Raw genomic sequence first — 57,671 nt, forward strand, 5'->3', positions numbered from 1 at the left:
ATTCTGAGGGTCGGGGACGGTCTTGGGAATAGATTTTTCGGCATCGAAGTGTCCGAGCTGATTGAGCAGGCGGTAAGAGTTCATCAAGTCCTCCTTACTGAAGAGCTTACCAGGCTTGGTGTAGAGCTCTCGACGCACAACATCCTCGTAGACCATATCGTTGCCTCGGATCTTCACTCGGCTGATAGTAGCCAAAGGCCCTTCGACAATACGGATATCAAGCGAGACAGAGTCTCCCTGCACACTAGTCTCTACGGGGTCGATACCAGCGAAGATATAACCGTTGTTGAAGTAGAGGTTGCTCACAGCATCCTCATCCATGTGCAGACGTTCTTCGAGACGCTTTTGGTCGTAAACATCACCTGAGCGAATACCAAGCAGATGGGTGAGTACATCTGTGGGATACTTTGTATTTCCGACGAAGCGAATGTCCTTGATATAGTACTTGTGTCCCTCGGAGAGATGGAGGTAGATATCTACCTTACCATCAGGACGACGGACAATGCTATCAGCCAGGATTTCAGCATCTCTATAGCCATGCTCGTGATACTTCTTGACGATGTTTTGCAGGTCGTTCTTATACTCTGTATCGACGAGCTTCTTGGCACTAAAGATCTTGAGCAGGCTGGTCAGCGCTCGACCTCGACTGAGGGAGAAGCCCTCGTTGGTCTTCTTCATCGCCATACGGAGCTGATTGTCCGTAAGGGACTTATTCCCCTCAAAGTATATATTTTTGACCTTGGTCTTGCCACTACGATCAATCTCAATCTCTAGATCAATAAATCCCTCTTCGCTGGAGCTCTTACGCTGCACGATATTCATCTTCATCTCCCGATAGCCCTTCTCGTCGTAGTACTTCTTGACAAGCTGGCGTGTGCGGTCGAAGATATTGGGAGAGACTTGAAGTCCCTTGCGCAGGCCCAGCCTCTTCTCCAGCTCCTCTCTGTCGCTGCGAGAGATACCCGAGAGGGTTACTTCATTGATGCGAGGGTTCTCCGTCAGCTGGATCTCGATCCAGGCATAGTTGCCCACATACTTAGAGATTAGGATACGGGCATTGGAGAAGTAGCCGTACTGCATATAGCGATTGACAGCATTGGTGAGTGCCATCCCAGGGATGTCGATAGTCTCACCCACAGAGAGCCCCGAGAGGCTCTTGAGCAGGTAGGCATCATAGCTCGTAGAGCCTGATATTTTGACATCGGCGATGATCTTACGTGTCGGGAAGGCATAGTCAACCGTCGGGGCATAAGTCGTCTTACCCTCGATGGTGAGTGTATCTACTACAACCTTTTCAGCCGTACCCTGCGCCAGAAGCGTCGCTGAGCCGAGGCTGCTGGCCAGCAGGCAGAGTGATAGGAATCTGTACATCTCGTATATCTAAAATGTCTTTTCGTTTCTGTAAAATATTATTCTTCTTCGGACAGAGCCTGTACCTGCTCGCTGGTCTTGCCCCAGCGTCGCTCACGCTCGTTGTAGTCCAGGATAGCCATCCGAAGATCCTCCCTACCGAAGTCTGGCCAGTAGGCATCCGAGAAGTAAAGCTCTGCATAGGCCCCCTGCCAAAGCAGGTAATTGCTAATACGTCGCTCGCCTCCAGTACGGATCATCAGATCCAACTCGGGCAGATCGGCCGTATCGAGCAGCCTTGAGATATGCTCCTCGGTAATATCTTCGGGCGAGAGAGCTGAGGAGGCCACTTGAGTAGATAACGCACGTACAGCCCGAGTTATTTCATCACGGGACGAATAACTTAGGGCCAGCACGAGGTTGATGCGGGTATTGTGTGCGGTTTGCTCTATTACGCCGAGCAAGGCCTCTCGAGCCCTATCGGGTAAGCGGCTTAGGTCGCCAATGGTACGTAAGCGCACGCCCTCGGAGATCAGCTCGGGGGTCTGTGCATGGACAGCCGTAACGACAAGCTCCATCAGGGCATCGACTTCGTCTTGGGGGCGATGCCAGTTCTCCGTACTGAAGGCATAGACCGTCAGTACCTCAACGCCAAACTCCACAGCATAGCGAAGCACTTCACGCAGGTTAAGATAGCCCTGGACGTGGCCCTCACTACGCTTCAGCCCTCTAGCCTTGGCCCATCGGCCATTACCATCCATGATGATAGCCACATGGCGAGGCCCTCGGAGAAGATCCTGCTCTCTACTAATCTGTCCTAACATATATACTTGGTCTTATCTCAAAATATAGCTACCTGCAAGAGCCTCAGTGAAGGGGAGACGCACAGGCGATGGGATCAATTTAGAATTCGTTCTTCAGTGGTACTCCGCGCCACACCTTGGCCGAGGAAGAGGGGGCTGACACTCCCTGTAAGAGGAAGAATGCCTCCTGGGCTTCATCAACCCAAGCAACCACAGGCATACGGGCGAGAGCTCCGACCTCGATACCCTTGAGAGCTACTTCCTTAGCATCGTTCCAGCTAAGGCCTCGGTCAGTAGAGACCCAAATCTGCATCCCCTCGTTGGTCGTCTCGATGCTGTAGAACTGATTACTCCACTCCACGAGCGTAGCATACTTAACCCCTGGGACAGTGCTATGGGAGAGCATCTGCCAGTCCTTACCATTGGTTGTGTACCAGGCTGTGCGCTCAGCCCCAACGCCAACCAAATGCAAGCGAGAGCCCGCAGTGGGTGAGAAGCTCCTTACGAGGGTTCGATTGGTCAGAGGGAAGTTGGTAGGGGCGATATATCCCGAGCGTACCACACGGCCAGCTTCATAATAACCATAGGCATAGCGACTCAGTGGATCTTGACCTGCCTGCACCTCACCCTGCGTAGCGGCGAGAAGCAGTGCTAGTCGATCGTGCTCCTTGGGGGTGCGAGCAGGCAATACTCCGAGCAGGGCCTTAGCAGGCTGATCCTGCTCGAGCTTCGTCCACTGACCCTCCTCGAGCTTGTAGAGAAAGCCTTTGGCATCCATGCCATAGAAAGTTGAGAGTCCCTGCTCGACCTGCTCGATTTGCTCCGAGCTCCCGGCTGGCATTAGGTCTAGCTGCTCCCTCCAGCTCCCCTTGCTAGAGGCAAGGGTATAATGTCTCATCCCTGTCGTCGAAAGGGCAAAGAGGTGCTTCACCCCCCCAAGGTCAAACACCCGATTGGCTCGATCACCCAATGAGGGTGTGCCTAGGAAAGCTGCTGCCGTCCATTCCACAGCTAGAGGATTGTACTTGTACTGTCTGATGTCTACCTTGTAGATGTGAGAGAAGGACTTGTTCCCGCCCTTGAGGTTTAGTCGGATGTTGAGCTTGCTCGAGCCACTAAGATCATGAACGGCCTTAGCATCGTACTCCTTGAACTCACTACTCTCCCCCATGGCGACCTCGATCTTGGATACAGGGTCTGAGGCCTTGATATGCAGCTTAATCTTCTTCAACGACCAGCCAAAAGTGATCGGCTGCTGGTTGAAGACCTCTGAGTGCCCCGTGGGGAAGTTGCGAATAGAGAATGGCATAGTGCTCAAGCTTTTATGCTCCTCAGAAGAGATGGAGAAGGAAGATAATCGTAGATCCGAAAGGACGATCTGATCCACTTTGGGCGTATCATCCTTACACGATGAGAGCGCAAGGGGGGCAAGGGCCAGGCCTGCGATCAAAAGTATAGTCCGACTAAGCGTCATAGTTCTATAATCCTAGTTTTTGTAGTCCTGATAGTAGCATCTAGGTGGGAGTATCTACCCCGATCCATATACTGAGTGGCAAAGGTAACAAGAATTTGGCAAGTACTCTGCATCCCCTGACCCACCTTGGCAACTATTATTCGGGGGGAACCCCAGCAAAATCTCCCCAAGAGAGAAGGATTATGTGGAGAAATCAGTCGCAAGCCACCTGAAGAGACCTTAAGCTCAGCTTGCAGAGACAATAGTCCCTCTCTCCCCCACTCCCCAATGGGCTCTCCGAGGCCGGGGACGGAGGCTCATGCTGAGTGGCCAGTAGCATGCTGTCGAGAGGTCTATTGAAGCCTCGACAGAGAGCCTGCTTATGTCTCGAGTGAGGGCCTATTGGGATCGTCATGGAGGTCCTATTTGAGTCTCAACAGAGAGTCTACTTATGCCTCGAGTGAGAGCCTATTGGGATCGTTATGGAGATCCTATTTGAGTCTCAACAGAGAGCCTACTTATGCCTCGAGTGAGAGCCTACTCATACCCCACACGAGAGGCGACCTAGCTCCCAAGCAAGCTCTCCCCGAGACCTCACTCGAGGGCCTATTGGATCCTCAGGAGGATCACTACAGAGTACTCTATTAAGGATAAATCATCCAAATGGCACGACACAGGCAGCATGCTAGAAAGTGATCTTGGTCTGTAGGCGAATGACACTCCGATAAGGTGTATCGAGAGCTCTATCCGTCAGACGATAGACGTAATCGATACGCAGGATATTGAAGATATTCTCTATCCCCAAGCTAGCCTCCAGGTGGAGCTGCTTATCCATTGGCCGAGCCGCTTGGTAGAGGTACTCCATCCCAGCCCGAGGAGTGCGAGCCTGAGCAGACAAATGCCCCCAGTAGCCATGCAGACCCATGACCTCTCTGAGATCAAGGTGCTTGATCAGCGGCAAACGGCTTAGCAGGAGGCCATTGAGATGATACGATGCCTGAAACCTCAGATAGCGGTCTGCGATGTACTCCAGCGGACGAAGCGTTTGGAAGGTGCTGCGCCTTAGGATCCAACCTAGATTTCCTCTAGGCGAGAAGGCTGACGTCTGTGGGGCTTGACCTAGGATGAGGCCAGCATCCAGCTCTACATCCATCCGCCCCAGCACCGAGAGATAGAGTCTTTGGCTGTAGTGGGTCTCTAGATGGGCATAGGTTGTCCGATTGCCAGGAAGCCCCTTGGGATAGAGCTTGAGCGAGAGTCCCATCGAGGGGCGATAACGAGTAACATCTAGAGAACCCTCGGGGCGTACTCGGCGAAACTTCGCTCCCCCGACAGTAAAGCGAGTATCCAGCTCGATAGAGGTCTGCTCGATATAGGGGGTTAGCTGTGGGCGCAGCTCCTCATCCAGGCGGTAGTAAGCCAAGTCGCCCGTTGCAGTCTTGCGGATATACTCGGCAGAGAGAGAGGTACTGAACTGATCGCTCCAGTCCCTAGTATAGTTGATCTGATACTTATCGCCATAAAAACGGACTTTGTTGTTGAAGTTCCCCAGCTGATCCTTGAAGCCATCCTTGAAGAGATGAGGCTCTTCGATCCCAGGGACGAAAAGGTCTCGCATGGCGACAACTGAGAGATGGTGGCGTGGGTGTTCGTTCGCATGATAATCTCGTTGCAGTGGCGTGTAGGTGGCTCTGAGGTAATACTTCCACTGCTCGTCTCGTAATCCATAACCAGCATAGCCCTCGACAAAGAGATGCTGCATCAGACTGGCCGTAGTCATCCCGCCCAGCCTCAAACGAGCACCCTCGAGCGCATTATAGCCTAGGAGCGTCTCGTAGGGCCCGAGATCGAATAGGATCCGCTCCCGCTCTAGGGGTTTCAGGGGCAGGGATAGGAAGCCCGTAGCCATCACTCGACCTAGAGAGCTCAGGGCATTAAAGCCCCGATGTCCCTGGAGATAGGCTACAAAGTCCACAGCTCGCTGTGCTCGAGAGCTCAGCGGCAGAGGTCGCTCGACAAGGCCATAGCTACCAGGCCTGGGCAGCATAGCCTGCTCTCGCTCAGCCTCGGGCAGGGTACTGCGAGGGTCGAGGCAGGCCTCTAGGAGAGCTTCCTCTCCGAATAGGTAATTGTGGTAATCTCGCTCGAGCTCGACCTCTAGGCCCTGCTGGATCAGCCCTGTAGGCTTGAGGACAAGACCAATCGACTTCTTGCTTGGCAGCCAAACAATCCCCCTCGGGCTCTCAACTGGGGCGAAGGAAGTCGATATTTTCATCTTCTCAACCCAGTTCACATTGGACGCTGGCGGGAGGGTCATCTCGACGTGGCGCATCGAGAGTTGCAGGGTATCTATCCATATATACCCATTGAGTCCCGTGCTTCGAGGGTTCATGGGGCGGAAGTGCATGAGGAAGCAGGGTGAGCCCTCGTAGCTGACCGTGTCCTGGATATAATACTTGTAGAAGTGCGTTGCCCACTGACGATTGAGTGGACTGGGGAAGTGAGTCAACAGCAACTCCAAGTTGTTGTCATAGACGTCAAAGTCTCCGAGCAAACCTTCTAGACCATTACTCAGCGTCCCCTCGTCTATACCCGCCTCTATCCCGTAGAGCCTGCGGCCCGTTATCACAGGGTCAAGGCGACTACCCGATCGAGCTGCAAAGATGGTCTGCTTCTCCCTCAACGACAGGGGCATGATATGCGAGGGGGTCAGCAGCGAGCTGTCCCTAAAGCGATCCGCAACCTCAGCCCTCAGGCCAAAGTACTTCGTCCCTGGGGTCGTCCCCAGCTGGGAGATGAGGATCTGCTCGTACTCCCGATACGAATAGTCCTCGAAGGCCTTGATCTGATTGCTATCCTTGGCCGAAATGACTCGCTCCATCAGCATCACAGCGGGGTTGTTCTTGCGCCGATACCGCTCCTTCTTGGGCGTAACAACGAGCGTAGCCAGCTCGTTATGCATCTCCCTCATCACAAGGATTCCCAACCTAGGATTACTTCCTCGCTTCCAAACGTGCTCTAGAGGCTCATATCCGACAGAGCTGATGCGGAGCTTCACCTCCTGCCTGCGAGAAGCCTCAGCAGACAGGACGAGCACGAAACGTCCCTCCACATCACTCGAGACGCCATGGTGCAGGTCTAGCAAGGACACCGAGGCATAAGGGATAGCTTCGCCGCTCACAGCATCGACCACTCGCCCCTTGAGAGTTTGGGCTTCAATGGTACTCTGAAAAAGAAAGAAGAGAAGAAGCAAGAGAAGGGGTCGAGAGGATCGTATTATGGAGATCAGTCTTCCATTCATAGGATGTTCTTTTGCTGTTATGAGGCACGAAAGGATCAGGCTGAGAGGCTTACACTTCTCTCCTCAAGCCCTTACAAGGGCAAGAGTTCATCTCCTCAAGTACTGAGGATTTTCGAGGCCGAGATGAGCGCAGACCCCATGCACATCTTCGGGGTGAAACCAGGCTATCTCAGGGTCTCTCCTCCACCAAGTCATCTGCTTGCGGGCATAAATGCGGGTATTGCGCTGGATCTGACGGATGGCCTCATCTAGAGGGATGAGGCCATCGAAGTGGGCGAAGAGCTCCTTGAAGCCGACCGTATTGAGGGCATTGAGCGAGCGATAGGGGTACACCTGGCGGGCCTCCTCCACTAACCCCTCGGCGAGCATCTCCAGCACACGGGCATTGATCCGCTCGTAGAGCTCCTCCCGAGGTCGCTCGAGACCGATCTTGACTATATCAAAGGGTCGACGGACAGCCTGCCCCGTGTGGTAAGAGCTGAAGGGCCTACCTGTCGAGAGGCAAACCTCTAGACCATGGAGTACTCGCCTGTAGTTGTAGTGGTCTACCCGTGCGTAGTAGGCAGGGTCAAGGAGGCGCAGCTCCCCAAGAAGGGGCTCTAACCCCTCGAGTTCATAACGCTGATAGACCTCGGCCCTGACCACAGGGTCTACATCGGGTATATCGTCAATTCCTCGACAGACGGCATCCAGGTACATCATAGACCCACCTGTCAGGATCACCTCGCAAGACTCGGCGAAGAGCCTCGGGAGCAGCCTCAGTACCTCCTGTTCATAGACCTGAGCACTGTAAGGCTCGTGGATCGAGCGCTCTCCGATGAAATAATGAGGCACACCCGCCCTTGCCTCTAGAGCAAGTGCAGCCGTGCCAATAGGGATCTCTCGATAGATCTGCCGAGAGTCTGCCGAGAGGATAGGAGCCGAGAGTCGCTCAGCCAACGTAAGGCTAAGAGCCGTCTTGCCAACAGCTGTTGGTCCTAGTAGTACAACTAGCCTTGAGCGGCGATGCCCTACCCCCATGCCGCTCTAATAAAGGTCGCTGGCGTCGGGCATATCCAACCCTTCGAAGCCCTCAGGGTCAAGCTCATCAAGATCTATTCCCTCCTCGGAGAATAGCTCATCATCCAGCCCTCCGCCAGCAGTGCCTCCGCCGACACTACGGGTCTCGGCAAACTCCAGGCTGGAGGTCTGCTCGGGGGCATGCCCCTCGGAAATCGTCGTAATAGGTGCTTCGAGACTCTGGCCAGGGATCAACTCCACCAGCTCGATGAAAAAGCCTCGCTCGCTGAGCATATCGAAGACGAAGAGCAAGTGCTGCCCCTTGTCCTCGAGGAGCTCCTCCAGGCGAGTGCTCTCCATGAGGTAGCTGTCGTATTCAGCCCCCATCCCCATGTCCATGAGGGTGATTTCCTGCTCCTTATTCCAGTCCTCATCACAGAGATAGAAGGTCGTCATCTCGCTCTGTGAATAGCCGACAGTCGAGAGAATATGGTTATTCAGCTCCAGGAAGGTGGCTTCTGAGTCTATCTTGATCTCTCGACGGAAGAAATCGTTCTCGTCCGAGAGCATGAGCAAACGATATACCATAATATTTTTCGATTTACATTACTTAGAAGAATTGCCCCTACCCCTGAGCCAGCAGCTGTCGAAAAGCATGGGGTAAGAAGCTAGATAGATCTCCTCCGATCAGTGGAGCTTCGGCATATTTGCCTACATAAATATCCCCTGCTAGACCGTGCAGATACACGCCAAGCACCGAGGCCGTAGACGAAGGATACCCTTGAGCTAACAGGCCAGCAATAGAGCCGAGCAAAACCTCATCGCTCCCTGCCGTGGCCATGCCCGGATTGCCCGTGGAGTTGAAGATTACATTCCCCCCCTTGAGGCAGACTGCCGTATAAGTACCCTTGAGGACGACATAGATCCCCAGGCGAAGGGCCAAGGCTCGAACATAGTCAATCCGCTCGAGATCACTATTGAAGTGTGCCACGAGCTCACGCAAATCCTCCGAGGAGAAGCAAACGACACTATGCTCGGGGGTGAGCTCTAGCAGTTGCCCATAACCTACCTGACGCCGACGATACATGCCAGCATCAATCACGATCGGATAGCGGGCATTTCGGAGCAATAGCTCTAGAGCCTCATCCGACAAGACCTCAGGCCCTAGAGAGCTGCAGAGAGCCATCCCTCGATACAGATGGAGCTCCTCAGAGATACAAGAGTAGCTGTCCACTACTCTAGCCTCCCTCAGTAGAGGCCAAGCCCCTAGAGTACCCGAAGGGAGCAGCATCGTGGCATCGCCCGAGCCTACACGCAGAGCAGCCTCAGAGGCCAAAGCGACCCTCCCGATGCATCCATCACTCCCTCCGCACATCAATACTCGACCAAAGTGCTCCTGCGAAGAAAAGCTAGGCCTCACCCGAATAGTGCGGGCCATGGCTTGGTCGGTGGAGAGGTACATCTCAGCCTCCCCCTCCTCATACGCTCGCTCGTCTAGAGCAATCTCGATGAGAGACCATTGGCCCACATAGGGCGCATACTCCGAAAGCAGGCATGGCAGCCTAGGAGTACCCAATACGAGGGTACGATCAGCCCTAAAGATATGATCAAGATCCATCTGACTCGAGGGCTGAGAGAAGAGCCCAGAGGGCAGATCAATGCTCACCTTGTGGCATCGGACACTATTGAGCCAGCATACCAGCTCTCTATAGCCACCCTCTAGAGGACGGAGAAGCTCTGATCCCACAAGAGCATCGACCACAACATCACTTGGGGCAAGCATCGGTACGTCGAACTGAGCATAGACATCCTCCAGGGCCACACCAGTACCCGATAGACGATTGCGTTGCTCCTGACAGACTGGGCTGATCGTCCCAGATCTATAGATCAGATAGACATACACTCTATAGTTTCGCTCGGCCAGCAATCGGGCCAAGCACAGACCATAAGCTCCATGATCCTCTGCCCCAGCAAAGACATACACATCGTGGCGAGCTGCGTGATAGTGCCGCATGAACTCATAGAGCAGACCAGCTCCAGCTCGCTCTACGAAGTCTGCACCTGACAGACGTTGCCTCTCTTGAGTCTTCAGAAGCAACTCTTGATATTGCCCTCCAGTAAATATCTTGAGCATATCTCTAGTATGAGGTTACGGGGATAGCCTAATTAGTCCATATTACCTCGTACAATTCCCCTCTCCGAGGAGCGAACGAAGTCGATAATAAAGTCTCTCTCGGGGCTCTCCTCAACCTCCCTCTCGACCGCTACGAGGGCATTAGTTGTATTGAGACCTCGCTGATAAATAATGCGATAGGCTTCATTAATCCGATAAATCTGCTCGTTGGTAAAGGCTCTACGTCTGAGACCTACGATATTGATTCCACAGTAGGTAATCGGATCTCTCCCTACAAGGACGTAGGGGGGGATATCTTTGCTGATGCGAGAGCCCCCCTGGATCATAACATGCTGCGAGATCTTCGAGAACTGATGCACCAAGACACTGGCACTGAGGATGGCATGATCGTCAATCTCCACCTCTCCAGCGATCTGAGAGGAGTTGCCTATGATGATGTGATCTCCAAGCACACAGTCGTGAGCGATGTGGGCATAGGCCATCAGTAAGCAGTGGTTACCTATGACCGTCTTGCCCCTAGAGGCTGTACCTCGATTGACTGTAACGCACTCACGGATCTGACAGTCATCTCCGATGATTGCAAGGCTCTCTTCGCCTGCGAACTTTAGGTCTTGGGGAATTCCAGAGATAATGGCCCCTGAGTGGATCTCGCAGCGACGACCGATACGAGCCCCCGAGCGAATTACTGCTCCGCTGCGAATGATCGTATCGTCTCCGATCTCTACATTATGTTCGATGAAGGCGAAAGGCTCTACTATAACCCGCTCGCCGAGCTTTGCCTCTGGGTGTACACTGGCCAAAGGGCTGATATTGGGATAAGACATGCTTTACTTATTCTTTGCGATCTGTGCCATGAATTCTGCCTCGCAGACCAGCTTTTCACCAACGAAGGCAAGACCTCTCATGTGAGCCATACCCCGCCTCATCTCGGTAAGCATCTTGAGCTTGAAGATGAGCGTATCACCAGGCACGACCTTCTGTCTAAACTTGACATTGTCGATCTTGAGGAAGTAGGTCGAGTAGCTATCAGGCTCTTCGATGGTGTTGAGGACGAGCAAACCTCCGACTTGGGCCATGGCCTCAACCTGCAATACTCCTGGCATTACAGGCTCGGAGGGGAAATGTCCTTGGAAGAATGCCTCATTGCCCGAGACACTCTTCACCCCAACGATATAATCCATCCCCATCTCAATGATCTTGTCCACCATGAGGAAGGGGAAGCGGTGAGGTAAGAGCTCCTTAATGCGGTTGATATCGAGTACTGGGGGCTGATTGGGGTCATAGAGAGGAGCTTGGCTCTCATTCTGCTTAATATCCTTGCGGATCTTAGCCCCCATCTCATTGTTGATCTTGTGCCCAGGGCAGAAGGCGATGATGCGCCCTCGGATAGGCTTGCCAATGAGGGCAAGGTCTCCGATTACATCAAGGAGCTTGTGGCGGGCTGGCTCATTTGGGAAGATGATAGGAGCATTGTTGATATAGCCCAGCTCTGGGAAGCTCTTGGACTCCACCCCCATGAGGTGGCATAGCTTGTCGAGCTCCTCCTGCTCCATCTTGTGGTCATAGATGACGAGGGCATTGTCGAGGTCTCCTCCCTTGATCAGGTTGTTAGCAAGCAGCTGTTCGATCTCTCGAACGAAGACAAATGTCCTCGAAGAGGCGATCTCGGAGGCGAAGTCGTCCAAGGTATCGAGAGAAGCGAACTGATTGGACAGGACCTCAGAGTCGAAGGAGATATGTACATCGACACCGAACTTCTCGTCAGGCAGCAGCAGGATGCGAGACTTGCCATCGGCAGAGACAACCTCCTGACGCTGCTTGACGATATAGTAGTCTCGACGAGCCTCTTGCTCTACGAGACCTACACGACGGATAGCCTCGACATAAGCCATAGCACTCCCGTCTAGGATGGGGAACTCAGGAGCATTCACATCAATGATACAGTTATCAACGCCCAAAGCATAGAGCGTAGCCATCGCATGCTCGATGGTACTCACGCTGGCCTCTCCCTTCTTCAGGACAGTGCCGCGCTCCGTTCCCTTGACAAACTCCGAAAGGGCTGGGATCTCGGGACAGTCCTCCAAATCTACACGACGAATGATACGGCCAGTCCCCGCCTCGGCAGGGTGGAAGGTAATCTCAATATTCAGACCCGTATGCAAGCCTTTGCCAGAGAGCGAGAAGCTCTCCTTGAGTGTCATCTGTTTTTCCATATTGTTATACTTGTGCTTTATGTCTTATTCTTTTTGATTGTTTCTCAAGCTCTTGAGCTCTTTCTCGAGCTGCCCCACCTTGCGATGGAGCTCTGGCAGACGGGCTAAGATAGCATAGCTACGTAGGGCAGTACTTGCATCCATAGCAGGAGAGCCTAGCAGCGTACGATCACTCTTGATATTGCCTATGACACCCGTCTGTCCGCCGATTTCCACTCGATCCTCGATCGTAAGGTGGCCTGCGACACCAACCTGACCACCGAGGCGACACCAAGAGCCAACGTTGCTACTACCAGCCATACCGACCTGAGCAGCCATAACCGTATGCTCTCCGACCTGGCAATTGTGAGCGATCTGCACCATATTGTCCAGCTTCACACCACGCTTGATCACAGTACTTCCCATGACTGCACGGTCAATACAAGCATTAGCCCCAACCTCTACGTCATCCTCTATAACAACGTTACCCAACTGGGGTATCTTGCGATAGCCCTCAAGACTGGGGGCAAAGCCAAATCCATCCGCTCCGATCACAGCCCCAGAGTGTAAGATGCAGCGATGACCAATCGAAACCCCGTGGTAAATAACGACATGGGGATAGACGATGCAGCCCTCACCCAGGGTGCTCCCTCTACCGATATAAGCCCCTGGATATATACGTGTTCCTGAGCCGATCTTGACACCGGGCTCAACATAGGCATAAGCACCGACATAGACATCGGGGGCAAGGGTAGCCTCGTCCGAAATGACAGCACGAGGGTCAATTCCCTGGGGTTTGTGCTCTATCTGCTCGGCCACAAGTTGCATGAGCTGAGCTAGAGCCGCATAAGGATCTGAGACATGGATGAGCGTCGAAGCAATGGGTTCTCGAGGCTCAAAGTCCTCTCGAACAAGGATAATACTAGCCGCCGTAGTATAGGCGAAGCTCTCATACTTAGGATTGGCAAGGAAGGTGAGATCTCCTGCCACGGCCTCCTCTATCTTCGCAAAGTTGCTTACAGAGACGGAGGCATCCCCAGAGATGCGGCCGTCGATCAGCTGAGCGATCTGTTGGGCTTGATATTGCAGCATTCGTGATTTGTGTCTACTGAGCTATTAGGCCTCTATAAGTTTACTTTTGATGAGTATCTCGGTCATCTGACGGCGCAGCTTCTGCGCCTCCTCGGCTGCAGCAGAGGCAAAGCTCTCGCTCGAGTCTGCGTAGATAATACTGCGAGAGGCATTGACCAGGAGACCACAGTGGTCGTTGAGACCATGCTTAGCAACCTCCTCGAGGCTACCATGCTGAGAGCCTACGCCCGGAACGAGTAGGAAATGATCGGGGGCGATTGCACGGACTTGCTCTAGCATAGAGGCTTTGGTTGCTCCTACGACATACATCAGGTTGTCGGCTGTCCCCCAGTCTTGGCTCTTACTCAAAACTTGCTCAAAGAGGTGCACGCCCTGATCGTCCTTGAGTAGTTGGAAGTCCGAAGCCCCCTCGTTTGAGGTCAGAGCCAGGAGGATAGCCCACTTGCCAGGATATTGGAGGAAGGGCATCACACTGTCTGCCCCCATATAGGGCGATAGCGTAATGGCATCGACCCGCACATGCTCGAAGAAGCTGCGGGCATACATCTCCCCCGTATTACCAATATCTCCTCTCTTGGCATCAGCAATAATGAACTGATCGGGATAATTCTTCTGAATATAGGCCACTGTCTTCTCAAAGGATTGCAGGCCAAAGGAGCCCATACTCTCGTAAAAAGCAAGATTGGGCTTATAAGCCACGCAAAGGTCTGCCGTAGCATCGATAATACGCTTGTTGAAAGCGAACAATGGGTCATCGTCCTCGAGGAGGAACTGAGGGATCTTACGAATATCCGTATCCAGCCCAACACATAGGAAGGACTTCTTTCGTCGAATATTTTCAAATAGCTCTTGTCTAGTCATCGTGTAGTTTGTCTTTTAGGGATTTAGATTTACAATGCAGCCTCCTTCATGCGTTCGATATTCTCTGCGATGATCAGCTCATCGATGATGGGCTGCACCTCACCATTCATGATCGCAGACAGATTGTACAGGGTTAGGTTGATACGGTGATCTGTTACTCGTCCCTGTGGATAGTTGTAGGTGCGGATCTTGGCCGATCTGTCTCCTGTAGAGACCATCGTCTTACGCTTGGCAGCGATGGCCTCGTTGTGCTTAGCCAGCTCTATATCATAGAGCTTGGTGCGCAGCATCTGCATGGCGAGCTCTCGGTTAGCCAGCTGTGTACGGGCCTGCTGGCAAACCACGACAATGCCCGTAGGCTTGTGGGTCAGCTGCACCTTGGTCTCGACCTTGTTCACGTTCTGCCCCCCAGCACCTCCTGACCGGGCCGTCTGCATCTCGATATCTGCGGGGTTAAGGACTACATCGACCTCCTCGGCCTCTGGCAGGACAGCGACGGAGGCAGCAGAGGTATGCACACGCCCCTGCGTCTCTGTGGCTGGGACTCGCTGTACACGGTGTACACCGCTCTCATACTTGAGGATGCCATAGACACCCTCGCCTGAGACGGAGAAGATGATCTCCTTGTACCCTCCAGCCGTTCCTTCGGTGAAGCTGCTCACCTCACACTTCCACCCCCTATTCTCACAATAGCGGACGTACATCTTGTAGAGGTCTCCGGCGAAGATGGCGGCCTCATCACCTCCAGTCCCTCCACGGATCTCCATGATGACATTCTTCTCGTCCTCGGGATCCGCAGGGATGAGTAGGAGCTTGATCTCCTCCTCGAGTGCTGGGATGCGCTCCTCAGCCTCCTGGATCATCTCCCGGGCCATGGTGCGTAGCTCGGCATCGCTCTCGCTCTCCAGGGTCTCTCGCCCCTCCTGGATATTACCCAGCAGGTTGCGGTACTCCTTGCCCTTGTCCAGGATGCGCTCGAGGTCACGATACTCCTTGCTGAGCTTCATGAAACGCTTCTGGTCGGCTATAACATCTGGAGCAGTGATGAGGGAGGAGACCTCCTCGAAGCGGATCTCCAAGCCCTCTATGCGTGCCAACAAATCGTTCTCTGTAGACATATATAATATAAAGTATAGTGCAGACTAAAACCTATAGTCTCGTCATTTTAATAGTTCAAGTCTCCGTAAGGAGAGCGGATCAGTAGACTATTGCTCTCAGCATCCTCTACATGGCCTACGATCTGAGCTGCTACGCCCATGCTCTCTGAGATCTCGATGATGCGAGCGGCATCTTCGGGGGCGACATAGAGCTCCATTCGATGGCCCATGTTAAACACCTTGTACATCTCCTGGGCAGGAGTGCCACTCTCCCTATGGATGAGGTCAAAAAGAGGAGGCACGGGCAAGAGGTTATCCTTGACAATGCGCTTGCCCTTGACAAAGTGCATGACCTTGGTCTGCGCCCCTCCAGAGCAATGCACCATCCCATGGATGCGGGGGCGCATCTCATCCAGTACCTGCTTGACAATAGGGGCATAGGTGCGTGTAGGAGACAGGATCAGACGACCGGCATCCAGTCCCGTGCCTACTACCTCCTCGGTGAGCGAACGGCTACCACTGTAAACGAGGGACTCAGGGACGGCTGCATCGAAGCTCTCCGGGTACTTCGCCGCCAGGGCATGCTCGAGCACATCATGACGAGCAGAGGTCAGTCCGTTGCTACCCATCCCACCATTGTAGGCTGCCTCATACTTGGCTTGTCCGTAGGAGGCTAGGCCTACGATAACGTCCCCACCAGAAATGCGGCCGTTGTCTATGATGTCTGCTCGCCTCATGCGGCAGGTAACAGTGCTATCGACGATAATGGTGCGCACGAGGTCGCCCACATCTGCGGTCTCGCCTCCAGTAGAATAGGCGTTGATGCCCCAGCTCCGAAGCTCAGAGAGCAATTCCTCGGTACCATTGATAATCGCCGAGATAACCTCTCCTGGGATGAGGAGTTTGTTGCGGCCGATCGTCGAGGAGACCAGGATGTTGTCCGTCGCCCCGACACAGAGCAGATCGTCAATATTCATGATCAAGGCATCTTGAGCAATGCCCTTCCATACAGACAGGTCGCCCGTCTCACGCCAGTACATGTAGGCTAGCGAAGACTTCGTACCCGCTCCGTCTGCATGCATGATGTTACAGTACTCAGGATCTCCTCCCAGTATATCGGGGATGATCTTGCAGAAGGCACTGGGGAATATCCCCTTGTCTACATGCTTAATCGCATTGTGTACGTCCTCTTTACTGGCTGAGACGCCTCTCTGTATATATCTATCTTCCATAATACTCTATCGCTGGGCTGATACTCCTTATTGTACTATCTCAGACGAATGGTATCACCCTCCTCGGGGACGTACTCTTCGTCTAGCTTGTTCAGTCTGTATAATCTACTTAGTTTGATCCCGTAACGCTGGGCAATCGAGTGCATCGAATCCCCTACCTGAACGACGTAGTTCATATACTGCTTGGCAGCTCGAGACTTTTTGGGTTGTAGGTAGACCACATCTCCTTTATTAAGGGGGTAATCAATGGGGGCATCATTATATTGGGCGAGCTTACGAGCGGAGATACCCATATCTTGGGCAATATCCTCAAAGCTATCATCCAGCTCTGCGATCACATAGACCAGCCCGTAGCTCATGTAGGTCGAACGGGACAAACGACTGGGTATCTGCCGTGCCCCTCCTTTACCTGAGCGACCCTTGATCCACCGAGGCAATGCACCCTCATCCAGGGCATAGAGCTCATAATCCTCGATGATCTTGATCAGCTTGTTCGCATAGCCCTTGTTCGAGGCATAGCCAGCACTCTGAAGACCCTTGGCCCACCCCTTATAGTCTCCGTACTCGAGGGTGAATAGATCTTGATAACGCTCTCTCTCTTTCAAGAAAAGCGAATGATCCTCATACGAATCTTCCCACCGAGCATAGCTTCGGAAACATTCGTCTCGCTTATCATCTGTACGATAAGTTTTCTTCCCTGTCCAGTCTTGATGGCACTTGATGCCAAAGTGATTATTGTTTACGGTGGCCAAAGTGCTCCTACCAGCCCCTGTCTCAAGCAGCCCTTGGGCGATCTTGATGCTGGCCGGGATGCCATACTTATCCATCTGATGCTGTGCCTCCTTGTAATGACGCAGGATATAGTCAGCGAAGACTTGCTGACGCACAACCTGCTGAGCCTCTGCACTCCCTAGGCTACAGAGCCAAACCGACAACGCTAGAACGGCAGCGATGTATCTATTTCTCCTCATAATTATTGGCACTTAAAACTCTCTGCATCAGACACAAGACGGAGAAATGGCTTCCAACAGGATAGTCATTTGCATAACCATAGACTCCCCTCGTGCATCGCAGCATAACGAAGGCAAAAATACTAATTTATCCCTAATCCCCACACAGACAGATCGAGATGCGACCTGGAGCGGCCTGCCAATACCCGCCCAGCGAGAAGGGCTAGAGCCCTCTTGATCGACCCTCCACAAAGAGAGTAATAGGAGATCAGCAGAGATCTCAATAGGCACATGAAGGAGACCCAAGTAGGATCGTCATCGAGACTCAAGTAGGGCCTCGATCGAGATCTAAGTAGGATCGAAGATGAGACTCAAATAGGATCGAAAATGAGAGCTGGATAGAGCCTCAACAAAGAGGTAAATAGGAACAAAGCAGAGGGGCTTCCGAGAGCCCATCCGAGAGACTACTAGGAGCTCGACGATTCCCTACCCGAGTGCAGGGACGAGAGGATGGGTATTCTCGAAGCAAAGAGCAAATGTGTACCTTTGTGTGCCTGCCACCGTACAAGAGCGGCAGACCCTCATCACTTCACAGAACAACTCTTCCCATTTATGATCGCATACCTCAAGGGAATCTTTGTGGATCTCTCCCCCACGAACCTCATCGTCGAATGCTCAGGTGTCGGCTACTCGGTAAACATTTCGCTGACCACCTATACAGCCCTCTCGGGCAAGAGTGAGGGTAAGATATTCGTTACCCAAATCATCCGAGAGGACGCCCATCTGCTCTACGGCTTCTACAGCCTCGAGGAGCAAGAGCTCTTCCGCCTGCTTACCAGCGTCTCGGGAGTAGGGCCCAATACTGCTCGGGTGATCCTAAGCTCTTATCAGCCTCGAGAGCTCTCGGCCATCATTTCCCTCGGACAAATTGAGCCGCTCAAGGCTGTCAAGGGCATTGGCCTGAAGACTGCCCAAAGAATATTGGTCGATCTCAAGGGCAAGATCGTCTTGCCAGAGGATGGCGAGGTGCTCATGAATGCACCCAATCTAGCCATTCACACTGCTGAACGTAATGAGCTCGAGGAGGAAGCCATTGCAGCCCTCAAGATGCTAGGCTATCCAGAGCAAGCAGCTGCCAAGGTCATCAAACAGCTCCTCAAAACTGATCCCGAGGTAGAGGTTGGCGAACTCATCAAGCAGAGCCTCAAGATGCTCTAAGCTCCCGTACTCATCATGATGAGCAACGCAGGCCGTAGACAGACACTAGCCATACTGGCTGGTTTGGTCTTACTATGCCTGCCATCTGCTCTATGGGCTCTGCAGAAGAGCCTCGTGGATAGCCTCTCAAACCTCGACAGTCTCTCGAGGCTTACGACCATAGAGCGGATATTTGGCCCGGGTGGGGTCAAGTTTCGCCTACGAGGCAGTGCAGATCTCAGTGCATTCGTCAAGGATCGCGCCTCAAACAATCCGCTCTTGCCCCACAAGAGCAGGAGGAGTATAGGGCTTCACTTCGACGAGGCCATCAAAGCCAACCTACAGGCTTCGCTCGGGAAAAACCTAAACCTAAGCATAGGCTACAACACCTCGGCAACGCTCAAGCAAGACCAGCGGAGCCTCAAGCTAACCTACCAAGGCCGTGAGGGCGACCTCGTCCGACTGATCGAGGTCGGGGATTTGGCCTTTCGTCCGAGGAACTCGCTGATCAAGTTCGGCAGCAACCTCTTTGGTCTGCGGACACGCCTTGAGTATGGCGGTCTACAGCTGGATCTGATCGCTAGCCATCAACGCTCGCGGCAACGCACCCTCCGGACACAAGTAGACGGCGGAGGGGTACAGAAGAGCTTCGAGCTCTCGGCCTCGGACTTCGATCGTCGGAGGCATTACTTCCTCTCCAACTTCTTCCGACAGCACTATGAGGAGGCTCTTGCCCAACTACCACAGGTGCGCTCCCCCCTGCAAGTGCATCGCCTCGAGGTATGGGTCATCAGTCGAGGCACAAGCAGCGAGGGGGCGAGACAACTCCTCGCCTTTGCAGACCTTGCAGAGGAAGTACGAATACACAATCCACACATCCATCCCCTCGGGGCAAGCCTCCCTCACAACAGAGCGAATAGTCTCTACGAAAGGCTCTCCAAGATCATCGAGGGGCAGGCTAAGCTCTCCGAAGGGCAGCTCAGCGACTTCGCCCCAGGGCTCGACTATGAGCGCATCGAGGCGGCGAGACGACTTAGCCCTAATGAATATACCCTCAACCCCTCACTAGGCTACATTAGCCTTAGGCATAGGCTAGAGCCCAACGAGCTGCTTGCCGTGGCCTATGAGTACAGCTACGAGGACAAGCTCTACCAAGTGGGTGAACTGTCTGAGGGGGATCAGCACTTAGGCCCAAGGCCACTCATTGTCAAGCTCCTCAAGGGTAGCGATTCTCAGACAAACTCTCCCTACTGGCACTACATGATGCGCAATGTCTATGACCTAGGAGCTATGGGGGTAGAGGCCGAGGAGATAGAGCTCTCTCTACTCTATCGCTCGAGCACCTCGAGCTTAGCTCAGCCTTACCTTCCAGAAGAAGCACTGGCCAAGACCCCACTCCTGAGCCTCGTGAGGCTAGACTACATCGGGCAGCAGGGCTCGGGCCGAGCAGATGGCCGCTTCGATGCCGAGGAGGGGGTTACCCTACACGCAGCATGGGGGTTGCTCTACATTCCACTACTCGAACCCTTCGGCTCTTCGCTCACTAGGGTGCTCGGCTCAGAGAGCTTGGGGGCGAAGTATGCCTTCCCAGCCCTTTACACCGGGACACCCAAGGACGTCGCTGAGCAAATAGAGCGAGACCGCTTCGTCCTCTCAGGCAGAGCAAAGGGCAGGACCTCAGGCGTGATCCTACTACCACCACAGGCACGCCCCGGCAACGTGCAGGTATATGCCTCAGGGATTAAGCTCGTAGAGGGTAGCGACTACATCATTGACTACCTCAGCGGACAGATAGAGATCATCAACGCCCAAATCAAGCAGAGGCGAGAGGCCATCGAGGTATCGATCGATGAGGAGGATCAGCAGCAGCGTAGCACGATCCTCGGAGCGGATCTAAACCTCCAGCTAGGCCGCCCTCTCAGCCTCGGAGCTACACTCATGCACCTGAAGGAGCAAGCCCCCGAAGGACCAATTCCCCTAGGATCTAGGCCACTGAGCAACACCCTTTGGGGGCTCAACCTACACTACCAAGACGAAGCTCCCTGGCTCAAGGATGCACTCAACTGGCTACCGATCGCTCGGCAGACTGCCCCAGCTCGTGTGGCCCTCTCGGCCGAGTTTGCCCGTCTAGTGGTGGGTGAGGGTGCAGGGTCTGAGAGCTACATAGACGACTTCGACGCAACAACCTCTGGGATCAACCTCACCCACCCTAGTGCTTGGCGATTGGCCTCTAAGCCCTACAGCAAAGGGACAATCCCCTCCACAGACGAGCAGCTGCTCAGCTACAATTACGACCGTGCCTGGCTCTCGTGGTACAGCGTCGATCCGCTCCTGGGTCGAAGCCATGGAGGCCCAGCCTCCTCGCCCATTTTGCGAGATGCGGAGCAGCTGAGCAACCATTACGCTCGTCCAATAGAGATCCGAGAGCTATTCCCCCTTAGGGAGCGAGAGCTATCTGCCCCAGGCTATCTATCCACGCTCAACCTAAGCTATTATCCAAGAGAGAGAGGGCCCTACAACCTCTCCCTCGAGCGGATGCAACCCGATGGCTTACTCAGCCAAGCCGAGCAGAGCTGGGCAGGGATCATGCGACGCATCGATCAGTCAGACTTCGAGAGCTCGGGGGTTGAGTACCTGGAGTTTTGGCTGATGGATCCCTTCGTCTACAATAGAGAGAGCCGTGGGGGGGTGATGCTGCTCCACCTGGGGGAGATGTCGGAGGATGTCCTTAGAGACGGGATACTCTCCTACGAGAACGGATTTGCCTTAGAGGAGGACGAGGGGGAGACCTCGGGCGAGGGCTCTACACCCTGGGGACGGAAACCCTCGGCACAGAGCCAAAGAGGAGGCTTCGACCGAACGCCTCAGATCCGCTCGAGGCAGGATGTGGGGCTCGACGGCTTGACCTCCGCCGAGGAAGCCATCCACCCCACCTACCGCAGCTACATCGAACGGCTGCGTACACACCTCTCCCCGACCACACAAGAGCGTTGGCGACAAGAGGCACATAGCCCACTCAGAGACCCCGCAGGCGATGACTTCGCACATTACCTCTCCCCCAGGTACGATAGCCTGCGAACCCCCATCCTCGAGCGATATAAGTACTACAATGGTACGGAGGGGAACTCGCCCACGAGACAGGACAATCAGTCATTGATCTCCTCTGAAGAACCTGAAAGCGAAGACATTACTCTAGACAACACACTCAACCTCAGAGACCGCTACTACGAGTATCGTGTAGAGCTACGACCAGAGCTTATGCAGCCCAAGACAGGCTACATCGCAGGGGAGCGAGAGACCCGAGTGCAGCTGCCTAACGGCACGACGACCGAAGTTAAGTGGTATCTGTACCGCATACCTATACGCTCATACTCTACAACTATCGGAGGGGTTGAGGACTTCCGCTCAATGCGGATGCTGAGACTCGTCTTACAAGGCTTCGAGGAGCGGCAAGACCTACGCCTAGCAGAGTTTCGTCTCGTAAGGAGCTCCTGGCAGGTGTACGAGCGTTCGCTCTCAGGAGATCCAACACCCCTCTCGAGCCGTTTGGAGATGTATGCCGTAGGGCTCGAGGAGCACTTCGATCGCAGACCCATTAACTATGTCCTACCTCCTGATCAGCGGCGCAACATCCGTGCCAAGATGGGAGAAGCTGTCGAGCAAGACGAGCAAGCCCTAGCACTACGAGTAAAGCGACTATCAGGGGGAGAAACAAGGGCCGTCTATAGGCATCTCAACCAAGATCTAAGGCACTACAAATACCTCGAGCTACTCTCCCATGCAGAGCGACTGGCTGGGCGAAGCGCAGGCGAAGAAGGCGACCTAGAGCTCTTCGTCCGCCTGGGGGCAGATCATCAGCACAATTACTACGAGTATAGCATCCCGCTGCGCTTCACACCCGAGGGACAATACTCCTCTCTCTCTAGGTCTGACCGTGAGGCGGTGTGGCCTAAGGAGAATGTGCTGCGCATTCCCCTAGAGCGTCTCGTCGCCCTGAAGGGGCAGAGCGGACAAGGCTTGGTTTCCTCTGATGGGGAATACTCCACTCCCGACGCCGATCGACCTAACGCACGCATAAGACTCAGAGGCAATCCCTCTCTGGGCTTAGTTCGGGTCATCATGATTGGGCTACGCAACACCTCGACACAGGAGATCGGAGCAGAGGTCTGGGTCAATTCACTAAGTGCCAGCGGGGTGAAGGATGCGGGAGGCTGGGCAGCGAGGGCTAACCTATCCCTTGGCCTATCTGACCTAGGGCTAACGATGCTCAAGACAGAGCTCTCCAAGGCAGGATTCGGTGATCTAGAGACGAACTCTAGTATGGGGCAAAGCGAAGATCTGCAGCGAATCCAATCGACGACTACGCTCGATCTCGGCAAGCTCTTCCCCGCAAAGGCCAAGCTCACCATCCCTCTAGTTTATGAGATCGTCAGTGAGCACAGCCGTCCACAGTACGACCCGAGGAATAGCGACAGACTATTAGAGAAGACCCTAGAGGCCCAAGCGAACAAGGCCATGAGAGACTCTATCCTAACTGTGAATACTACCTCACTACTGAAGAAGAATATCCTCATCAACGGAGCTCGATGGGGCCTCTCAAGCTCCAGTCCTATGCCCTATGACCCGGCCAACATCACCCTCCACTATGTGAGCAATCACAGCTCCTACCGCTCTCCCAGCATCGCACGAGAGGAGCGATCGTACTGGCACATGGGGACGATCTACGAATATCTGCCCACCTTCGAGGGTCTGCGCCTCTTTCGTTCCCCAAGCAAGGGAGCATTCAAGGACTACCTCAGGCAGTACCGCTTGAAGCTATGGCCCGAGCGAGTGTACCTCAGCAGCCAGCTAGAGCGAACCTTCGAGGAGCGACATCTAAGGGGCAAGACGCTACAGATCAAAGAGCTACCAGGGAGCTACAGTCAGAGCTTCTTGTGGAGGAGGTCGATCATCGTATCGTGGCGGCCCGTGCCCCACGCCTCTGCGATGATCAGCATGAATACACATGCTCGTATCGACGAACCAGAGCCTGAGATCGATCGGCATCTACACCCTGACCCCGACACTTACTGGCGAGAGGAGGTGCTCAAGAGTATCGCTTCCATGGGCACACCGATCCGCTACCAACAGATGAGCAAGTTCACTTACAAACTGCCCCTCGAGACCTTGCGCCCTCTCAGATGGATAACGTGCGACGGTAGCTATACCGCACGCTATCGATGGGATCGTGGGGCAATGCTGCTCTCGAGCCGAACAGAGCTGCCCAATAGACTCAGCAACGAAGGGGAGCTGAGAATGCATATAAAGTTGAACTTCGCCTCTCTATACAACCTCTTCCCCGACCTACTGGCCCTAGAGGGCAGGGCGAACGAAGAGCACAAGTCCAACGACACGACGAAGCAGCTCAAACTCAGAGAGCGAGCCAAGCTCCTCGGGCTCATGCTACGAGAGTTGCAGCTCAGTTACTGGTCTACACGCTCGTCCCTCCTACCCTCCTTTGGGCCTCATGTAGGCTCGTGGGCGGGACAAGCCTCTACCCCCCTGGGCCTCGCCCCAGGCCTGGGCTATGCGCTGGGGTTTGCTGATGCAACCTTCTTCGACAAGGCGAGACAATCGGGCTGGCTTCGCCTTGAGGCGGATAGGGCTCAGCCTGCTGTCCTCACCCATTACAATAGATTCTATGTGAATGCACGCCTACGCCCTAGTCATCGGTTGCGCATCCACCTTTTCGGAGAACACAGGCATACCCATCGCTCAGAATATCTGTACTCCCAGGCTGGTCGGCTTGTGCAGCATACGGGCGAGATGATGATGACAACCATTGGCCTTGGGGGCATCTTCGAACGCCCTCGTGGAGAGAAGCACTACGCCAGCCAGACCTACACCCATCTGATGCAGCTCAAGCAATCCATCGAAGCCCGACACAAGGGGGGACGAAGCTCCCGCTCTATGACCCTCGCTCCAGCCTTCAGAGCAGCTTATGGGTTGCTTACCTCAGGGGAGGGTGTAGAACTCACAGCCCTACCCTCGGTGCTCTCCATGCTACCCAACTGGGAGATCAGCTACTCAGGGATCAAGAGAAAGCGATTGTGGGGTATCCCCATTCACGACCTTGTGATCCGACATGGCTACAAAGGGGTGTACCAGGTTAATCACTATAGAGTACCCGTAGGGGAACGAGTAGGAGAACCCTCGGTAGCAGACTATGATGTGGCCTCTGTCTCACTACTGGAGGAGCTATCTCCGCTGATAGGCTTCGAATTGAAATTCGACAAACGAACCTCCCTCAACTCTACATGGAAGCGACAGAGAGCACTCACACTAGACATGAACTCCATGAGACTGACTGAGATGCACGCCAATGAATGGGGAATAGCCTTCGACTATGCAACCCACGACATCGGGGCACTATGGGGGAAGAAGAGCAAGCCAGGAGAGGAGCGAGGGCTCAAGCTCTCGGTCAAGATCGGCCGCAAGTATAGCCTCGGGGTACTTCGAGACCTCAATACTGGGCGCAGCTATGCCATAGATGGCAACCAAGAGGATACCACCCGAATGGGTATCGAACTGGAGCTCCATCGTTACCTCAACATCAAGGGATTTTATGAATTCACGAAGTACGAACCACTCGTGAATACTCGAATGGATCTCAGCAAGAAGTTTACGAGGAATACTCGTGCACACTCTGGGTATCCGCTACGTATGAGGGAGTATGGTGTGAGCTTAGTCTTCAAGCTCGACATCTAAGAGGAGTGCTATGCACTCGAGAGTACCTGCCCTCCAGCTCACAGAATAGGCTCTCCCCAGGCTACAGATGACCTCTCGATAGGCTCGCAGGTGAGACCCAAATAGGATCTCCACTGAGGTCTAAGTAGGATCGCAGATGAGACTTAAGTAGGAGCTCCATCGAGGTCCAAGATAGGATTGCAATAGAGATATAAATGGCTGCGCAGGAAAGACTCAATGTCCCTTGCAAAGATCTACTCCAGATGCCTTATCGAGCTGATATTACCTCCAGTGCATTGGGCCGCCTCAGAGCTCGAGGGCGCAGAGGCAGAGAGGCAAAGCGTCGATTTCGCTATATTTGTAGCGACAATGATAAACAAGAGAAAGCTCCTCAAATGGGTCATCTTGACCCTCATATTGCTGCCCGTAGTCCTGGTACTCTTGGTGGCAGGCCTATTGTACATCCCTTACGTTCAGGATCAGGCTGTACGCTTAGCCTCCGACAAGCTCACAGAGCAAATCGGCATGCCTGTCAGCCTGGAGCGACTACGGCTTAGCTTCCCGCTTTCGGTGAGCATGCGCAATCTGAACGTAGTTGCCGCCCCCGAAGATACTCTGGCGCACCTGGGTTCTCTTCGCCTCTCCGTCTCTGCGATCCCCCTGCTGCGGGGTAGAGTCGTTTGCCCTCGGGCCGAGGTCGAGCAACTCCGCTTGCGCCTGGTAGACAGTGCGAGTTTGGGAAGCACACAGCTGCGCCTCGAGCGTCTGAGTGCCGATGACCTTCGGGTATTGCCCGACGAGGGACTTGTTCGCCTCTCTCGCTTTGCGCTTGAGGGTGGCTATGTGCATTATTATTCCGTAGCCCCATCCTCAACAGAGGAGGAGCTCCCCTCCATTCCCTGGCGTATCTTGGCCGAAGAGATCCAGCTCAGCGACACCTCGATCGAGATGCATCTGCCGCTGGACAGTCTCCAGCTCTCAACTTACGTTCGCTCTCTTAGTCTAGGACAGCTCCAGGCTGATCTCGAGCGAATGCACTTCGAGTTGGCAAGCCTCTCCCTAAGTGCTCCATCGCTTTGCTACAACACCCACGAAGCGGAGCGTCCAGTCGGTTACCTGGATCCTGGGGCTATAGAGCTAACGGGCATTTACCTTCAAGCTCAAGATATGATCTCTGAGGGCTCTCGGCTACAGCTTCACCTCTGCGGGGGGGAGGCCAAGGAGCGCAGTGGCCTTCACCTCAAGAACCTCTCGCTGCGGTATGCGCAGGACAGTCTCGGCATCAAGCTCGAGGATCTGAGCCTCGGCACAGAGCACTCCCAGCTCGAGGGCGAGGTGAGCCTGCCGTGGAGGGTCCTCGATCTAGATCCCGAGACTAAGCTGGGGATGCAGTTGCGAGGGCGTCTTGCCCTGGCCGATCTCATGGTCTTCTCCGCTGGGCGGCTAGAGGGGTTCGAGGGGGCAGAGCGTTGGCGTAGGTCGGCCTATTGGCGGAGAGCCTCGACACTCGACCTGGATCTCCAGGTCTCGGGTTCGCTCGCCACCCTGTCCCTGGATCGGGGGAGTATCCATTGGCCTAAGATCTTAGAGGCTTCGCTTGTGGGACAGCTTGAGCAGGTGCATCGCCCCGAGGAGACCTCGGGATTTGTGCAGCTGAGCCTCCATTCAGGCGAGTATCTGCCCACATTGGCCGAGCTATTTGCCCCCAAACTCTTCGAGAGCTACCGCCTGCCCGAGGATATGCGCATCGAGGGCCAGATCAAAGCCAAGCGAGGTGATTACAGCCTAGAGCTCTACGGCCAGGAGGATGAGGCGAGGATCGAACTCGAGGGGCATTACAAGGCCCAGGGACATCACTACGACGGGCGGGTCGAAATCGAGAAGCTAGATCTCAGACACTATATGCCGAGGGACTCGATCGGCCTGCTGGAGGGGAGTCTCGAGCTCAGTGGCCGAGGCATTGACCTCTTCGATACCCGAACGCAAGCGCAGCTACGGGGGCGCTTACGGCGGCTGCAATACGGACGGCTAGACCTGGACAGCATCTCGATCGACGGAGAGCTAGCCTCGGGGGCTCTCTCGCTCTCCGTCAATAGCAACAACGCTGGGCTAGACCTCGGCCTACAGATGGATGGCCTGCTTAGCGACGGATGGCTCTACAGTGGCATTGCCATCGATGGCAGAGAAATAGACCTGGGAGCTCTGGGCGGGGTGGATATGCCTATGGACGCTCGCTTTCGCCTCGAGGGGGAGCTGCGCAGCGATATGAAACAGGGGCATCAGTTCTCCGCTAGCCTCAGTGATGCACGTATGCACTGGGGCAGCGAGGCGATCTCCACCCAAGCGATCCTCTTCAAGGCCGAGACCTCGGCCAGGGGGGTATCGGCCCGTCTGAGCTCAGGAGAGCTGGAGGTGAAGATCCGCCTCGACAGAGGTCTCGATGCCCTCAGTCTTGACCTCGATCGGCTGAGTCTTCAGTGGCAGCCAGTCTTCTCTAGTCTAGTGGAAGGACGACCTAGCGAGGCTACACTCTCACAGCTCCTCTCAGAACTGCCCCCCATGCAGGCAAGCCTCAAGATGGGTCGGGAGCATGCCCTACGCCCTTACTTAGCTCGCCATCGCATTGCCCTTGCAGCCCTCGAGGGAGAGCTATCTACTGGTGCAGCCTCTGGGCTCTCTGGGTATCTGCATCTGAGCGATCTGCGTCTAGATACCCTACGCATCCGCTCTGCGAAGCTGGATCTCAGCACCCTAGAGCACCCCTGGCGCATGGGGCTGGATAGCCTTGCGAGTGAGCGAGCCCCTCGAGGAGGGCTAAGGGGCTCGCTCGCCCGAGGTCGAGCAAGTAGACCGATCATCGACCCCAGTGCACTTTGCCTACACCTCTATGTAGACAAGCCCTACTATCGAAATAGCAAGGCCTTCGTCGTCAAGAGTAACTTATACCTCAACCTCCAGCGTATGGAGCTCAGTGGCTCTATGACCGATGCCGACGAGCGGCCAATACACAGCCTATCGCTTGGAGCAGCCTGGCTCGGGGATCGGTATGCGCTTCGCCTGCTTGAGCCCAAGGTACGTCTGTCCTATCAAACTCTAGAGGCAAACCCTGACAACCTGATTGCCCTCAACAGGCAGAGTAAGACGCTCTCGGCCGATCTTAGCCTCAAGGGCCAGGGGGGGACATTCCTCTCCCTCAAGAGCAAAGATACCTCACCCGAGGTGCAAGATCTCAACCTCATCGTAAGGCAGCTCAGGCTACAGGATCTTCGAGAGCTCGGCCTCCCCGAGGTCAGTGGGATAGTCTATGCAGACCTGCGCTATCTACGCAGGGGAGACCTAGACCAGCAGCCAGCCATCACAGGGGATCTCTCTGTCTCGGAGCTCATCTATGAGGGCAAACCCCTCGGACACTTCAACTCCGCCCTCTTCTACGAGCCTCGCAACAACAGCTCTCACTACCTAACGGCCGAGGTCGGCTATTCGGGCGATCCGCTCCTCTCGCTCCATGCGATCTATTACCCCGATGAGGCTCATGAGCAGATCGAGGGGGACTTGACACTCGAACGCCTTCCGCTCGAGCTCGCCAATCCCTTCCTCTCCGCCTTCAAGCTTCACCTCGAGGGTAAGCTCGATGGCTCTCTCGCTCTCTCGGGCAAAGTCTCCGACCCACGCCTCAGTGGCACATTGACCTCAAGTGCAGGCTCGATCTACCTACAAGAGTATGCCACACGTCTACGCATGGACGACCGTCCTCTGCGCTTCGAGGGCACTCAGCTACACTTCGATCGCTATGCTTTGCGCTCTCAGGTGGACAGCCTCCACCCGATCTATATCGACGGCTCTGTTGAGGTATTGGGGGAGCGGATGGCAGAGACAGATCTCAGACTACAGGCTAAAGAGATCACTCTGCTAGACGAACGAGAACCTCGAGGGGGCGACCAGCTCCTCTACGGCCGTTTGCTCGCCAGTGCGGACATGACGCTCAAGGGAGCAGCCGAAGCCTTGGAGGTGCGAGGGGGGCTTACCCTGCTGAGTGGAACGAACTGCACCTACATCTTCCGCGAGGGTCTACTGCAGGAGGAGAATAGGCTCGATGACCTCGTGCGATTCGTCGATCTGACCGATACCCTCTTTGCCGAGAAGGTACAGGAAGTGAAGAACCTCGGGGGGCTGGATGTCCGCCTCGGGATAGATATTGACCCGACAGTGCGCTTCGGTGTAGATCTGGGGGCTGCAGGTCGAGACTACATGCGCATCCAGGGCGGGGGCAATCTACAGCTCAGCATCCCTCCCTATGGCGATATGCGCTTGGTGGGCAGGTACAACATGAGTGGAGGTGGGGAGCTGCGCTACACGATGCCTCTGATCGGTACACGTACCTTCTCAATCGATCCCTCGGGTTACCTCAGCTGGAATGGAGAGATGAGCAATCCCTATGTCTACTTCTCGGCCTCGCAGCGGGTCAAGTCTACCGTAACAGAGGCTGGAGGGAGAACTCAGCGGGTGAACTTCCTCGTCGGCATCCGAGCAGAGGATCATGTTGAGCGAATTAACCTGAGCTTTGACCTCTCCGCTCCAGAGAACCTCAGCGTGCAGAATAGCCTCTTGGCGATGTCGCAGGAAGAGCGAGGCAAGCAGGCCATTGGACTGCTAGCCACGGGGGTTTACCTAGCAGATGGAGGAGCAGGGGCAAAATTCAACTTCGACAATGCCCTAAGTGCCCTCCTACAGTCGCAGATCAATAAGGCCGCAGGCGATCTGCTCCAGGGGACAGATCTGAACCTAGGCCTAGAGCACTCTGACGGCAGCGATGGGGGCATGCGCTATACGAACTATATCTATAGCTTCTCTCGACGCTTCTACAACGACCGCCTGCGCATCGTCGTCGGAGGCAAGGTACAGAGTGGGCAGGAGGCCTCGAATGCCCAGCAGCAGTTCATCGACAATATCGCTGTCGAATATCAGCTAGACAAGGCTGGGCATCAGCATCTGCGTCTCTACCACAAGCGCATCACCGACGACATCCTCGAGGGTGAATACTCTGAGACAGGTGTCGGCTACATCCTGCGTCGCAAGCTCCGTACATTGGCCGATCTGTGGCCCTGGAGAAGGCGTAGTACCCGCACGACTAGCGAACAATCAACCGAAGAAGATTAAGGAACAACTATGCAACAGATACAACTAAGACTCAGCCCCGAGGAAGCATCTTCGGATGCCATCATCCGCAAATATGCGGCTCGCCACCTGCGCATGAGCATCGACGAGATCAGCTCTATACAGATCAGACGCCGCAGTGTCGATGCCCGCCAGAGGAATATCTTCATCAACCTTGGTGTCGATGTCTATGGCCCTGGAGAGAAACCACAGGAGGATGACTTCTCCGACCTCGTCTATGGCGATGTCTCCTCCGCTCCTGAGGCTGTCGTTGTAGGGGCAGGCCCTTGTGGCCTCTTCGCAGCTCTACGCCTGGTGGAGCTAGGTGTCCGCCCCATAGTCGTCGAGCGTGGGGAGGAGGTCATGTCGAGACGTCGCACGCTGTCTCAGATACACAAGACTGGGCTCGTAGATGCGGAGAGCAACTACAGCTATGGGGAGGGCGGTGCTGGGGCTTTCTCAGATGGTAAGCTCTATACTCGCAGCAAGAAGCGTGGCAGTGTCGAGAAGGTGCTTCGCCTGTTCTGTAAGTATGGGGCTGACCCGAAGATCCTCATTGATGCTCATCCGCACATAGGGACGGATAAGCTGCCCAAGATCATCAAGCAGATCCGAGAGCAGATCATCTCCTCTGGCGGAGAGGTACACTTCAATACCCGTATGGATCGCCTCCTGATCGAGCATGGTCGGGTGTGCGGCATCGAGACCTCTACGGGCAAATGTCTGCACGGGCCAGTACTGCTGGCCACGGGCCACTCGGCTCGGGATGTCTACGAGCATCTACATGCGGAGAGCGTTCTCTTGGAGGCTAAGCCCATCGCCGTTGGAGTACGCCTCGAACATCCTCAGAGCCTCATCGATCAGATCCGCTACCATAACCCCATGGGTCGAGGGCAATACCTACCGCCTGCCGAATACGTCTACAAGGCTCAAGTAGAGGGACGAGGGGTGTATAGCTTCTGCATGTGCCCTGGGGGCTTCGTCGTGCCTGCCTCCACAGCCCCCGAGCAAACAGTGGTCAATGGGATGTCCCCAGCCAATAGAGGTTCGAAGTGGGCGAACTCGGGTATGGTCGTAGAGCTCCATCCACAAGATATTGCCCGTACAGACATAGCGGTTGATGATCCTCATTCACCCCTGGCCTTGATGCACTGGTGTGAGCACTTCGAACGCAAGAGCTACGAAGCTGCTGAGCGAAGCCTACGTGCCCCAGCGCAGAGGCTCACCGACTTTGTTGCCTCTCGACCCTCGTCTTCACTACCCAGTACCTCATACAATATAGGTCTGACCTCGAGCAATCTCTGTGAATGGATGCCTGACTACATCACGACGCGTCTGAGGGAGGGTTTTAGGGCCTTCGACCGTATGACCCCAGGCTTCATGACGGAGGAGGCGCAACTGATCGGGGTGGAGAGCCGAACCTCTGCGCCCGTACGCATCCCCCGAGATACGGAGAGCTACCAACACCTAACCCTTGAGGGGCTCTACCCTGCGGGTGAAGGGGCTGGCTATGCTGGTGGCATCGTCTCGGCAGCTATCGATGGGGAGAATGCCGCTACGGCCCTCGCTGCTACGCTCCTCGGCTAATTTGTCTCAGGGATCAGCCTTCTCCCATCCAAGAGACTGCCTCTAGTCCATGGGAGCAGCCCTCTGCCTCATCGGGGAGGGGTATCCGATCCCCATCACGACAAATCCCCCGATAGGGGCTCAGTTGAGCCCCTATCGGGGGATTTGTTTCTACTCTACCAACCCCTCTATTGCATCCTTTATAGCTCTCTTCCGGTCCTATCTATACCACACCTGAGTCCCTACTTAAACCTCAATTGAAGTCCTACTTATACTTCACCAGAGATCCTATTTGGGTCTCACCTGCGAGCCTACTTAGACCTCTATCGAAGTCCTACTTAACCCTCGACTGAGCTTCTATAAACGGCTTAGCCAACATAGATCCTTCAACGTTCTCCTGCACACAGCCTCCTTTAGAGATGAGAGGGCTTCGCTCCAAGCCTCGATTGTCGTACCTTTGCAGGCACAGATCAAGAGAGCCATCATGACCTCATTCGGATACAAATTATTGCTCTGCATCGGGCTGCTCAGCCTCGGGAGCTGCAGCCCTACTCGCTACGTAGGCCAGGGAGAGCGTCTGCTCACCCAGGTACGCCTCACGCAGGCTAGGGAGGGGGAGCTGCATCTCGACGAATATACCAGCTACATTGCCCAGCAGCCAAATCATAGGCTCTTCGGGCTCTTCAACTGGAGCTTAGGGATATACAATCTGAGCGATCTGAAGAGCAATAGCTTCATCAATAGAAACCTCAGACGCCTGGGTAGCCCTCCCGTCATACTCAACCCCGAGGAGGCTGAGTATAGCCGCCTCAATCTAACTACAGCCCTCTACAATGCAGGCTACCTCAATGCCAAAGTCTCCCTCTCCATCGACACGCTGAGGGATAAACGGGCCAGCCTCACCTATCACCTCGACCCAGGAGAGCCGTTCCTTATTTCTCGGGCCTATCAGAGCATCGCCTCGCAAGAGATGGACAGCCTCATCCATCCGACAGACACCCTTGCAGCCAAGCGTCTCAGCAGTCGCGAACGCTATGCCAGTCTATTAGACTCGGGGGTGAGGTTCTCCCCCAACCTGCTCGAGGCCGAGCGTCGTCGTCTCGTGCTCATCCTACGCAATCGAGGCTATTGGGGGCTTAGAGAGGATCATATTCGCTTCGAGGTCGATACCCTCGAGAGGCAAGAAGTTTGGGTGCACACCCGTCTAGACAGCCTCGTGCCCGCCTATCGTATTGCTTCGGTGCGACTGCTGCATGGCGGGGTGCAGCCTAGAGATCCGGGGGTAGACTCACTCACTGGCCAAGGGATCTCGATCTACGTTCCCCGAGAGCGTTACCTCAAGCCCCAGGCTCTGCTCAATCGGCTTTGGGTGCTCCCTGGACAGCTATACAGCCAAGAGTATAACCAGCGAACCTACTCGGCACTCTCAGACCTTGGGGCTCTCAGAGATATCAATATCCGCTTTGTCTCAGACTCCCTCTCCTCCGAGGGGGAGCGGCTGCTTCATTGTGAGATCAGCACGGGGGCGGAGCGCAGCAAAGAGTTCACTATCGACGCCGTCGGGACACATTCCTCGGGCAATCTTGGGGCGATCAGCTCGCTAACCTTCAAGCACAATAACCTCTTCTCCGCAGCCGAAGAGCTAACCCTAGTGGCCCGTGTGGGGTATGAGAACTTAAGGCAGGAGCGAAACGACCATCTGAGCTATGGTTTCGAGAGCTCGATACGCTTCCCCCGTGCCCTCACACCCTTTGGGCTCAAGGGGATAAAGGCCCTTCGACAGATGAGGGTCTCGACGGATCTGCGCCTAAGCTACGACTACAATCGCCGTCCAGAGTTCAACCGCAACCTCCTCTCTGCCTCTTTGGGCTATACCCTACAGCGTTATGGCGGCTCGGCCTCACGCCACCAACTCAAGCTGCTGGAGGTTGATTATATGCACTTCGGCTATATTGACGAGGCCTTCCGCAACTCGATGCCTATCATTACGCAGCTCTTGCACTATCGGGATCAGTTCGTCGTCGGGGCGGCCTATACCTTCAACTACAATTCGCAGAAGGACTACCGCTACCTTTGGTCTCGGACCTCTCACGACCTCCGCCTGCATGTACAGTCCGCAGGGGCTCTGCTCTATGGACTCTCTCGACTGATGGGGAGTGGACAGGACAAATATGGGGCTTATTCACTGCTCAAGACGAACTTCGCCCAGTTCGTCAAGGGTGAGTTTGACTACAGCATCCTGCATCGCCTCTCGGCCCGCAGGGCATGGGCTGGACACATTGCTCTCGGAGCCATCCTCCCCTATGGCAACTCTCACATCCTACCGATCGACCTACGCTACTTCGCCGGTGGAGCAAATAGCATCCGAGGCTGGAGCGTGCGCAGCCTCGGGCCAGGGAGCGTACCACTGGATCAGCAGCAGTCTATCTTCGATCGTGTGGGCGATCTCAAACTCGAGCTCAGTGCAGAATACAGGGCCCGGGTTACTCGGTCAATAGAGCTCGCCCTCTTTGCCGATGCGGGGAATATCTGGACGCTGAGGCGATACGAAAACCAACCCCAAGGCGAGTTTCGCTTCGACCGCTTCTACAAAGAGATTGCTCTCTCGGCAGGGATGGGTCTGAGGTGGGACTTTGACTTCTTCCTCCTGCGCTTCGACACCGGGCTCAAGATCCATTCGCCTCAGGAGCACAGAGACCGCCGTTGGGTCTTGGGCTATAAACCTTTAGGCGATCTACTCTCCTTCCACTTTGCTCTAGGATATCCTTTCTAGCATCATATCTCAAGTATTCGGGGCAATGGAGAGAAGGCATATAGCCCACTCCATTTAGACAAAGCTAGGACACAGCTTGATTGGCGAGAAAACTATATCTTTGTGTCTGTCTAGTACCTTGTAGCTATGATCCAAGGAACAGATGTATTTATCCAGGTTTAAGGCCTACTTCTATTTTATATTCACCTGACAACAACCGTATATTACCACGAGGATTTCGCTAATATGCAGGACATCAACATACATGGGGCTAAGGTGCACAATCTTAAAAATATTGATGCACACATCCCTCGCCATTCGCTCACAGTGCTTACCGGACTGAGTGGAAGTGGGAAGTCTTCTCTTGCCTTCGATACGATATTCGCAGAGGGGCAGCGTCGTTATATCGAGACCTTTAGCTCCTATGCTCGTAGCTTCCTCGGCGGAGGGATGGAGCGACCCGATGTAGAGGAGATCAGCGGCTTAGCTCCTGTGATCTCGATAGATCAGAAGACGACAAATCGCAACCCTCGCTCCACAGTCGGGACGGTAACAGAGATCTATGACTTCTTTCGCCTGCTCTACGCTCGTGCAGGCACAGCCATATCATATGCTTCGAAGTTACCCATGGTACGCTACAGCGAAGCACAGATCCTTGATCTCCTGCTCGAGCAATACGATCAGAGGCGAGTGCTCCTGCTTGCCCCCGTAGTGCGCCAGCGCAAGGGGCATTACAAGGAGCTCTTCGAGAAACTTCGCAAGAAGGGCTATTTACACGTACGTATCGATGGCCAAATGCGAGAGATCGTCTATGGCATGAAGCTCGACCGCTACCGAATGCACAGCGTAGAGGTACAGACCGACAAGCTACAGATCTCAGCAAACAAACGAGATCGCATCGCCTCGAGCCTCAGACTGGCTATGAAGGAGGGCGACGGCATCGTCATGGTAATGGATGCAGAGAGCGGACGGATCAGCTACTACAGTCGCAACCTCATGTGTCCAAAGACAGGCATATCCTACCCCGATCCTGCGCCACATAACTTCTCCTTCAACTCTCCCAATGGCTATTGTCCTCGCTGCCGAGGCATTGGCAGCGTCAATATCCCCGACATCGAGGCCATCATCCCCGACCCCAAGCTCAGCGTGTACAAGGGAGGGATCATCCCCCTGGGTAAGCACAAGAAGACGCTACTCTTTCGTAAGATCGAAGCTCTCTTTGAGCGTCATGAGGCTGACATCAAAGCCCCTATCGAGAGTCTGCCCGAGGGGCTCATCGGTGAGCTGCTCGAAGGGACAGAAGAGCCTCTAATGATAGACACCAAGGAGTTTTATGGCCTAGGAGAGATGAGCCTGCCCTATGAGGGGCTTGGGGCTTATCTTGAGGAGCTTAGTGGAGAGGAGTGGGACTATAACGCCAAGAAATGGGCACAGCAGTACATGAAGGCGGAGACTTGCCCTGAATGCGATGGGACACGCCTCTCTCAGGAAGCCCTGCATTACTTAATCGATGGCAAGCATATTGGCCATGTCGGGGCGATGGAGCTCTCAGCCCTCGGATCTTGGCTCGAGGGGCTTGAGGAACGTATAGAGCCCGAGCAGCGCATTATCGCCCGCGAGATCCTCAAAGAAATTCGTACTCGCCTGAGCTTCCTCCTAGATGTAGGCCTGGGCTACCTCTCCCTCTCTCGCTCGGCCGATACCCTCTCAGGAGGAGAGAGCCAGCGCATTCGCCTAGCCACACAGATCGGGACTCAACTGGTCGAGGTGTTATACATCCTTGACGAGCCAAGTATTGGCCTACACCAGAGGGACAATATGCGCCTTATCCGTTCGCTCAAGAAGCTCAGAGATCTTGGCAATACTGTCATTGTCGTAGAGCACGACCGTGATATGATGCTCGAGGCCGATCATATCATCGATATGGGCCCAGGGGCAGGTCGTCTCGGCGGCAGAGTGGTCTTCGAGGGAAGTGCGGAGGAGATGCTCCATGCGGGCACCTTGACAGCCAAGTATCTCACAGGAAAATGCGCCATCACACCTCCAGAAACACGCCGCCCAGGCAATGGGTTACAACTCTCTATTGAAGGAGCTAGCGGGCACAATCTCAAAGACCTCAGTGTAACCATCGACCTAGGTACTCTGACTTGCATCACTGGGGTCTCAGGTAGTGGCAAGAGTACGCTGATCAACAAGACCCTCTACCCTGCTCTGAGCCAACGGCTCTACCGCTCCCTCGAAGATCCTCTACCCGTAAAGGCTATTCATGGTCTAGAGCACCTCGACAAGGTGATCTCCGTAGATCAATCGCCCATTGGCCGCACGCCTCGAAGCAATCCCGCTACTTATACGGGGGTCTTTACTGATATTCGCAATTTATTCGTCGGGCTAGCAGAGAGCAAGATGCGTGGTTATAAGCCAGGACGCTTCTCCTTCAATGTATCGGGTGGGAGGTGTGAGATCTGCCGAGGCAATGGCTACAAGACGATCGAGATGAACTTCTTGCCCGATGTTCTAGCCCCTTGTGAAGGATGCCACGGCAAGCGTTACAATAGGGAGACCCTGGAGGTTCGCTTCAAAGGCCAGTCCATTGCCGACGTGCTAGATATGACGATCAACCGAGCAGTCGAGTTTTTTGAGCACGTCCCTCATATCCTCAAGAAGCTCCTAGTCCTGCAAGAGGTGGGGCTGGGTTACCTTACCCTCGGCCAGCCCTCTACGACTCTCTCAGGGGGAGAGAGCCAACGGATCAAGCTCGCCTCTGAACTCGCTAAGCGAGATACAGGGCGCACACTATACATCCTAGACGAGCCTACTACTGGACTTCACTTCGAGGATATACGAGTGCTCATGGGCATCCTCAACCGGCTTGTAGACCGAGGTAATACTGTACTCGTGATCGAGCACAACCTCGATGTAGTCAAGTGTGCCGACAGAGTGATCGAGATTGGCCCAGACGGAGGCAACGAGGGAGGGCAATTGATCTACTCAGGAGTACCCGAGGGGCTATGTCAGTGCCCCGATAGCCCTACAGCCCAGTATCTCAAGGCTGAGCTTGAGCGTACCTACACCACGACCCATACCCATAAAACAACATAATACCGACACTAAATTATGACGATCGAGAGCCGTTTATCTAACAAGATCTGTCCCGAGCACATGACCATCGAGGAGTGGCAAGTTGCCCTGAGACAGGAGCATGCACGAGACGCAAACTTCTCAGTTGAGCACCTGGACAATAACCGCATCTGGGGGGACTATCTGGTCAGCAGCTCGACAGGCAGATACCGTATTGCCTTCCGGGGTGTGCGTAGCGATCGCAACTTCTGTTCCTGCCTAGACTTCCGTACCAATGGCCTAGGTACTTGCAAGCACCTCGAGGCGGTGTCCCTCTACCTGCAAACGCATGTCCCAGGCTACCCCTGGGCAGGAATGACCTACAACCCACCCTACAGCTCTATCTACGTCAGCTACAAAGGCGGACGAAGTGTGCGCATGCGTGTCGGCGAGCAGCATGTAGAGCAATACCTCCAACTGCGCAGACAATACTTCGACGAGCAAGGTGTACTGCCTGAGCACAACTATATCCACCTCTCAGAGATCTGCCGCAGGGCCAGTGCCATATCCTCGGACTTCCGGTGCTACGAGGATGTGCAGGGCTATGTCTCAGAGCGAGTAGCCGTCCTACGCTGCCGGCACGAGCTCGAGACTACACATCCAGAAAGATCAATTCCTTGGAATAGAATAAGTCCCAACCCTTCTTTAGAGAGCATTGAACGACTACTTTATAACCTCAGCTACCGAGGCTACGGCCTCATCGTCGGACGTAGGCACCCCGTCTTCATCCATCTGATCGCTCGGCTCATCGAGGAGACCTACCTCGGTGAGGAGGAGATCTCCCCTGGTTATGTCATTGTTGAGACCGATGTAGAGGTACACCAATGGCAGTCTATCTTCGCTGGCTATGAGGAGCTACAGCAGCTACCGATCTCGGTACTCTCGGCCGAGCACTTCGTTCAGATCTCGAGCAGTGATCACCCTACTTGCTCCTTCATCTATGTGGACAATGCCGATCCACTGAAGGAATGGAAGAACCCCGTCTCTCTCGCTGTCAAGCGCATAGCCATTCGACATTTATACATGCGTATCGAGACGATGCGCAAGCTGACACCCGTCCAGCTGTCCTCCATCCTACAGCATATCAATCCCTTTGTGATAGGGCCCTTCTACAAGTTTATCCACACCTATCGCCCCCTATTCCCCCTGTATGACGATGGGAGCAATATCCCTGAGGAGCTACAGCGCTTCACCTTCTTGTGCATCACCCTGCATAGGGATATTGATCTCTCAGCCCTAAGCCTCTCGGAGACTCTGCCCACGCAACAAAGTGGCAGCCTCTCGGCTGGACAGGAGAAGATCGATCAGCTGCTCCGCCTACTGGTCGAAGTCCTCACTGACGAAGCAGCCACGGAGGCTCTACGCCAACGCCTAGCTCATCTGTAGACCTTGGCCTGATTTTTTATATGATCCCTGTATTTACCCTATGCACCTCTTCCCCAACGAAGACTATCCCAACGAACTCAATGCTGCCCAAAGAGCGGCAGTAGAATACAACGATGGTCCTGCCCTAGTAATTGCGGGGGCAGGCAGTGGCAAGACCCGTGTCTTGGTCTATAAGATCCTGCACCTCATACGCCTAGGCTACGACCCCTCGAGGCTGATGGCCCTCACTTTCACGAACAAGGCTGCTCGGGAGATGCGCCAGCGCATCGAGCTCATCATCGGTCCTGCAGCCCGAAGACTTAGGATGGGGACTTTCCACTCGATCTTCCTCAGCATCCTTAGGCAGCATGCCTCGCTCTTGGGCTACTCTCCGTCATTCTCAGTCTATAATAGCTCGGATAGTAAAAATCGTATCAAGGCCATTATCAAGCAAATGTCTCTAGACGACAAGGTCTATAAGCCTAATGCTGTCGCTGGGGCTATCTCTCGGGCGAAGAATAGACTCATCTCGCCCGAGGCCTACCGAGCTAATGTCGAATACCTCCGCCTGGATGCCAAGGCGGGGCTAGGAAGGCTGTGGGAGATCTATGCTCGCTATACCCAGGAGCTCAAGCAGAGCAATGCTATGGACTTTGATGACTTACTCTTCGAGATCAATATCCTCCTGCGCAATCATCCTGATGTACTAGCCTACTGGCAGGGACAAATCGACTACCTGCTCATTGACGAGTATCAAGACACGAACTTCGCTCAGTATATGATCGCTCGGCAGCTGATGCAGGAGCGAGGTAATATCTTCGTCGTGGGCGATGATGCCCAAAGCATATATTCTTTCCGAGGGGCTAACTTGGACAATATCCTCCGATTTAGGGAGACCTTTGCAGGGGCAAAGATTTTCAAGCTAGAGCAGAACTATCGCTCCTCACAGACCATCGTGCAGGCAGCTGGGGCACTGATCCAGCATAATAAACACCAGATACCCAAGGAGGTATTCTCCCTAGGCGAGGTAGGCGAAGCCATTGAGCTGCATGAAGCCTTCTCGGGCGATATGGAGGCCTCGTGGGTGTGCAAGCGCATTGATGATCTACGCCGACAGACTGGGGCGACCTATGACCAATTCGCTGTACTGTACCGAACGAATGTACAGAGCCGTACCCTCGAGCAGGTCTTTCGTCGGACGGGCATCCCCTTTCGCATCTATGGTGGCCGATCGTTCTTCGACCACAAGGAGATCATGGATGTCGTAGCCTATATGCGCCTAGTGGTCAATCCCAACGACGAGGAGGCCCTGCTCAGGGTCATCAACTACCCTCGTCGAGGCATTGGCGAGACAACCATGGCGAAGCTACGTCAGCAGGCCTTCGAAGTCGGTAAACCTCTGATGGAGGTGCTCCAAGAGCTGGAGCTCTACGAACTGGGGATCTCTCGAGCCACACAGAGCAAGCTCTCGGGCTTTGCCGCACTGATCACTGAACTGCGAGGCCTGAGCGAGAGCACAGCGGACTTCTACGAGGGGATGCAGCTGATGATCTCCCGCACAGGCATCCCCGTAGATCTGATGAGCGACACCTCTCTCGAGGGGAAGTCTCGTCAAGAGAACATCAAAGAGATGCTCTCGGGGATCGAGGAATATAGCCGCAATGCCCAGGAGCAGGGACAAGAGCCTAGCCTAGAGGCATACCTGAGCGAAATCGCCCTGCTCACGGATCAAGACAAAAAGGAGCATCATACCGAGACTGGAGTTACCCTGATGACCATACATGCGGCCAAGGGATTGGAATTTAAGCATGTCTTCATCGTAGGTCTCGAAGAGATGCTCTTCCCCTCGATACTGAGTGTAGAGTCGGAGAAGGACTTGGAGGAGGAGCGGCGGCTCTTCTATGTAGCCATTACAAGAGCCGAGAAGACTTGCCACTTGGGCTATGCGAGACAACGATTTCGCAACGGGCGAACGGAGAATACCCAACCCAGTCGCTTCCTCAGAGAGCTCCCCCCTGCACTGCTCAAGCGCAACTCGGCCTCGATAGACACCATGGTCGAGTTCGAGCGAAGTGGATGGAGGCAACAGCGTGGCTATGGCCGAGATCAAATGGCCTCGGAGCTACCCCAGCACTTCACCTCACAGAGCTTCCTCCCCCCTAGCCCCACGGGAGGTAAGCGCAGACACATCGGCCGCAGGGTAGCGGGCGAGGATGCCGAGCCAGAGGTAAGCCACGAGCGTATCGGAGACCTACGTGTAGGAGGACGGGTACGCCATCGGATCTTCGGCGATGGACAGATCACGGCCCTAGAGGGTCTAGGAGACAATGCCAAGGCCATCGTAGCCTTTGACAAAGTAGGCAGCAAGAAGCTCTTGATACAGTTTGCTCGCCTTGAGCCCCTTGACTAAGCCAATAGGGGTTAAGGCCAGGGTAGAAATGAGGCCAGGGCAAAGTCCTTCACCCGCTGATGCGCTGCCCCCAAGGCATCATAGACCTCTCGGCTGGTGGGCACAAGCGGCAGACGCAGGATGTTGTGCCGAATGACACCCATCTGATAGAGCAAGGCCTTGATGCCCGAGGGATTGCCATTGGCAAAAAGCTGGGCATTAGTCTCTCGAAGGGCTGTCATGATCATATCTGCCTCGTTATACTCACCCTGCATGGCTAGATGGATTAAGTGGGAGAAGAGGCGTGGATAGGCATTCCCCACAACGGAAATGACCCCTCGGGCTCCATTTTGCATGAAAGACACCGACAGTGCATCGTCGCCCGAGAGGACTACGAAGCCATCACCTAGGCCTGCCTGCACGACCTGCTCGGCTTGCATGACATAACCAGAGGCCTCCTTGACCCCAACGATATTATGACAGCTCTTGGCCAGGCGTATGATCGTCTCGGGCATCATATTAACCCCGACACGACCAGGCACGTTGTAGAGGATGATCGGCAGACGAGAGCGTTCGGAGATATGGCAGAAGTGCTGGAAGAGCCCCTCCTGCGTAGGTTTGTTGTAGTAAGGCACGACAGAGAGGAAGCCATCTATCCCCTCGGTGGGGGCTTCGGCAAATCGCTTGCCAAGCTCGAGGGTGTCATTGCCCCCGAGACCTACCAGGATGGGGCAACGCCCCGCAACCTGCTCTACGACTACTCGGGTAACCTCGTTGCGTTCGTCTCGGGTCAGGCAGGGCGACTCGCCCGTCGTACCGTGCACGACGACGAAGTCTGCTGCGCCATCCATGAGGACGTGCTCTAGAAGAGAACGCAGGCTCTCATAATCAATGCCTCTATCGGGGGTGAAGGGCGTTACCAGGGCAACGCCCATGCCTGTGAATTTGTGGGCTGTACGTATCATGCTCATTCGTGGGATAAGTGTCTAGTGAAAGCCTCCCTAGGGCTCAAGGAGGAGGATGAGCCAGGCGGGGGCAACCCTTGCTCTAGCAAAAGTATTTTTTTTCATCCAGTATATCAAGTAAACGAAGCAAAGCCTGCAAGAGAAGGCTTACTTCCTCATACCATCGCCCAGGCCTTTGATCGAGCTCTCGATAGGATCGCAACAGAGACCCAAGTAGGATCGCACTGGAGGCTCAAGTAGGAGCTCAATAGAGATCTAAGTAGGGCCTCGATGGAGACTCAAGTAGGAGCACAAAAGGATATTCAGTTAGAAATCCTCGGATATATAAGTAGCAGCGAAAAATCTTGTAAGTTGGTAGACTAAAGAGAGACAACTTAGCAGATTACAGAAATATAACTAGGAGCTCCGTCGAGGCATCAAATAGGGGCGTAGGAGGGGGCAGTGGAGCTTCTATTGAGGTCTATATTAGAACTCTCCATCCCCCTAGAGCAATGCTAGGCAAAGGGTATGGCGAGAACCATAGTGATCTAAATGAGGGTCTACAGGGAATGCCTCGCCCCATCAAGCCACCCATAAGCAAAGAGACGAGGGAGCGGCGAACAGAGAACGAGCCCCCTCCCCTAACGAGCGTGGGCCTTGGCCTCCATTTGGGTCAGGGAGATGAACTGCTCGACCGAGAGCTGCTCGGGACGTAGAGAGAAAATATCCTGCCCATAACCATCATAGTCCGAACCAAAGACCCCACGCAGCGAATTGCGCAGCGTCTTGCGCCTCTGATTGAAGGCCGCCTTGATGATCCGCTTGAAGTGCTGCTCGCTACAACCCAAGTCTACTCGGCCATTGCGAACGAGCTTGATCACACCACTCTTGACCTTTGGGGGTGGGTTGAAGACATGTTCGTCCACTGTAAAGAGATACTCCACATCGTACCAAGCCTGTAGCAGCACGCTCAGGATGCCATAGTCCTTGTTGCCTGGAGGCGAAGCTAGGCGCATAGCGACCTCTCGCTGCAGCATCCCCGAGCAGACAGGGATGCGGTCTCGATGTTCCAAGAGCTTGAAAAAGATCTGGCTAGAAATGTTGTAGGGGTAATTGCCGATGAGTGCAAACTCGCCCTCGGGCATCATCTCATCGACAGACATCTCCAAGAAGTCCCCCGAAATGATGCGTCCCTCAAGCTGGGGATAATGCCGCTGGAGGTAAGCCACCGACTCTCGGTCAATCTCAATGACCCGAGTATCGTATCCCTTGGCCAGTAGATACTGGGTTAGCACCCCCATCCCCGGACCGATCTCTAGGACAGGTAGGTTCGGGTGCGTCTGCAGGGTATCGGCAATGCGCTCGGCGATGCTGAGGTCAGTGAGGAAGTGTTGGCCGAGGGCCTTCTTGGCTCTTACTTGGTTCATTTCAAGAGAAATCTTAGTATATTTGTTTCGTTTTGCGAAGCGAAAGTACGACAAATTCGCCGCATCATGCCTATATGTACATAACTAGGGTGTCCAGGCAGAGAGGCCATTACAATAGGCCCGAGCCGAGCCCCAAGCGATAAATGAGACTAAACGACAAAGCCAAGGCTCTGCTGCGTACCTTCGTCCCTCTGTTCCTGGGCGTGGGGCTCTTTTGGTTGCTCTACCGTAAGACGGATTTTGAGGCGATCAGGCAGGTAATTTACTCCGAGGTAAATTACCCCATTCTCTTGGCCAGCCTACTTTGGGGGGCTATGGCTAATATTGTGCGAGGATATCGCTGGAAGCTACTCGTAGACCCCATCGTCGATGACGGGGAGAGGCCTCGCCTACTGAACTCCGTACTCACCGTGCTGGGTTCATATACCGTTAATATGGGTATCCCGAGGGCGGGCGAGCTGTGGCGATGTGCCGAATTCAAACGCTACGAGACCTTATCCTTCTCGGCCCTTTTAGGCACGCTCATCACCGACCGCCTGATGGACGTCTTCGTGCTGCTGGTGATCCTAGCAGTGGTGATCCTGACCAATCTCGGCTTCTTCGTCGACTTCTTCGAGGCCAATACCTCGGCTTTACATGGTCTACGGAGCATCCTAGGTTCGGTTTGGCTCTATATCTTCATCGCTGTATCTTTGGCAGCAGTACTCTACATACTGCTGCACATACGCCGCCGCCCCGATGGTCGTATTGCTCTCTCGCTCAAGACTGTACTACGAGGCCTGGGGAGTATTCGAGCCATGGAGCAGCGCAAGCTCTTCCTCTTCTATACGCTGCTAATTTGGCTGGGTTACTTCGGCTTCTTCTATACGACTTTCTACGCCTTCAGCTTCACCCAATCTCTGAGCCTAGGCGTGGGGATCATCGCCTTTACGATGAGTGTGATGACGGTCGTAGCCCCTGTACAGGCAGGCCTAGGCCCTTGGCATTTCATGGTGATCACCACCCTAGTGGCCTTCGGGGTCAGTCGGACAGATGCCTCGGCCTTCGCCCTGATCGTGCACACGACACAGACGCTCTGGATCACACTGGTAGGTCTGGTAGCGATCCTCATCCTCCCCCTAGTCAATCGGCACTACAAGAGGAGGCTATATGCAGACATAACAGCAACCCCTCACAATACAAGCAACAACTAAGATCTCAAAACTATGGCTAGCGAAATCAAAACCCTTGCCCCCGAACTCGTGTGGGGCTTCTTCTACGACCTCACTCAGATCCCTAGGCCTACGGGACATACCCAGGCCTCGCAGGAGTATGTACTCAGCGTAGCCGAACGCCTGGGCCTGGTGGCCAAGCGGGATAATGTAGGTAACATCCTCATCACCAAGCCTGCCACAGAGGGCATGCAGGACAAACCCACCATTACCCTACAGGCCCACCTGGACATGGTACCTCAGAAGAATAGTGCTACACAGCACGACTTCCTCACAGATCCGATCGATGCCTACATCGATGGTGAGTGGGTACGGGCTAGGGAGACTACCCTAGGAGCAGACAATGGCATCGGCGCAGCCTATGCCCTCGCCGTCCTAGCAAGCAAAGACATCAAGCATGGGCCTCTTGAGGCTCTCTTCACCATCGACGAGGAGGTCGGCATGGTCGGGGCCAACGGGCTACAGGCTGGCTTCAGCAAGGGCGACATCCTCATCAACCTCGACTCTGAGGAGGAGGGGCAGCTCTTCGTCGGCTGCGCAGGTGGCCTAGACGTGCGTGCAGTACTCGAGTATAAGGAGCAGGAGTATCAGCCCGAGAGGGAGGTAGCCGTACGGGTATCGCTCACTGGGCTCAAGGGTGGGCACTCAGGCATGGATATCATCCTAGGTCGAGCCAATGCTAACAAGCTCATGATCCGCTTCCTCAAAGAGGCTGTATCGTACCATGGTGTGCGCCTCTCCAGCTTCGAAGGCGGATCGCTGCGCAATGCCATCCCACGAGAAGCCTTCGCCATCATTACCCTACCTGTGGAGGAGGCTGATGGTCTTTGGGAGCTGGCCTCTGACTACCTCGACATCTTCCGCAGTGAGTACCATGGCGTAGAGGACGGGATTCAGCTCACTCTCGAGAAGTGCGATATGCCTACTACCCTCGTACCCGAGGAGATACAGGATAGCGTCATCCATGCCATCGAGGGCTGTGTCAATGGGGTCATGTCCATGCTGACAGACTTCCCAGGGGTAGTAGAATCCTCAACCAATATGGCCCGAGTATCGCTATCGAACGGCTGCTTTGAGGCCATCTTCCTCGTACGCAGCTCGTCAGAGACACGCAAAGAGCAGGTCGCCTCAAGCATCGAGAGCATCATGACCCTATGCGGGGCAAGTGTAGAGTTCGCAGGGGGGTACAATGGATGGAATCCCAACATTAATTCGCCCATCCTCTCCACCCTGCAGAGGGCCTACACCGAGATCATGGGAGAGCCAGCAGGGGTACAGGTGATCCATGCGGGTCTAGAGTGTGGGATCATCCAGGGCGTTATGCCGGAGATGGATATGATCTCTATCGGGCCTGACATTCGCTCCCCTCACTCTCCAGACGAACGGGTACATATTGCCTCTGTAGCACGTACTTGGGAGGTACTCAAGCGTTGCCTCGAGTGCATCTAGCGCATAGGTACTCAGGAGACAAAACCGATATTATAGTACAAACCGACACGCTCCCCCGAGAGACTGGGCCGAGAGCGCATATTCAATCAAAATCAAGACATTATGAGCAAAACAGCTTATGTATTTCCTGGGCAGGGAGCCCAGTTCGTTGGTATGGGCAAGGATCTGTACGACAACTTCCCCAAAGCAGCCGAGCTCTTCGAGCGAGCAAACGAAATCTTAGGGTTTCGCATCACAGACATACTCTTCGCAGGGACGGATGAGGAGCTCAAGCAGACGAAGGTTACCCAGCCAGCAGTCTTCTTACACTCCGTTATCCGTGCGATCTGCCTAGGCGAAGAGTTCCGTCCAGACATGGTAGCAGGGCACTCTCTCGGAGAGTTCTCCGCCCTCGTGGCTGCGGGAGCATTGACCTTCGAGGATGGGCTTCGCCTAGTCTCTAAGCGTGCTCTAGCCATGCAAGCAGCCTGCGAACTCAAGCCCTCGACCATGGCCGCAGTACTTGGTCTGCCCGACGAGAAGGTCGTTGAGATCCTAGGCGAGATCAAGGACGAGGTAGTCGTAGCAGCCAACTTCAACTGTCCTGGCCAGCTGGTAATCTCTGGGACAGTCGAGGGTGTTGATCGTGCTTGCGAGCTTCTCAAAGCCGCTGGGGCTAAGAGAGCCCTTCGCCTAAATGTCGGAGGAGCTTTCCACTCACCTCTCATGGAGCCTGCTCGTGAGGAGCTGGCCAAGGCCATTGAGGAGACAACCTTCAGCAGACCCATATGCCCCATCTATCAGAACGTGCCCGCCGCTGCTGTACAAGAGCCTGAGCAGATCAAGGCAAACCTCATCGCTCAGCTGACAGCTCCCGTACGTTGGACAGAGAGCGTAGAGGCCATGATCGCCGACGGAGCCAACCGCTTCATCGAAGTAGGCCCAGGCAGTGTGCTTCAGGGACTAGTGAAAAAGATCAACAAGAATGTAGAGGCCGAGGGCAGACAGTAGGCTCTACTCCCAGCATCCATACCCGAGAGGGAGCAAGCCCGAAGAGCTCTATAGCCTCAGGACTGCTCCCTCTCTGATTTATCTCTCGATCTTCTCCTACCCATGCAGCTATTCCTATTTGTCTCTCGCCGCCTCTCCAGCACTACCAAGCAACAGGAGCAGAAGCAGTCCAGTGCCCCTCTCGTACGTCTCTCGATGCTCGGAGTAGCCCTGTCGGTCTGCGTCATGCTGGTCTCGGTAGCAGTCATCTTGGGCTTCAAGCGTCAGATCGGGCACTTTGCCTATAGTCAGACGGGGCATATCAGCCTTTGGGCCACAGGAGGAGCATGGCACGACCCCCAGTATCCCCTGCTGCTTACGCCTGAGATGCGAACAGTCCTAGAGCACAACCCAGGTGTTGCAGAGCTCCAGCCCCTAATCCAGCAGAAGGCCATGCTCAAGGATGAGGATGGCTTCACTGGTGTCGTGCTCTATGGTCTCGAGACAGGTTATCGCAACGAATACATTGCCTCGAGCATAACCCGAGGGTATATGCCCTCTTTCTCAGACAGAGACAGCGTCGAGCACCCGATAGTCCTGCCCAATCGCCTGGCCGAGGTCATGGGCTACGACCTAGGGAGCAAGGTCAGAGCCTACTTCCTAGGCGAGCGCATCCAGGTGCGGGTCTACGAAGTGGTAGGGATATACGAGTCGTCGGGGATAGAGCAGATGCCCGCTCTCTGCAAGGCCTCGAGCCTGAGACACCTGATGCGCTGGCAGGAGGGGATGTACAACCGACTCATGCTCTTCCTAGACGAGAGATCGGATGTGGGAGAGATCCTTACACGCATAGAGCGGTCATTCGAAGAGAATAGCGAGGCCCTGCGGGGGCAATCACTGGCCTATAATAGTGCCGAGGAGCTATTGCCAGATCTGTTTGGCTGGCTTGAGCTGATCGACTCTAATGTCTATGTTCTACTCACTCTGATGCTGATCGTGGCGAGCTTCACAATGATCACAGGGCTCATCATCATTGTGCTCGACAAGAGGCAGCAGATAGGCCTCTTGAAGGCCCTCGGGACAACGGATGTCCAGCTGCGCAAGATCTTCGCCCTCGTGGCAGCACGGCTACTCGTACGCTCCCTGCTCTGGGGTAACCTCATCGCCCTGGGGCTCTGCCTAGTACAGAAGTACACGAAGGTTATCCACCTAGATCCTAAAAACTACATGATGGATGCAGTGCCTATTGCACTCGATCCGCTAGCTTGGCTAGGGATCAATGTTGGGGCACTGGCACTTATCTTGTTAGCCGTATTGCTACCAACAATGATCATCTCTCGCATCTCCCCTGCCGAAGTGATGCGCATGGAATAGAGGTTACGAGGGAGAATACCTTACTCTCGGCCAACCTCTCCGAGCCACAGCGAGAGGCTGTCGAGCAGTACGGGGGCATTGCGTCGGATTAACCACGCACTGCGCAGGCTATAGCTTACAGGCAGGTCGAAGTCGAGCCCCTCGAAGAGCGGGCTATAATGCTTTGACTCTCGGTCGCTGCAGAGAGTATAGTCTATAGACCCAGCAGCAACCTTCATGATCAGCTGTTCAGTATCATAGAGAGGGTCGAAGTCCACTGAGATCTTCTCTCCAATCTCCTCAGAGAGATGATCGACGAAGATACGCCATCGGCTGCCCTTGGGCAGTACGATGGTTTTGTTTGCTAAATCTATCTGCCTGCGGATAAGCGTTGCACTATCTCTGCGCTGCACAAGGTGGAGGGGGCCCGAGAGCTGTTGCCGCACGAGACTAAAGAGCGTAGTATCGACCTCGGAGGTGCGGGTAATGGGTCGGGTAATCACGTCTACTCGCCCCTCGAGAAGCATCTGTAGGGCCTTGTCTCGATCATTCTCGAGGATCACCTCGACCTCAAGGCCTGACCGCTCAGAGAGCAGGCGGGCCAGGTCGTATGCGAGGGCAGTACCCACCTCGGCATCAGCCTCGAGGGTGTTATAAACGGCCTGCAAGCGGAGCCTACCCTCGCAGGCGATCTCGGCATAGTCTCGGCTCAGAGGGAGCTTGGGTTCATCCTCCCCTCGGGCCAGGATGCGTAGGTAATACATCGCCCCCAGCCCGACAGCGAGCAGAAGAAAATAAAGAGGGAGCAAACGATTGCGACGCATAGGCGTGGAGTTAGTTGTTTAGGTCGAAGACAATCCCCGCCTGGAAGTGCATAGGATTGTAGGGATAGCGGTGCAGGGAGAGGCGATCATTGTCCATGAAGGCCTCACCTAGATTATAGGCTCGAACGTAGAAACGAGCATTCTTAAGACGGAAGTTGGCGTATGCATTGAGCAGCGGAGCACCTCCACCGATCTGCATCTCCTGCTGAGAAATGAACTGCTGGATCGTCGGGGCATAGGTTGGGGCATAGTAAGCTGTATGCCAATAAGCCTGTGCCCCAAGATGAATGCGTAGCACTCCAAAGAGTAGAAAGTCTAGCCACATATCGCCCTCGGCAGCAAGAGTAGGCAGCGGGATAGCCTTCTCGTGCGTAGAGGTTTGATAGGCGGCCGAGAAAGCCCAATTGAGCGAACCAGCCTTGCCCGTATGGCCCATGCGTAGCATGATGACCTGAGCTAGATCATCTAGCTGCTGCACCTGCCTCGAGGCATCCCAATAGATATAGTTATTTAGCGTAGCCGTGCGGGCTTCAGCCCAGCTGCCCCAACTATCTAGGCTGACACGAGCACCAAGCTCGAGACGGCGAACAAACTGTAGCTCTCGCTCCCCCCACCACTCGTAGGTACCATGATGTCGGGAGGCAAAGTAAGAGGGTCGATGGTTGAGCAGGCGAGCATCCGCCCCGAGGGAGAAGGCCTTGCCCGCAATGCGAAAGCGAGTACGAATATCTCCCTCCAGGTGCAGAGCCCCAAGGTCTCGACCGAGGATACCGACCTCGCCTAGGGCGGAGAAATTGAGCCCCTCGCCCGAGGTGCGAGTCATCGTCCCTCCAGCAAAGGTGGAGAAGAAGCGATCAATCCTCCGGACGTGCCCTACTCGGTCATCGAACATCGAGACCGAATGGTTCTCATTGCGCAGATAGGCCGAAAGGCCAAACTTTACCCACGGGCGGAAGCCCTCAATGAGCGATAGAGAGAGGGTGTTACTCAGAGAGGTCATCTGCATCGAGTCCTGAGGCTGAATGTACGAAATCAGCTGCCCTGAGGCGGCATCCTCTCGCTCTCGGATAATAACAGCAGGGCCGAAGACTTTCTGCCACAGATCATCTTGACTACGAGCATAGAAGGAGCGGCTGCGCTTGTTGTAATAAATCGTATGCGTCAAGCTGCCCACGGGGACAAAGACAAGACTGTCAGGCTGCCCCTCCTTGGTCTTCCCATCAGCTTGCTTCTCGGCCTGCCTGGGCTCATTTTTGGGGCGATAGCTCCCCAGCTTGTAGCGGTGCATAGCATAGGCATGACCGCTACTAAGGGAGTTGATCAATCGATCCGAGGAGATCAGCACGGGAATGTCCCTCGAGCCAATGCGTACACGCCCATTGGTGTATTTGTCGGGGTTGCGCAGGTAGTCTAGGTCAGTTACCCCTCCATTCTCCGTCATGCGGTGGCGATCGTTGGCCACGTAGGCGTAGAGGTCGTATCGGTCTGAAGTGTAGCTGCCGAAGATGCGGTAACGGGTACTCTTGTTCTTGTTCGATTCGTAGAAGCCGAAAGCATTGGCTCGGTTGAAAGTCCCCCCTAAGTTAAGGTGCTTGCCAAGGTTCGTCGAGAGGGTCAGATCGAGGAGCTCCTCCAGTGTATCGTCAGCGAAGAGCATCTTCTGATAGCGAATGAAGGTGAAGGGGGACTTGGTATCATACCAACGAACCTCCTGAGGGTTGAAGAGCAAGCCTTGGAAGCCCGAGAAATAAACGAAGTCGGGCAAACGGACAGCTCGATCGAAGAAGATCTTACTCTGCCACGGGCTGTAGGTATTGCCCAGGTAGGCAACAGCCATCGAGCGACGCTCGGCAGAAGTGAAGCTATGCGTGCCTCTAGTTAGGGTGTCGGGCATCTCTACTTGCTTGACCTGTGCACTGATCGGGTGTATGCTGTAGGCCTTGAGTTTATCGCCACGAACGACTCGCTCTTCATCGCTGATGCGCTTCTCCTGCTTGACTTGATAAGCGGAAGGATCACTCTGTCCAAGAGCTGGAGAGAGAGAGAGAGCTGAGAGGCCCAGGCTTATTAGGATAGATCTCATGAATTTCATAATCGACACAAAGTTAATCTTATTCTCTCAGCCCTTATACACCCCGAGCACAGCTCTCTATGGCGGCAAGATCGCCCTCCCCTGATCAGAGAGGTCGCAAAGAGATCGAACTCTCGCTGATTGAGAAGATCAATCTAGTTTTTAGATCATATAAAAGGCTCTAAAGCTTTTAATAAAAAGCTTTAGAGCCTTAGTGGTCGATCACTCGCAAAGGGTGCGTGAGACCTTAAGAGCTATGAAGTAGCCGACCGAAGAAGTGAATGATTAGAAAATCGAGAGATCACCTATGCTAACATAGGGTCTACCCTCAACTACCCGGGTAGCCACGAGACGCAGCCTGCGGGCTAATATGCTCTTGGGCAAGATGATCTCAACTGGAATAGGATTGTTCCGAATATTAGAGAACTCTCCCTTGGCCACAAGCTCATCGTCAAGATAGAGCTCATACTGCTGTATATGGCCCGAGGCATCACGGGACTGATTGGGTGTGTATACTAGCTTCGAGATCGGGAGTGCTTCATCAAAATTAATAGCTAGCTCATGTGAATGGTTTGGCAATGTCACAGAAGAATAGCCATTACCATCGAAGAGGGCTCTCCGCTCCTTATCCCCAATGCCAATAACCTTAAATCGCTTAGCCGAATAGCCAAGGGGCAACTTCGTTGCGACACGCTGCTCCCCTCGGGTACCACGTGCCTCTACCTCCACCTGCAGCTGATCTCCTGGCAGGTGTACGGGCTGTGTATAGGCCTGCCAAGGGCCTGCATTCACTCGGTAAAACAGTTGCTGCTCGCCTCCAGAAGCCCGAGCGATCAGACGATCCTCTGCATCTCTCCAAGCCTTGGGGGCTTCAATAAGCTCGGGAGCTAGATAAGCTCCGATCTCGGCCAGGCAAACAGGGCCTCTCGCCTTGGTGATACGCAGGCGCAGGGCGTCGGTATCTACCGTATTGAAGCGGACAATGCGCTTGTAACCGATGGTCGTCAGACTATCCCTAGTCTCGATGGGGCTCCATGCCCCAGTGGCATCTGCCGTCTCGAGCTCGAAGGCATCGATACGCTGACCGAGGGGGATATACTCCTGTAGCATAATGTTATTGATAGCTGTACGCTTAGGTAGGCGGATCAAGACCTCGGCAGTGTGCACACCATCCACCGTAGCCCAATAAGTCTTGTCCGATCCATCGATGAGATGATCGGGGGCGAAGGTCTTGCCTCGACGACTATCCTTGGCCTCTACCCGAGCCCCCTGGACTAGATTGTTGGCGAAGGTACGCTGTAGATGCTCATACCAAGCGATGACATTGGTCGAGTCAGTTGCAGGGATCTTACCCTCGAGATCAATGGGGAAGTTTAGCAGCAGATTGGCATTGCGCCCGACACTCTCGTAATAGATATTGACTAGGTTGGCCACCGAACGTACCTGATGATCCTCACGATGGTGGTAGAACCAGCCTGGGCGAATGCTCACATCGACCTCGGCTGGCAGCCAGGTAGCACCATCCTGCATCCCCCACTGGTTGGCCGTATGATGCTTCTCTCGTTCGACGTCGTAGGCACAGTAGTTCGTTTGGCCGGCCCAACCTCGCTCATTGCCCACCCAACGGATCGTGGGTTCTGTCCCCCCAAAGATCATAATGTTAGGGTTGTTGGCCCGGAGAATATCCCCAGCATCATGGTAGCCATAGTAAGTCTTGGGATTGATGGATCGGGCCGAGTCCGCCCCACCATACCAACCAGTCCCCCCGTTGGCTCCGTCGAACCAATACTCGAACAGCTCCCCATACCCAGTGGCTAGTTCTCGGATCTGCTCGTGGAAGGTCTTACGATAGCCATCGAAGCCATAGTCCTTGTTGTTTCTATCCCAAGGACTAAGGTAGAGACCGAACTTGAGCCCATGTCTGCGGCAGGCCTCGCTAAGATCCTTGACGAGGTCCCCCTTACCACCCTTCCAGGGGCTTGCCTTGACTGAGTAATCAGTGGTCTTCGTGGGCCATAGGCAGAAGCCATCGTGATGCTTAGCGGTGAGGATAACACCCTTCATCCCAGCACGCTTGAGCGTGGTTACCCATTGCTCCACGTCAAGGATCTTGGGGTTGAAGGTCGATGCAGGTGTATTGCCGTAGCCCCACTCAAGGTCGTTGTAGGTATTCAGACCAAAGTGAATGAAGGCATAGGTCTCGAGACGATGCCAATCCACCTGAGCCTGTGTAGGCGTCGGGCCAAGCGGGGCTGGGGGGGCATCGGAAGAGCGGCTGAGGGTGGAGCAAGAGCCCAAGCCCAAGGCCAATGCCGTGCATAAGGCGATTTTCTTCATAGCGATATTACATGTAGTTGTACGAAATAGGATTATTCTCTAAAGAATGGCTCTCTCGGATGATCTCCGAGAGTACCGAAACGAAGTCCGAATTACTATTCAAGCAAGGAATATAGGTGAATTGCTCTCCGCCAGAGGCTAAGAACTCTTCCCGATACTCCACATCGATCTCATAGATGGTCTCGAGGCAATCGCAGACGAAGCCGGGACAAACAACGAGCACTCGCCTACAGCCCTCTCGGGGCAATGCCTTGATGCGCTCTGATAAATAGGGCTTGATCCACTCATGCCTCCCGAGACGAGACTGGTAGACGAGCTCCACTCGATCAGCTGGCAGAGCGAGATCTGCGCGTAGCAGTTCGAGAGTCGTCTCGCAGTGTAGGCGGTAGCAGCTCCATCGCTCGGCATGAGTATGCGGGCGGGTGTAGCAGTAATCTGTCTGCCCATTGTGCTGACGGCACACAGCACTCAAATGAGAGACTGGAATACCATGCAGTGAGACCAGGAGCTTATCGTAGGGCTGCTCGAGGTAGGGACGGATCTGCTCAGCAAGTACCCTGCGGTAGGCAGGATGAGCATAAAAGGGGGGGACTAAGCGAATATTCAGCCCAAGCCCCAAACGTCGATTGCGCTCTAGAGCATAGATAGCAGCCGTCTCGTAGCTCGAGCGGGTGTAATGCGGATAGAGTGGCAGGGCCATGACCTCCTCGACACCGAGATCGACGAGGGCTCTGAGGGCATCGTCCATCGAGGGAGAGCCATAGCGCATCCCCAGGGCAACGGGGCACTGCATTCTTTGGCTGAGCTCATAGGCAATGCTTGCCGAATGGCGCACGAGGGGGAAGGTCTCTGTCTCCTCCTCCCAAATACTACGATAGTTTGCGGCCGAATAGGCAGCACGCTGGGGGACAATAATCCCCTTGACGAGCAATGCTCTCCAAAAGTAGGGAATGCTGATCACCCGCTCGTCCATGAGGAATTGGGTAAGATAGGGCTTCACATCTTGCACCTCGGCAGAGGCCGGCGAGCCCAAATTGATCAGCAGTACAGCACGCTTATGCCCTTCTCCTGCAAGATATAGAGATCGGATATTCACGCTCATACGGTGGGTTCGTCGCCCTCCAAAGCATAGTCTTGGAAGAGGAAGTCGTTGTAAGGGAAGCGGGTAACATGTATCTCCCGCACACGATCATAGAGCAGCTGCTTGAGTTCGTCCAGGCCAACACTCTCCCGAGCTGAGATAAAGAGGCAATCGCCCTGCATCTTGGCCATCCAGGTCTCCTGTAGCTCTTGCATGCTGACATTACGGCGGGTGCGAGGGCTCAGATCGTCCTCATCCTTAGCCTCGAAAGTAAAAGCATCTACCTTGTTAAATATCAGTAGCATGGGCTTATCCTCCGAGCCGTTAATCTCTCGAAGCGTAGTATTGACAATATCAATCTGCTCCTCAAAGTTGGGGTGCGACACATCGACCACATGGAGCAGCAGATCCGCCTCTCGCACCTCGTCGAGCGTACTCTTGAAACTCTCAACCAACTCCGTAGGCAACTTACGAATGAAGCCCACAGTATCGGAGAGCAAGAAAGGGAGGTTGTGGACAATCACCTTGCGCACCGTGGTGTCTAGCGTAGCAAAGAGCTTGTTCTCGGCAAAGACCTCGCTCTTGGCCAGTACGTTCATCAGGGTCGATTTGCCTACGTTGGTGTAGCCGACTAGGGCGACACGTACCATCTTGCCTCTATTCTTTCGCTGCACAGACATCTGCTTGTCGATGGCCTTGAGCTCCTCCTTAAGGTGGGCAATGCGATCCTGAATGATGCGCTTGTCGGTCTCGAGCTGCGTCTCACCAGGACCACGCATCCCTACCCCACCTCGCTGACGCTCGAGGTGCGTCCACAGACGTGTCAGACGAGGGAGCATATAATGGTACTGAGCCAGCTCGACCTGCGTCTTGGCATAGGCTGTTTGGGCTCGAGAGGCAAATATATCCAGGATAAGGCTTGTGCGATCGAGGATCTTCACCTTGAGGGTCTGCTCTATATTGCGCAGCTGCTTGGGGCTGAGCTCATCGTCGAAGATCACGAGACCGATCTCATGCTCCTCGACATAGAGGCGGATCTCCTCTAGCTTCCCCTTACCCACAAAGGTTACGGGATGGGCAGCATCCAGCTTCTGAATAAACCGCTTAACGGGGCGTACGCCTGCGGTCTCGCTGAGGAAGTCCAGCTCGTCAAGATACTCCTTGACTTGCTCCTCAGTCTGTGTGCGAGTGATCAGGCCGACCAGTACGGCCTCCTCGCTCTTAACTTGTGTAATGATAAAGTCTTTCATCTGAGACAAAGATAATAATTCTCTTTATCTCCACTCACCCCACTCTACGAGGCTGGGCATAGAGGGGGCTTAGGCTTCTCGAGGGAGGCTTATCTCTCAAGCGATCCCTCGAGGATCATCCCTTCCGAGATGCTACGAAGTGTGCCCCATAACACATCGACTTAGCTCTCCGAAGGGAGGTCGATAGAGGTATCGAGATGGGTGCTTCAGAGATCTAAGGTGGATCGTACATGAGACCCAAGTAGGATCTCCATTGAGGCCTAAGTAGGATCGCACATGAGACTCAAATAGGATCTCCATTGAGGTCTAAGTAGGATCTCAATGGAGGCATAAATTGGTTCTCTGAGAAGGCTTCAACAGGGCTTCACAAGGGGAGTCAACAGGCTCTATCATCGAGGGTAAAGAGGACGGGAGTTAGCCTCCTATCTCCTCTTGACGATACCCAAAGGGAGGGTTTCGGCAGCAGACATCCAGGGATAAAAATTTCAAAAGTATGTAAGCATCATTAAGCTTACACAGAGGGCGATTATTATCCAATGGCAAGAATATCAAGCAAAAAGGCGAGGAGATCCAAGGCATGAGTATTTGCAAAAAAGTACTATCTTTGTATTCAGCTTAGACTTGAGTTCCCTAGGTAATCACTCCCCACAGGGAGCTTTCTAGAGGTGCAAGTTGCATAAAGACAGAGACGTTACGGTTATGAAGAAAAGAGTTGTACCCTCCATTGGCCTGAGCCTACTCATGGCTCTAGCACTCCTATTTTGGGTGCAGTACAGCTACTACACGAGCGTCATGAGCATGAGCCAGGAGCAGACCAAGCAACTGGCCAAAGAAGCCCTCAGCCAGGTGGCACAAGATCTAGAGCTACGAGAGCTCGTCCGCTACCTCAACCGAGAAACTCAGCTACCCACACGCAGCTTCTCGAACTGGTATGAAAAGAACCAAGGGGCTTCGCAGTTTTACCTCTTCGACAACGATATAGACCTAGACAGTATCCGATCACTCATCAGGCATGCCCACCCAGG

34 protein-coding genes (2 of these 34 cut by a window edge) are annotated in these 57,671 nt (G+C 54.5%); 13 read left to right on the top strand and 21 right to left on the bottom strand.

Annotated elements, in window-relative coordinates:
• The 14 genes from HQ37_RS00585 to HQ37_RS00650 form a co-directional block, all read right to left on the bottom strand.
• Positions 1 to 1,371: the 5' portion of an outer membrane protein assembly factor gene (locus HQ37_RS00585; RefSeq protein ID WP_036878795.1), read on the bottom strand. 1,362 nt of this gene lie to the left of the window's left edge; the window shows 1,371 of its 2,733 coding nt (coding positions 1-1,371); its start codon is at positions 1,369 to 1,371; the stop codon falls past the left edge of the window.
• Between the two features lie 38 nt (positions 1,372 to 1,409).
• The gene (uppS, locus tag HQ37_RS00590) at positions 1,410 to 2,174 is read right to left on the bottom strand and encodes a polyprenyl diphosphate synthase (protein ID WP_036878799.1); all 765 of its coding nucleotides are present in this window, start codon (positions 2,172 to 2,174) and stop codon (positions 1,410 to 1,412) included.
• Positions 2,175 to 2,253: 79 nt separating this feature from the next.
• Complete coding sequence (locus HQ37_RS00595; protein WP_255358238.1) at positions 2,254 to 3,627, bottom strand: DUF6242 domain-containing protein; 1,374 nt, start codon at positions 3,625 to 3,627, stop codon at positions 2,254 to 2,256.
• Between the two features lie 664 nt (positions 3,628 to 4,291).
• The gene (locus HQ37_RS00600) at positions 4,292 to 6,907 is read right to left on the bottom strand and encodes a DUF5686 family protein (RefSeq protein WP_036878805.1); all 2,616 of its coding nucleotides are present in this window, start codon (positions 6,905 to 6,907) and stop codon (positions 4,292 to 4,294) included.
• Positions 6,908 to 6,994: 87 nt separating this feature from the next.
• Entirely contained in the window at positions 6,995 to 7,927 is a 933-nt protein-coding gene (gene miaA, locus HQ37_RS00605; RefSeq protein WP_036878808.1) for a tRNA (adenosine(37)-N6)-dimethylallyltransferase MiaA, read from the bottom strand.
• Between the two features lie 6 nt (positions 7,928 to 7,933).
• On the bottom strand, positions 7,934 to 8,494 hold the full coding sequence (locus tag HQ37_RS00610) for a hypothetical protein (protein WP_036878811.1): 561 nt from the start codon (positions 8,492 to 8,494) through the stop codon (positions 7,934 to 7,936).
• A 37-nt stretch (positions 8,495 to 8,531) separates the two neighbouring features.
• On the bottom strand, positions 8,532 to 10,040 hold the full coding sequence (locus HQ37_RS00615; RefSeq protein WP_036878814.1) for a bifunctional ADP-dependent NAD(P)H-hydrate dehydratase/NAD(P)H-hydrate epimerase: 1,509 nt from the start codon (positions 10,038 to 10,040) through the stop codon (positions 8,532 to 8,534).
• A gap of 32 nt (positions 10,041 to 10,072) precedes the next feature.
• Positions 10,073 to 10,864, bottom strand: coding sequence for an acyl-ACP--UDP-N-acetylglucosamine O-acyltransferase (gene lpxA / locus HQ37_RS00620; protein ID WP_036878816.1), 792 nt, complete (start codon positions 10,862 to 10,864; stop codon positions 10,073 to 10,075).
• Positions 10,865 to 10,867: 3 nt separating this feature from the next.
• Positions 10,868 to 12,253, bottom strand: coding sequence for a bifunctional UDP-3-O-[3-hydroxymyristoyl] N-acetylglucosamine deacetylase/3-hydroxyacyl-ACP dehydratase (locus tag HQ37_RS00625; protein ID WP_036878819.1), 1,386 nt, complete (start codon positions 12,251 to 12,253; stop codon positions 10,868 to 10,870).
• A 24-nt stretch (positions 12,254 to 12,277) separates the two neighbouring features.
• Positions 12,278 to 13,321 (bottom strand): UDP-3-O-(3-hydroxymyristoyl)glucosamine N-acyltransferase, encoded by a 1,044-nt coding sequence (lpxD, locus tag HQ37_RS00630; RefSeq protein ID WP_036878966.1) that lies wholly within the window; start codon positions 13,319 to 13,321, stop codon positions 12,278 to 12,280.
• 27 nt (positions 13,322 to 13,348) lie between these two features.
• Positions 13,349 to 14,185, bottom strand: coding sequence for an orotidine-5'-phosphate decarboxylase (gene pyrF / locus HQ37_RS00635; protein WP_036878822.1), 837 nt, complete (start codon positions 14,183 to 14,185; stop codon positions 13,349 to 13,351).
• Positions 14,186 to 14,214: 29 nt separating this feature from the next.
• Positions 14,215 to 15,303, bottom strand: a complete 1,089-nt coding sequence (prfA, locus tag HQ37_RS00640) for a peptide chain release factor 1 (RefSeq protein ID WP_036878824.1) — start codon at positions 15,301 to 15,303, stop codon at positions 14,215 to 14,217.
• A gap of 47 nt (positions 15,304 to 15,350) precedes the next feature.
• Positions 15,351 to 16,517: an AIR synthase related protein gene (locus tag HQ37_RS00645; protein WP_152566741.1), complete on the bottom strand. Its 1,167-nt coding sequence runs from the start codon at positions 16,515 to 16,517 to the stop codon at positions 15,351 to 15,353.
• Between the two features lie 32 nt (positions 16,518 to 16,549).
• A complete protein-coding gene (locus tag HQ37_RS00650) occupies positions 16,550 to 17,485 on the bottom strand; it encodes a glucosaminidase domain-containing protein (protein WP_036878831.1) in 936 nt (311 codons plus the stop codon).
• Positions 17,486 to 18,076: 591 nt separating this feature from the next.
• Between HQ37_RS00650 and ruvA the strand changes: the two genes are divergently transcribed.
• The 8 genes from ruvA to HQ37_RS00690 all read left to right on the top strand — a co-directional run bounded on the left by ruvA (position 18,077) and on the right by HQ37_RS00690 (position 41,751).
• Positions 18,077 to 18,682 (top strand): Holliday junction branch migration protein RuvA, encoded by a 606-nt coding sequence (gene ruvA / locus HQ37_RS00655; RefSeq protein ID WP_036878833.1) that lies wholly within the window; start codon positions 18,077 to 18,079, stop codon positions 18,680 to 18,682.
• Positions 18,683 to 18,697: 15 nt separating this feature from the next.
• The gene (sprA, locus tag HQ37_RS00660; protein ID WP_036878850.1) at positions 18,698 to 25,408 is read left to right on the top strand and encodes a cell surface protein SprA; all 6,711 of its coding nucleotides are present in this window, start codon (positions 18,698 to 18,700) and stop codon (positions 25,406 to 25,408) included.
• Positions 25,409 to 25,756: 348 nt separating this feature from the next.
• The gene (locus HQ37_RS00665) at positions 25,757 to 30,544 is read left to right on the top strand and encodes a translocation/assembly module TamB domain-containing protein (protein WP_160215054.1); all 4,788 of its coding nucleotides are present in this window, start codon (positions 25,757 to 25,759) and stop codon (positions 30,542 to 30,544) included.
• Between the two features lie 9 nt (positions 30,545 to 30,553).
• Positions 30,554 to 32,128: an NAD(P)/FAD-dependent oxidoreductase gene (locus HQ37_RS00670; protein WP_036878860.1), complete on the top strand. Its 1,575-nt coding sequence runs from the start codon at positions 30,554 to 30,556 to the stop codon at positions 32,126 to 32,128.
• Between the two features lie 463 nt (positions 32,129 to 32,591).
• Positions 32,592 to 34,880, top strand: a complete 2,289-nt coding sequence (locus HQ37_RS00675) for a BamA/TamA family outer membrane protein (RefSeq protein ID WP_036878972.1) — start codon at positions 32,592 to 32,594, stop codon at positions 34,878 to 34,880.
• A 225-nt stretch (positions 34,881 to 35,105) separates the two neighbouring features.
• A complete protein-coding gene (gene uvrA, locus HQ37_RS00680) occupies positions 35,106 to 37,958 on the top strand; it encodes an excinuclease ABC subunit UvrA (RefSeq protein WP_036878862.1) in 2,853 nt (950 codons plus the stop codon).
• A gap of 15 nt (positions 37,959 to 37,973) precedes the next feature.
• Positions 37,974 to 39,362, top strand: a complete 1,389-nt coding sequence (locus tag HQ37_RS00685) for an SWIM zinc finger domain protein (protein ID WP_036878864.1) — start codon at positions 37,974 to 37,976, stop codon at positions 39,360 to 39,362.
• A 40-nt stretch (positions 39,363 to 39,402) separates the two neighbouring features.
• Positions 39,403 to 41,751: an ATP-dependent helicase gene (locus HQ37_RS00690; protein ID WP_036878866.1), complete on the top strand. Its 2,349-nt coding sequence runs from the start codon at positions 39,403 to 39,405 to the stop codon at positions 41,749 to 41,751.
• 11 nt (positions 41,752 to 41,762) lie between these two features.
• Here HQ37_RS00690 and dapA read toward each other — a convergent pair whose 3' ends face one another.
• Both dapA and rsmA read right to left on the bottom strand, forming a co-directional pair.
• Positions 41,763 to 42,695, bottom strand: coding sequence for a 4-hydroxy-tetrahydrodipicolinate synthase (gene dapA, locus HQ37_RS00695; protein WP_036878975.1), 933 nt, complete (start codon positions 42,693 to 42,695; stop codon positions 41,763 to 41,765).
• Between the two features lie 620 nt (positions 42,696 to 43,315).
• A complete protein-coding gene (rsmA, locus tag HQ37_RS00700) occupies positions 43,316 to 44,101 on the bottom strand; it encodes a 16S rRNA (adenine(1518)-N(6)/adenine(1519)-N(6))-dimethyltransferase RsmA (RefSeq protein ID WP_036878868.1) in 786 nt (261 codons plus the stop codon).
• Between the two features lie 143 nt (positions 44,102 to 44,244).
• Between rsmA and HQ37_RS00705 the strand changes: the two genes are divergently transcribed.
• The 4 genes from HQ37_RS00705 (at position 44,245) to HQ37_RS00720 (ending at position 49,104) form a co-directional block, all read left to right on the top strand.
• Entirely contained in the window at positions 44,245 to 45,294 is a 1,050-nt protein-coding gene (locus HQ37_RS00705) for a lysylphosphatidylglycerol synthase transmembrane domain-containing protein (protein ID WP_052080654.1), read from the top strand.
• A 12-nt stretch (positions 45,295 to 45,306) separates the two neighbouring features.
• A complete protein-coding gene (locus HQ37_RS00710) occupies positions 45,307 to 46,761 on the top strand; it encodes an aminoacyl-histidine dipeptidase (protein WP_036878870.1) in 1,455 nt (484 codons plus the stop codon).
• Positions 46,762 to 46,863: 102 nt separating this feature from the next.
• On the top strand, positions 46,864 to 47,751 hold the full coding sequence (gene fabD, locus HQ37_RS00715; protein WP_036878872.1) for an ACP S-malonyltransferase: 888 nt from the start codon (positions 46,864 to 46,866) through the stop codon (positions 47,749 to 47,751).
• Between the two features lie 102 nt (positions 47,752 to 47,853).
• Positions 47,854 to 49,104: an FtsX-like permease family protein gene (locus tag HQ37_RS00720; RefSeq protein ID WP_036878874.1), complete on the top strand. Its 1,251-nt coding sequence runs from the start codon at positions 47,854 to 47,856 to the stop codon at positions 49,102 to 49,104.
• A gap of 20 nt (positions 49,105 to 49,124) precedes the next feature.
• Here the strand turns inward: HQ37_RS00720 and HQ37_RS00725 are convergent, their stop codons facing one another.
• The 5 genes from HQ37_RS00725 to hflX all read right to left on the bottom strand — a co-directional run bounded on the left by HQ37_RS00725 (position 49,125) and on the right by hflX (position 56,646).
• On the bottom strand, positions 49,125 to 49,907 hold the full coding sequence (locus tag HQ37_RS00725) for a transporter substrate-binding domain-containing protein (RefSeq protein ID WP_036878876.1): 783 nt from the start codon (positions 49,905 to 49,907) through the stop codon (positions 49,125 to 49,127).
• Between the two features lie 10 nt (positions 49,908 to 49,917).
• On the bottom strand, positions 49,918 to 51,990 hold the full coding sequence (locus HQ37_RS00730; protein WP_235264608.1) for a putative porin: 2,073 nt from the start codon (positions 51,988 to 51,990) through the stop codon (positions 49,918 to 49,920).
• Positions 51,991 to 52,263: 273 nt separating this feature from the next.
• A complete protein-coding gene (locus HQ37_RS00735) occupies positions 52,264 to 54,315 on the bottom strand; it encodes an alpha-L-fucosidase (protein ID WP_036878879.1) in 2,052 nt (683 codons plus the stop codon).
• 7 nt (positions 54,316 to 54,322) lie between these two features.
• Complete coding sequence (locus HQ37_RS00740; protein WP_052080655.1) at positions 54,323 to 55,417, bottom strand: ferrochelatase; 1,095 nt, start codon at positions 55,415 to 55,417, stop codon at positions 54,323 to 54,325.
• Positions 55,414 to 56,646 carry a GTPase HflX gene (hflX, locus tag HQ37_RS00745; protein WP_036878881.1) on the bottom strand — a complete coding sequence of 411 codons (1,233 nt, stop codon included), beginning with the start codon at positions 56,644 to 56,646 and terminating at the stop codon, positions 55,414 to 55,416. The genes HQ37_RS00740 and hflX overlap by 4 nt, the downstream gene beginning before the upstream one ends.
• Before the next feature lie 699 nt (positions 56,647 to 57,345).
• Here hflX and HQ37_RS00750 point away from each other — a divergent pair.
• Positions 57,346 to 57,671 carry the beginning of a HAMP domain-containing sensor histidine kinase gene (locus HQ37_RS00750; protein ID WP_036878884.1) on the top strand. The gene runs 1,213 nt beyond the window's last position, so 326 of the gene's 1,539 nt are visible here — the first part of the coding sequence; its start codon is at positions 57,346 to 57,348; its stop codon lies beyond the right edge, outside the window.

Origin of the sequence: Porphyromonas sp. COT-239 OH1446 (genome assembly GCF_000768875.1) — a bacterium.
Classification (GTDB): Bacteria; Bacteroidota; Bacteroidia; order Bacteroidales; family Porphyromonadaceae; genus Porphyromonas.

Bases quoted from the DNA above. Each gene is read 5' to 3' on its own strand.
- HQ37_RS00710 (WP_036878870.1), top strand. From the start codon at position 45,307: ATGGCTAGCGAAATCAAAACCCTTGCCCCCGAACTCGTGTGGGGCTTC.
- HQ37_RS00670 (WP_036878860.1), top strand. From the start codon at position 30,554: ATGCAACAGATACAACTAAGACTCAGCCCCGAGGAAGCATCTTCGGAT.
- HQ37_RS00595 (WP_255358238.1), bottom strand. From the start codon at position 3,627: ATGACGCTTAGTCGGACTATACTTTTGATCGCAGGCCTGGCCCTTGCC.
- HQ37_RS00665 (WP_160215054.1), top strand. From the start codon at position 25,757: ATGATAAACAAGAGAAAGCTCCTCAAATGGGTCATCTTGACCCTCATA.
- HQ37_RS00725 (WP_036878876.1), bottom strand. From the start codon at position 49,907: ATGCGTCGCAATCGTTTGCTCCCTCTTTATTTTCTTCTGCTCGCTGTC.
- HQ37_RS00600 (WP_036878805.1), bottom strand. From the start codon at position 6,907: ATGAATGGAAGACTGATCTCCATAATACGATCCTCTCGACCCCTTCTC.
- rsmA (WP_036878868.1), bottom strand. From the start codon at position 44,101: ATGAACCAAGTAAGAGCCAAGAAGGCCCTCGGCCAACACTTCCTCACT.
- HQ37_RS00705 (WP_052080654.1), top strand. From the start codon at position 44,245: ATGAGACTAAACGACAAAGCCAAGGCTCTGCTGCGTACCTTCGTCCCT.
- HQ37_RS00675 (WP_036878972.1), top strand. From the start codon at position 32,592: ATGACCTCATTCGGATACAAATTATTGCTCTGCATCGGGCTGCTCAGC.
- HQ37_RS00690 (WP_036878866.1), top strand. From the start codon at position 39,403: ATGCACCTCTTCCCCAACGAAGACTATCCCAACGAACTCAATGCTGCC.
- HQ37_RS00610 (WP_036878811.1), bottom strand. From the start codon at position 8,494: ATGGTATATCGTTTGCTCATGCTCTCGGACGAGAACGATTTCTTCCGT.
- ruvA (WP_036878833.1), top strand. From the start codon at position 18,077: ATGATCGCATACCTCAAGGGAATCTTTGTGGATCTCTCCCCCACGAAC.
- HQ37_RS00625 (WP_036878819.1), bottom strand. From the start codon at position 12,253: ATGGAAAAACAGATGACACTCAAGGAGAGCTTCTCGCTCTCTGGCAAA.
- HQ37_RS00650 (WP_036878831.1), bottom strand. From the start codon at position 17,485: ATGAGGAGAAATAGATACATCGCTGCCGTTCTAGCGTTGTCGGTTTGG.
- lpxA (WP_036878816.1), bottom strand. From the start codon at position 10,864: ATGTCTTATCCCAATATCAGCCCTTTGGCCAGTGTACACCCAGAGGCA.
- uvrA (WP_036878862.1), top strand. From the start codon at position 35,106: ATGCAGGACATCAACATACATGGGGCTAAGGTGCACAATCTTAAAAAT.
- prfA (WP_036878824.1), bottom strand. From the start codon at position 15,303: ATGTCTACAGAGAACGATTTGTTGGCACGCATAGAGGGCTTGGAGATC.
- HQ37_RS00730 (WP_235264608.1), bottom strand. From the start codon at position 51,990: ATGAGATCTATCCTAATAAGCCTGGGCCTCTCAGCTCTCTCTCTCTCT.
- uppS (WP_036878799.1), bottom strand. From the start codon at position 2,174: ATGTTAGGACAGATTAGTAGAGAGCAGGATCTTCTCCGAGGGCCTCGC.
- HQ37_RS00740 (WP_052080655.1), bottom strand. From the start codon at position 55,417: ATGAGCGTGAATATCCGATCTCTATATCTTGCAGGAGAAGGGCATAAG.
- miaA (WP_036878808.1), bottom strand. From the start codon at position 7,927: ATGGGGGTAGGGCATCGCCGCTCAAGGCTAGTTGTACTACTAGGACCA.
- sprA (WP_036878850.1), top strand. From the start codon at position 18,698: ATGATGAGCAACGCAGGCCGTAGACAGACACTAGCCATACTGGCTGGT.
- dapA (WP_036878975.1), bottom strand. From the start codon at position 42,695: ATGATACGTACAGCCCACAAATTCACAGGCATGGGCGTTGCCCTGGTA.
- fabD (WP_036878872.1), top strand. From the start codon at position 46,864: ATGAGCAAAACAGCTTATGTATTTCCTGGGCAGGGAGCCCAGTTCGTT.
- HQ37_RS00720 (WP_036878874.1), top strand. From the start codon at position 47,854: ATGCAGCTATTCCTATTTGTCTCTCGCCGCCTCTCCAGCACTACCAAG.
- hflX (WP_036878881.1), bottom strand. From the start codon at position 56,646: ATGAAAGACTTTATCATTACACAAGTTAAGAGCGAGGAGGCCGTACTG.
- pyrF (WP_036878822.1), bottom strand. From the start codon at position 14,185: ATGACTAGACAAGAGCTATTTGAAAATATTCGACGAAAGAAGTCCTTC.
- HQ37_RS00615 (WP_036878814.1), bottom strand. From the start codon at position 10,040: ATGCTCAAGATATTTACTGGAGGGCAATATCAAGAGTTGCTTCTGAAG.
- HQ37_RS00735 (WP_036878879.1), bottom strand. From the start codon at position 54,315: ATGAAGAAAATCGCCTTATGCACGGCATTGGCCTTGGGCTTGGGCTCT.
- HQ37_RS00685 (WP_036878864.1), top strand. From the start codon at position 37,974: ATGACGATCGAGAGCCGTTTATCTAACAAGATCTGTCCCGAGCACATG.